51 protein-coding genes and 1 pseudogene (2 of these 52 running past the window's edge) are annotated in these 56,926 nt (G+C 74.9%); 23 read left to right on the top strand and 29 right to left on the bottom strand.

Annotation, left to right across the window (positions count from 1 at the left end; all coding sequences use genetic code 11):
* Positions 1–291, bottom strand: the beginning of a protein-coding gene (locus BLU95_RS36495) for an alpha/beta hydrolase (RefSeq protein WP_197698661.1). It extends 834 nt beyond the left edge of the window; only the first 291 of its 1,125 coding nucleotides appear in the window; the start codon lies at positions 289–291; its stop codon lies beyond the left edge, outside the window.
* A gap of 217 nt (positions 292–508) precedes the next feature.
* Here BLU95_RS36495 and BLU95_RS36490 point away from each other — a divergent pair, with 217 nt between their 5' ends.
* From BLU95_RS36490 to BLU95_RS36480, 3 genes and pseudogenes are all read left to right on the top strand, one after another.
* Positions 509–1,477 (top strand): helix-turn-helix transcriptional regulator, encoded by a 969-nt coding sequence (locus tag BLU95_RS36490; protein WP_093863763.1) that lies wholly within the window; start codon positions 509–511, stop codon positions 1,475–1,477.
* Between the two features lie 104 nt (positions 1,478–1,581).
* Entirely contained in the window at positions 1,582–2,718 is a 1,137-nt protein-coding gene (locus tag BLU95_RS36485) for an NAD-dependent epimerase/dehydratase family protein (RefSeq protein ID WP_093863762.1), read from the top strand.
* Positions 2,719–2,720: 2 nt separating this feature from the next.
* A pseudogene (locus BLU95_RS36480) lies at positions 2,721–3,590 on the top strand (aldo/keto reductase); the annotation flags it as partial.
* Between the two features lie 65 nt (positions 3,591–3,655).
* On the opposite strand, the gene BLU95_RS36475 reads toward BLU95_RS36480, so the two are convergent.
* Entirely contained in the window at positions 3,656–4,726 is a 1,071-nt protein-coding gene (locus BLU95_RS36475) for an LLM class flavin-dependent oxidoreductase (protein ID WP_231978067.1), read from the bottom strand.
* A gap of 123 nt (positions 4,727–4,849) precedes the next feature.
* Here BLU95_RS36475 and BLU95_RS36470 point away from each other — a divergent pair, with 123 nt between their 5' ends.
* The gene (locus tag BLU95_RS36470) at positions 4,850–5,386 is read left to right on the top strand and encodes a GNAT family N-acetyltransferase (RefSeq protein WP_093863760.1); all 537 of its coding nucleotides are present in this window, start codon (positions 4,850–4,852) and stop codon (positions 5,384–5,386) included.
* A gap of 91 nt (positions 5,387–5,477) precedes the next feature.
* Here BLU95_RS36470 and BLU95_RS36465 read toward each other — a convergent pair whose 3' ends face one another.
* Both BLU95_RS36465 and BLU95_RS36460 read right to left on the bottom strand, forming a co-directional pair.
* The gene (locus BLU95_RS36465) at positions 5,478–6,545 is read right to left on the bottom strand and encodes a phosphatidylinositol-specific phospholipase C domain-containing protein (protein ID WP_231978066.1); all 1,068 of its coding nucleotides are present in this window, start codon (positions 6,543–6,545) and stop codon (positions 5,478–5,480) included.
* Positions 6,546–6,853: 308 nt separating this feature from the next.
* Entirely contained in the window at positions 6,854–7,765 is a 912-nt protein-coding gene (locus BLU95_RS36460) for a glutaminase (protein WP_107452699.1), read from the bottom strand.
* A 223-nt stretch (positions 7,766–7,988) separates the two neighbouring features.
* Between BLU95_RS36460 and BLU95_RS36455 the strand changes: the two genes are divergently transcribed.
* Positions 7,989–8,657 (top strand): hypothetical protein, encoded by a 669-nt coding sequence (locus tag BLU95_RS36455; protein ID WP_093863758.1) that lies wholly within the window; start codon positions 7,989–7,991, stop codon positions 8,655–8,657.
* A 25-nt stretch (positions 8,658–8,682) separates the two neighbouring features.
* Here BLU95_RS36455 and BLU95_RS36450 read toward each other — a convergent pair whose 3' ends face one another.
* From BLU95_RS36450 to BLU95_RS45685, 3 genes are all read right to left on the bottom strand, one after another.
* Positions 8,683–9,261: a hypothetical protein gene (locus BLU95_RS36450; protein ID WP_159425151.1), complete on the bottom strand. Its 579-nt coding sequence runs from the start codon at positions 9,259–9,261 to the stop codon at positions 8,683–8,685.
* 240 nt (positions 9,262–9,501) lie between these two features.
* The gene (locus BLU95_RS36445) at positions 9,502–10,548 is read right to left on the bottom strand and encodes a cytochrome P450 (protein ID WP_093863756.1); all 1,047 of its coding nucleotides are present in this window, start codon (positions 10,546–10,548) and stop codon (positions 9,502–9,504) included.
* A 135-nt stretch (positions 10,549–10,683) separates the two neighbouring features.
* Positions 10,684–10,761 (bottom strand): tryptorubin family RiPP precursor, encoded by a 78-nt coding sequence (locus tag BLU95_RS45685; protein ID WP_350540985.1) that lies wholly within the window; start codon positions 10,759–10,761, stop codon positions 10,684–10,686.
* Between the two features lie 605 nt (positions 10,762–11,366).
* Between BLU95_RS45685 and BLU95_RS36440 the strand changes: the two genes are divergently transcribed.
* Positions 11,367–12,458 carry a hypothetical protein gene (locus BLU95_RS36440; RefSeq protein ID WP_159425150.1) on the top strand — a complete coding sequence of 364 codons (1,092 nt, stop codon included), beginning with the start codon at positions 11,367–11,369 and terminating at the stop codon, positions 12,456–12,458.
* Positions 12,459–12,601: 143 nt separating this feature from the next.
* Positions 12,602–16,579, top strand: coding sequence for a tetratricopeptide repeat protein (locus BLU95_RS36435; RefSeq protein WP_093863754.1), 3,978 nt, complete (start codon positions 12,602–12,604; stop codon positions 16,577–16,579).
* Positions 16,580–16,622: 43 nt separating this feature from the next.
* On the opposite strand, the gene BLU95_RS36430 is transcribed toward BLU95_RS36435, so the two are convergent.
* From BLU95_RS36430 to BLU95_RS36415, 4 genes are all read right to left on the bottom strand, one after another.
* Entirely contained in the window at positions 16,623–17,465 is an 843-nt protein-coding gene (locus tag BLU95_RS36430) for an inositol monophosphatase family protein (protein ID WP_093863753.1), read from the bottom strand.
* A gap of 186 nt (positions 17,466–17,651) precedes the next feature.
* The gene (locus BLU95_RS36425; RefSeq protein WP_159425149.1) at positions 17,652–18,803 is read right to left on the bottom strand and encodes an MFS transporter; all 1,152 of its coding nucleotides are present in this window, start codon (positions 18,801–18,803) and stop codon (positions 17,652–17,654) included.
* A gap of 166 nt (positions 18,804–18,969) precedes the next feature.
* Entirely contained in the window at positions 18,970–19,443 is a 474-nt protein-coding gene (locus tag BLU95_RS36420; RefSeq protein ID WP_093863751.1) for a DUF3093 family protein, read from the bottom strand.
* Between the two features lie 156 nt (positions 19,444–19,599).
* A complete protein-coding gene (locus BLU95_RS36415) occupies positions 19,600–20,001 on the bottom strand; it encodes a Cif family virulence factor (RefSeq protein ID WP_093863750.1) in 402 nt (133 codons plus the stop codon).
* Positions 20,002–20,199: 198 nt separating this feature from the next.
* Between BLU95_RS36415 and BLU95_RS36410 the strand changes: the two genes are divergently transcribed.
* Positions 20,200–21,111: an ornithine cyclodeaminase family protein gene (locus tag BLU95_RS36410; protein ID WP_093863749.1), complete on the top strand. Its 912-nt coding sequence runs from the start codon at positions 20,200–20,202 to the stop codon at positions 21,109–21,111.
* 128 nt (positions 21,112–21,239) lie between these two features.
* Positions 21,240–21,869, top strand: a complete 630-nt coding sequence (locus BLU95_RS36405; protein ID WP_093863748.1) for a GNAT family N-acetyltransferase — start codon at positions 21,240–21,242, stop codon at positions 21,867–21,869.
* Between the two features lie 74 nt (positions 21,870–21,943).
* On the opposite strand, the gene BLU95_RS36400 is transcribed toward BLU95_RS36405, so the two are convergent.
* Both BLU95_RS36400 and BLU95_RS36395 read right to left on the bottom strand, forming a co-directional pair.
* Positions 21,944–23,176, bottom strand: coding sequence for a serine hydrolase domain-containing protein (locus BLU95_RS36400; RefSeq protein WP_093863747.1), 1,233 nt, complete (start codon positions 23,174–23,176; stop codon positions 21,944–21,946).
* A gap of 154 nt (positions 23,177–23,330) precedes the next feature.
* Positions 23,331–23,537 carry a hypothetical protein gene (locus BLU95_RS36395; protein ID WP_093863746.1) on the bottom strand — a complete coding sequence of 69 codons (207 nt, stop codon included), beginning with the start codon at positions 23,535–23,537 and terminating at the stop codon, positions 23,331–23,333.
* A 350-nt stretch (positions 23,538–23,887) separates the two neighbouring features.
* Here BLU95_RS36395 and BLU95_RS36390 point away from each other — a divergent pair, with 350 nt between their 5' ends.
* From BLU95_RS36390 to BLU95_RS36360, 7 genes are all read left to right on the top strand, one after another.
* Complete coding sequence (locus tag BLU95_RS36390; RefSeq protein WP_159425148.1) at positions 23,888–24,499, top strand: RICIN domain-containing protein; 612 nt, start codon at positions 23,888–23,890, stop codon at positions 24,497–24,499.
* 334 nt (positions 24,500–24,833) lie between these two features.
* Complete coding sequence (locus BLU95_RS36385) at positions 24,834–25,496, top strand: RNA polymerase sigma factor (RefSeq protein ID WP_093863744.1); 663 nt, start codon at positions 24,834–24,836, stop codon at positions 25,494–25,496.
* Positions 25,493–26,548: a CU044_5270 family protein gene (locus BLU95_RS36380; protein WP_093863743.1), complete on the top strand. Its 1,056-nt coding sequence runs from the start codon at positions 25,493–25,495 to the stop codon at positions 26,546–26,548. Before BLU95_RS36385 ends, BLU95_RS36380 begins: the two co-directional genes overlap by 4 nt.
* Before the next feature lie 177 nt (positions 26,549–26,725).
* Entirely contained in the window at positions 26,726–27,196 is a 471-nt protein-coding gene (locus BLU95_RS36375) for a hypothetical protein (protein WP_093863742.1), read from the top strand.
* A 200-nt stretch (positions 27,197–27,396) separates the two neighbouring features.
* Positions 27,397–30,900, top strand: a complete 3,504-nt coding sequence (locus BLU95_RS45330) for a tetratricopeptide repeat protein (protein ID WP_159425147.1) — start codon at positions 27,397–27,399, stop codon at positions 30,898–30,900.
* Between the two features lie 139 nt (positions 30,901–31,039).
* Positions 31,040–31,276: a hypothetical protein gene (locus BLU95_RS36365; protein WP_093863740.1), complete on the top strand. Its 237-nt coding sequence runs from the start codon at positions 31,040–31,042 to the stop codon at positions 31,274–31,276.
* Positions 31,273–32,256 (top strand): N-acetylmuramoyl-L-alanine amidase, encoded by a 984-nt coding sequence (locus BLU95_RS36360; RefSeq protein ID WP_093863739.1) that lies wholly within the window; start codon positions 31,273–31,275, stop codon positions 32,254–32,256. Before BLU95_RS36365 ends, BLU95_RS36360 begins: the two co-directional genes overlap by 4 nt.
* Before the next feature lie 130 nt (positions 32,257–32,386).
* Here BLU95_RS36360 and BLU95_RS36355 read toward each other — a convergent pair whose 3' ends face one another.
* The 3 genes from BLU95_RS36355 to BLU95_RS36345 form a co-directional block, all read right to left on the bottom strand.
* Positions 32,387–34,051 carry an AMP-binding protein gene (locus BLU95_RS36355; RefSeq protein ID WP_093863738.1) on the bottom strand — a complete coding sequence of 555 codons (1,665 nt, stop codon included), beginning with the start codon at positions 34,049–34,051 and terminating at the stop codon, positions 32,387–32,389.
* A gap of 159 nt (positions 34,052–34,210) precedes the next feature.
* On the bottom strand, positions 34,211–34,801 hold the full coding sequence (locus BLU95_RS36350) for an isochorismatase family protein (protein ID WP_093863737.1): 591 nt from the start codon (positions 34,799–34,801) through the stop codon (positions 34,211–34,213).
* Positions 34,802–34,943: 142 nt separating this feature from the next.
* Positions 34,944–36,470, bottom strand: coding sequence for an MFS transporter (locus BLU95_RS36345; RefSeq protein WP_093865392.1), 1,527 nt, complete (start codon positions 36,468–36,470; stop codon positions 34,944–34,946).
* A 169-nt stretch (positions 36,471–36,639) separates the two neighbouring features.
* Between BLU95_RS36345 and BLU95_RS36340 the strand changes: the two genes are divergently transcribed.
* Together BLU95_RS36340 and BLU95_RS36335 are read left to right on the top strand one after the other, a co-directional pair.
* Positions 36,640–37,095 (top strand): MarR family winged helix-turn-helix transcriptional regulator, encoded by a 456-nt coding sequence (locus BLU95_RS36340; protein WP_093863736.1) that lies wholly within the window; start codon positions 36,640–36,642, stop codon positions 37,093–37,095.
* 62 nt (positions 37,096–37,157) lie between these two features.
* Positions 37,158–38,228, top strand: a complete 1,071-nt coding sequence (locus BLU95_RS36335) for a TIGR03617 family F420-dependent LLM class oxidoreductase (RefSeq protein WP_093863735.1) — start codon at positions 37,158–37,160, stop codon at positions 38,226–38,228.
* A 149-nt stretch (positions 38,229–38,377) separates the two neighbouring features.
* Here the strand turns inward: BLU95_RS36335 and BLU95_RS36330 are convergent, their stop codons facing one another.
* Both BLU95_RS36330 and BLU95_RS36325 read right to left on the bottom strand, forming a co-directional pair.
* Positions 38,378–39,085 (bottom strand): ScbR family autoregulator-binding transcription factor, encoded by a 708-nt coding sequence (locus BLU95_RS36330; RefSeq protein WP_093865391.1) that lies wholly within the window; start codon positions 39,083–39,085, stop codon positions 38,378–38,380.
* 346 nt (positions 39,086–39,431) lie between these two features.
* The gene (locus BLU95_RS36325; RefSeq protein ID WP_093863734.1) at positions 39,432–39,851 is read right to left on the bottom strand and encodes a RidA family protein; all 420 of its coding nucleotides are present in this window, start codon (positions 39,849–39,851) and stop codon (positions 39,432–39,434) included.
* Between the two features lie 193 nt (positions 39,852–40,044).
* Here BLU95_RS36325 and BLU95_RS36320 point away from each other — a divergent pair, with 193 nt between their 5' ends.
* Positions 40,045–40,641, top strand: coding sequence for a C40 family peptidase (locus tag BLU95_RS36320; RefSeq protein WP_093863733.1), 597 nt, complete (start codon positions 40,045–40,047; stop codon positions 40,639–40,641).
* 63 nt (positions 40,642–40,704) lie between these two features.
* Here BLU95_RS36320 and BLU95_RS36315 read toward each other — a convergent pair whose 3' ends face one another.
* Positions 40,705–41,202, bottom strand: coding sequence for a MarR family winged helix-turn-helix transcriptional regulator (locus BLU95_RS36315; protein WP_093863732.1), 498 nt, complete (start codon positions 41,200–41,202; stop codon positions 40,705–40,707).
* Positions 41,203–41,292: 90 nt separating this feature from the next.
* Here BLU95_RS36315 and BLU95_RS36310 point away from each other — a divergent pair, with 90 nt between their 5' ends.
* Positions 41,293–41,700 (top strand): VOC family protein, encoded by a 408-nt coding sequence (locus tag BLU95_RS36310; RefSeq protein ID WP_093863731.1) that lies wholly within the window; start codon positions 41,293–41,295, stop codon positions 41,698–41,700.
* A gap of 217 nt (positions 41,701–41,917) precedes the next feature.
* Here BLU95_RS36310 and BLU95_RS36305 read toward each other — a convergent pair whose 3' ends face one another.
* The 3 genes from BLU95_RS36305 to BLU95_RS36295 form a co-directional block, all read right to left on the bottom strand.
* On the bottom strand, positions 41,918–42,145 hold the full coding sequence (locus tag BLU95_RS36305; RefSeq protein WP_093863730.1) for a hypothetical protein: 228 nt from the start codon (positions 42,143–42,145) through the stop codon (positions 41,918–41,920).
* A gap of 166 nt (positions 42,146–42,311) precedes the next feature.
* Positions 42,312–43,646, bottom strand: coding sequence for a threonine--tRNA ligase (gene thrS / locus BLU95_RS36300; RefSeq protein ID WP_093863729.1), 1,335 nt, complete (start codon positions 43,644–43,646; stop codon positions 42,312–42,314).
* A 348-nt stretch (positions 43,647–43,994) separates the two neighbouring features.
* Positions 43,995–44,729: a leucine-rich repeat domain-containing protein gene (locus tag BLU95_RS36295; RefSeq protein WP_093863728.1), complete on the bottom strand. Its 735-nt coding sequence runs from the start codon at positions 44,727–44,729 to the stop codon at positions 43,995–43,997.
* A 206-nt stretch (positions 44,730–44,935) separates the two neighbouring features.
* On the opposite strand from BLU95_RS36295, the gene BLU95_RS36290 reads away from it, so the two are divergent.
* Positions 44,936–46,675 (top strand): peptide-N4-asparagine amidase, encoded by a 1,740-nt coding sequence (locus BLU95_RS36290; protein ID WP_159425146.1) that lies wholly within the window; start codon positions 44,936–44,938, stop codon positions 46,673–46,675.
* 377 nt (positions 46,676–47,052) lie between these two features.
* Here the strand turns inward: BLU95_RS36290 and BLU95_RS36285 are convergent, their stop codons facing one another.
* A complete protein-coding gene (locus BLU95_RS36285) occupies positions 47,053–48,090 on the bottom strand; it encodes an ArsR/SmtB family transcription factor (RefSeq protein ID WP_231978065.1) in 1,038 nt (345 codons plus the stop codon).
* Positions 48,091–48,108: 18 nt separating this feature from the next.
* On the opposite strand from BLU95_RS36285, the gene BLU95_RS36280 reads away from it, so the two are divergent.
* A complete protein-coding gene (locus tag BLU95_RS36280) occupies positions 48,109–49,410 on the top strand; it encodes an MFS transporter (RefSeq protein ID WP_159425145.1) in 1,302 nt (433 codons plus the stop codon).
* A gap of 175 nt (positions 49,411–49,585) precedes the next feature.
* Here the strand turns inward: BLU95_RS36280 and BLU95_RS36275 are convergent, their stop codons facing one another.
* The 5 genes from BLU95_RS36275 to BLU95_RS36255 form a co-directional block, all read right to left on the bottom strand.
* Positions 49,586–51,400, bottom strand: a complete 1,815-nt coding sequence (locus BLU95_RS36275; RefSeq protein ID WP_093863724.1) for a vWA domain-containing protein — start codon at positions 51,398–51,400, stop codon at positions 49,586–49,588.
* Positions 51,397–52,461, bottom strand: coding sequence for an ATP-binding protein (locus tag BLU95_RS36270; protein WP_093863723.1), 1,065 nt, complete (start codon positions 52,459–52,461; stop codon positions 51,397–51,399). Before BLU95_RS36270 ends, BLU95_RS36275 begins: the two co-directional genes overlap by 4 nt.
* A gap of 180 nt (positions 52,462–52,641) precedes the next feature.
* On the bottom strand, positions 52,642–54,033 hold the full coding sequence (gene lysA / locus BLU95_RS36265; RefSeq protein ID WP_231978064.1) for a diaminopimelate decarboxylase: 1,392 nt from the start codon (positions 54,031–54,033) through the stop codon (positions 52,642–52,644).
* Positions 54,034–54,108: 75 nt separating this feature from the next.
* Positions 54,109–54,315: a hypothetical protein gene (locus BLU95_RS36260; RefSeq protein ID WP_093863722.1), complete on the bottom strand. Its 207-nt coding sequence runs from the start codon at positions 54,313–54,315 to the stop codon at positions 54,109–54,111.
* Positions 54,316–54,561: 246 nt separating this feature from the next.
* Positions 54,562–55,482, bottom strand: coding sequence for an SMP-30/gluconolactonase/LRE family protein (locus tag BLU95_RS36255; protein WP_093863721.1), 921 nt, complete (start codon positions 55,480–55,482; stop codon positions 54,562–54,564).
* A 91-nt stretch (positions 55,483–55,573) separates the two neighbouring features.
* Between BLU95_RS36255 and BLU95_RS36250 the strand changes: the two genes are divergently transcribed.
* Positions 55,574–56,014 (top strand): Lrp/AsnC family transcriptional regulator, encoded by a 441-nt coding sequence (locus BLU95_RS36250; protein ID WP_093865389.1) that lies wholly within the window; start codon positions 55,574–55,576, stop codon positions 56,012–56,014.
* 188 nt (positions 56,015–56,202) lie between these two features.
* Here BLU95_RS36250 and lpdA read toward each other — a convergent pair whose 3' ends face one another.
* Positions 56,203–56,926 carry the 3' portion of a dihydrolipoyl dehydrogenase gene (gene lpdA / locus BLU95_RS36245; RefSeq protein ID WP_093863720.1) on the bottom strand. It continues 692 nt past the right edge of the window, so only the last 724 of its 1,416 coding nucleotides appear in the window; its start codon lies beyond the right edge, outside the window; the stop codon is at positions 56,203–56,205.

The raw sequence follows: 56,926 nt of genomic DNA, 5'->3' as shown, positions 1-56,926 counted from the left end.
GTAGTCGTCCGGCAGCAGGATCCGGATCGTGTGCTCGCCGGCGACCTGCGGGGTGGTCACGGTGAGGACGAAGTTCGTGGCGCTGCCGGTGACGGCGCCGACCCGGGTCAGTCCGAAGCCGTCGTTCATCGGCGGCGGGGCGGGCGCCGCGGCCCGGGCGGACGACACTCCGGGCAGGAGGAGCAGGAGGAGGGCGCCGACCAGGGCGGCGACCGCCGTCCGGGCGGGTGCCGTCCGGGCGACCGCCGTCCTGGCGGGCGCGGGCCTGGCGGTGGGCGGAGCAGCTGTCATGGGTCGTCCTTGGGCGTGAGGGCGCGGCCGTGCACCGGCCGTCCGGAGGGGGCGCCCGGTGAACTGTGCGGACACCGAGCAACTCTCGCGATCCGACCCCGCCGCGCGCCAGAGCGCCCGGCGGCCCGCTTGGGCCACCGGCGCATGTGCGCCACCAGCAGGGGTAGGCTTCGACGACCCGTCATGTCGCCATGAACATGACGAACCTGGAGGTCACGTGCTCCACGACGTACTCGATCCCGACTCCGAGCGCGGCCGGGTCTACCACTGGCTGATCGGGCGCCCGCAGGGGCGCCTCCCCGACCTCGCGGCGGCGGCCGGGATCGACGAGGACGCCCTGCTCGCCCTGCTGGGCGGACTCGCCGACGAGGGCATCGTGGTGGCCTGCGACCACCGGCGGCTCACCTGGGAGGCACTGCCCCCGGGTCAGGTGGTCGAGGCCGCGCTCCAGCGCGACGCGGTCCGGCGGGCCGACGCACGCAGGGCCGGGGCGGAACTCGACCGGCTCTACCGACTCGCCCGCCGCGGCGCCGGCGGCTACGCCGCGCTCGAGGTGGTCGAGGAGCACACCGAGGTCCTCGCGGCCGGACGACGGCTGCAGCTCGCCGCCCGTCGCGAGGTGCGGGTCATCGACGTCCCGCCGTACTCCGGGGACTCCGCGCACTACCTCGACCAGGAGGTGCTGCAACGCCAACGGATGGCCTCCGGCGTCGTCTACCGCTCGATCTACGGCGGGTGCGCCTTCGACGATCCCGTGGCCGGCCCCAACATGGCACGGATGATCGAGGCCGGGGAACAGGCCCGGACGCTCGACGAGCCGCCGCTCAAGCTCGCCCTCGGCGACGACGACCTCGCCATCGTCACCCTGCCCGCCGACGACCGGGCGGGCGTCGTCTCGCTGCTGATCCGCCCGTCCAGCCTGCTCACCGCCCTGGCCGCGGTCTTCGAGACGCTCTGGCGACTCGCCGTCCCCGCCTCGACCGCCGGCGTCGGCCTCCAGCTCGACGACCGGGACCACCGCATCCTCGTCCTGATGGCCAGCGGCGCCACCGACGACGCGATCGCGCGGCGGCTGGGCCTGGGGCGGCGCACCGTCGTGCGGCGCGTCTCCACCCTGCTGGCCAGACTCGGCGCCACCACCCGCTTCCAGGCCGGGGTGCAGGCGGCCCGGCGCGGCTGGCTCTGACCTCCGCGAGGCGGGCCCACCCGACCCGGTCAACAGTTCAACTGATGACGCGTTCAGCAGATCGGCAGTTCTGCTGATGGCCGTACGGCGGCAGAGTGATGGCCATGAGCCACGCGACCACGACCCACTCCGCAGCACCGGAAGCCGCCGGGACCACCACCGCTCCCGGGAGCACGACCGCCTCCGCGAGCACCACCACCGCCGGCGGCCGGGACCGCCCTCCGCGCCGGGTCGCCGTGATCGGCGGGACCAGGTACTTCGGCCGCCACCTGGTCACCCTGCTGCGCGACGCCGGCACCGAGGTCACCCTGATCAACCGGGGCTCCGCCCCGCCCCCGCCCGGCGTCGACCACGTCCAGGCCGACCGGGACGACGAGGACGCGCTGACCGCCGCCCTCGGCGACCGCACCTTCGACGCGGTGATCGACCAGGTGCTGTACACGCCCGCCCAGGCGGTGGTGGCCCGCCGGGTCTTCGCCGACCGGACCCCGCGGTACGTGATGACCTCGACCATGGAGGTCTACGACCCCGCGACCTCGCCGCTGCTCCGCGCCGCGCCCGGGCTGCCGGTCGCCGAGGAGGCCGTCGACCCGGAGCACTGGCCGGTGGACCTCGGCCTGCCCTGGCACGACCCGGCGGCGCTCGCCCGGCATTTCGGCGAGGCCACCGCCTACGCCGAGGGCAAGCGCCAGGCGGAGGCCGTACTCGCCGCCGGGCGGCCCCCGTTCGGCTGGGCGAGCGTGCGCAGCGCCCACGTCCTCGGCGGCGGGGCGCTGGACTTCACCGGTCGGCTCGCGCACTTCACCGGGGCGATCGCGGCGGGGCGGCCGGTCGCGGTGCACGAGCGCCCGCAGCCGACCTCGTTCGTCCGGCACGAGGAGATCGCCGCCGCCCTGGTCGCGGTCGCCGCCTCGTCCTCGGCCGGCGCGGTCAACGCCGCCTCGGCGGAACCGCTCGACGCGGTCGGGCTGTCCGAGCTGATCGCCGGGCACCTGGGCACGACCGTCCGTTACCGGCCGGCCGAGGGCGCGGACCACGCCCCGTTCTCCTTCGACCGCTGGTACCCGATGGACACCCGGCGGGCCGCCTCGCTCGGCCTCTCCTTCTCGCCGCTCGGCTCCTGGCTGCCGGCCGCCGTGGCCGAAGCCGTCGCCACCCCCGGAGCCGTCGCCACCCTCGGAGCGGCTGCCACCCCCGGAGCGGCCGCCACCCCCGGAGCCACTGCCGGAAAGGACGTGTGACCGTGCGACAGCGCACCCTCGGCGAGCGGAGCGTCGGCGCGATCGGGCTCGGCGCGATGCCGCTCTCGGTGGAGGGGCGCCCCGGCCCCGGGGCCGCCCTCACCACCCTGCACGCCGCGATCGACGCGGGCGTCACCCTGCTCGACACCGCGGACTCCTACCACTGGCACTCCGGCGAGACCGGCCACAACGAGCGTCTGATCGCCCGCGCGCTGGCCGCCCGCTCCCCCGCCGACCGCGCCGGCGTGCTGGTCGCCACCAAGGGCGGGCGCGGCCGCCCGGGGGACGGCTCGTGGACGGTCGACGGACGGCCCCAGCACCTCCGGCAGGCCTGCGAGGACTCGCTGCGCCGGCTCGGCGTGGCGGCGATCGACCTCTACCAACTGCACAAGCCCGATCCCCGGGTGCCCTGGGCCGAGTCGGTGGGAGCCCTGCGCGAACTCCTGGACGCGGGGAAGATCCGCGCGGCGGGCATCTCCAACGTCGACGAGGGGCAGATCCTGGCGGCACGGGAGATCCTCGGGCCGGGGCTGGTCTCGGTGCAGAACCGGTTCTCCCCGGCCGACCGCGGCGCCCTGCCGCAGCTGCGGCTTGCCGAACGGCTGGGCCTGGCGTTCCTGCCGTGGAGCCCGCTGGGCGGCCTCGCCCGGAGCGTGCTGGACGGCCCGGCGGACGGCGTACCGGCACGCACCGCCTTCCACCGCGTCGCCGAGGCACGCGGGGTCTCGCCGCAACAGATCGGCCTGGCCTGGCTGCTGGCCCTCTCCCCCGCCGTCGTCCCGATCCCCGGCGCCCGCCGCCCCGCCAGCATCCGCGACAGCGCGGCAGCGGCCGGACTCGTCCTCGCCGCGGACGAACTCGCCGCCCTGAACGGCCCGTTCACCGGCCTCACCGAGCGGCCCGAACCGACCGATCGGGCCGATCCCGAGCCTCCCGCCTACCCGACCGCCCCCGCCGGCCCGACCGCCCCCGCCGCCCCCGCCGGCCCGACCGCCCCCGCCGCCCCCGCCGGCCCGGCCGCCTCGGCGAGCAGCCGGTAGGAGGTGAGCAGTTCGGCCCGGTCGTAGGTGCTGGTGGTGACCAGGAACTCGTCCGCGCCGGTGCGCTCCAGCAGGCCCGTCAGCGCGTCGAGGGCCTGGTCGGGGGTGCCCGCGATGTGGCCGGTGAGGGCCTGTTCGAAGGCGGCGCGCTCACGCGGGGCCATCGGCCTGGCCAGGATCTCCTCGGCGGGTTCGAGCGGCGAGAACTCGCCGTGGGTGCGGCTGTGGGCGCTCGACCAGGCCTCCGGGACGAGCAGCGCCCGGGCCCGCTCCTCGCTCGCGGCCACCGCGACCGTCCCGGACACCACCACGTACGGCCGTTGGGCGCGGACGGAGGGCCGGAAGCGCTGCCGGTAGCGGTCGATCGCGGCCACCATCGCCTCCTCGCCCCGCACGGCCGCGATCACCAGCGGCAGCCCGGCGTCGGCCGCGACCTCCGCGCCCGCGCCGGTGGCCAGTACGTACGCGGGAACCTCCAGGCCCTCCGCGGGACGGGCGTGCACGCCGCCGGGTCCGCGCGCGTCGGGGTCGAACCAGGAGAGGAGTTCGGCGAGTTGCTCGGGGAAGCGGTCGGCGGCGTCCTTCTCCCGGCCCAGCGCGCGGCGGACGCCGTCGGTGAAACCCACCGACCGGCCGAGGCCCATGTCGATCCGGCCCGGGAAGAGCGCCGCGAGCACCCCGAACTGCTCGGCCACGACCAGGGGCTGATGGTTGGGGAGCATCACCCCGCCGGTGCCGACCCGGATCCGTGAGGTCGCCGCGGCCACCGCCGCCGCCAGCACCGTCGGCGCCGAACCGGCCACACCCGGCACGCCGTGGTGCTCCGAGACCCAGAACCGGTGGTAGCCGAGCCGCTCGGCCTCCACCGCGAAGGCCACGGTGTCGCGCAGCGCCTGCGCGGGCTCCTCCCCCCGGCGGGTCCGGGAACGGTCGAGCACGGAGAGGCGAAGGGCGGGCGAGGCGGTCACGTCCGTGGCAACAGCCGTCCGCGGCGGAGACATTCCCCGACCGGGCCGCCGCCGGGCAGGGTCCGGGCCGCCGCCGCGCCGAAACCGATTGCCGGGAGAGTCCACAACCGATAGCAATGTGACATGCTACAGAACTCTCGCATCGCCCTCCGCGCCCGCCACGACAGCGATGTCGCGGTGCTCCAGAGCGAGCTGTACGACGACGTCCCCACCCGCTCCCGGGCCGACTCCCGGCCCTGGCGGCCGATCTCCCCCGGCGCGGCCGAGTCCCCGTACACCGTGACGCCCCCCTCGGACGACGCGGCGCTCTTCTCCGTGGTGGACCTCGCCTCCGGCGAACTGGCCGGCGAGGCCCTGCTCTGGGGCATCGACACCCACAACCGCCTCGCCCACCTCGGCCTCGCCCTGCGGCCCGCCTTCCGGGGGCGCGGACTGGCGGGCGAGGCGGTCCGGCTGCTGTGCCACTACGGGTTCACGGTGCGCGGCCTGCACCGGCTCCAGGTGGAGACACTGGCCGACAACCTCCCGATGGTCCGCGCCGCCGAGGCCGCCGGCTTCGTGCTCGAGGGCCGGCTGCGCCGGTCCGCCTGGGTGTACGGCGAGTTCCTCGACGAGGTCGTGCTCGGCCTGCTCGCCGAGGACTGGACCGGGAAACCGTAGCCGGGCCGGAACGCGGCACCGCCGGCCGTCCACGCCCCGGACGACCGGCGGCCCGGATCCACGACGCTTCTCAGCAGGGGCCGCCCCCGGATCAGCCGCGCGGCAGGACCAGCGACTGCACGGCGGGGAGCTTGCGCCAGTCGCTCGAGACGATGCTCGCGTGGGCGCGGGCGAGCAGTTCGGTACGGGTGCGGGCCTGGTCCGCGGTGGGGTCGGTGCCGCTGATCGCCGGGGCGACGTTGTGGGCGTCGGTCATCGTCAGCAGGTAGTGGTTGGTGTCGTACCAGGAGGTGTCGATGCCGTTCGCATAGGCGGCGGCGTCACCGTCGAAGACCACGAACCACGGCCGGATCGAGGTCTCGCTGTACCGGGTGCGCGGGTCGCCGGCCGCGGCGCCGAGCGCGGTCGGGAACATCCGGGCCTCGCCGATCCGGTTCGCTGCCGCCAGGTCGCGCAGGTACCGGCCGTACTCGACGTCGGTGTGCAGGGTGTCGAAGGGGTTGTCCAGCTCGACCGTACCGGGGATCACGTACACCAGCGCCCGGCCCGCGAGCGCCGCCCGGGTCGGCCAGTTGCCGGCGCGGGCCGCTTCGTCGAGAGTCGCGTAGCTGCCGCCGCCGGGCCTGGCGAGCAGGTCGGCCGGGCGCAGCGCGGCGGAGCCGAGGTGGGCGGCGATCAGCGCGTCCAGCTGGGCCGGGCCCATGCCGAGGTTCCCGGAGAAGCCGGGCTTGAGCTCCAGCTTGATCACCAGCGGTCCCGCGGCGGGGTGGGCGGCGAGCCACACCCGGACGTCGTCGAGGCAGGTGTCCAGGTTCTTGTTGCCGCTGCCGGTGTAGAGCTGGGAGGCCGCGGTGGCGCTGACGCAGTTGTTGGTGTTGCCGAGCGGGTTGGAGTGACTGACCTTCCACTCCTTGGTGATGGCGTTCGGCCAGGCGTCCAGCTCGATCATGCCGGTGCCGGTGTCGAGGCCCTGGGCGAGGTAGCGGAAGGCGGCCGGGTCGTAGGTGTTGTGCAGGCCGACGGTGGTGGCGGAACCGAACGGGAGCTCGCCGGGGGTGCGCTCGGCGGCCTCGGCGGCGGAACCGATCGGCACGAGCGCGGCGGCCGCGGCGAGCAGACCGACGGCGAGGGTGCCGATGAGGGAGCGGCGGACGGTCACGATGGGGGTCCCCTTGTCAGTGCGCCTGAGGGCCGGCGCGCCTTCGGCGGTGGCTTCCGCCGTTGCAGAGCATGACGGGGTCGGTCGTCGGACCGATGAAGGGGACATAACAAGTGTGTGACCGTCAGCTGCCGGTACGTCACCGCGTGCTGCGGCGGCGGGTCGGCCGGGCGTCCCGCCCGGGCCCCTGGGCGCGGGGACGGATACCGGCGCGACCAGGGCGCGTGGCGGGGAAGGTGCGGCCAGTGGGAGTAAAACGGGCAGTTGGGGCGAAACGGGCAGCGCGGACGGTCCCGGCAGTACGGTCATCAGAAGATCGACCAGCCGGTCGCCGTCGTCAGCGCGTCCAGGGCGGCCACGCCCAGCACCGAGTTCCCAGCCGCGTCCAGACCGGGGCTCCAGGTGCAGACCGTGCCCCGGCCGGGCAGCACCGCGAGGACGCCGCCACCGACCCCGCTCTTGCCCGGCAGGCCGACCCGGTAGGCGAACTCGCCGGCCGCGTCGTAGGTGCCGCAGGTGAGCAGCACGGCGTTGATCCGCTTGGCCTCGCTGCGCGACAGCAGCCGCGACCCGTCGGCGCGCACGCCGTGGCGGGCGAGGAAGAGACCGGCCAGGGCCAGGTCACGGCAGTTCGTCGCGATCGCGCAGTGCGCGTAGTAGTGCGCGAGCACGTCCTCGACCGGATTGCGGAGATTGCCGTAGCCGGCCATGAAGTGCGCCATCGCGGCGTTGCGGTGGCCGTGCTCGGCCTCGGAGGCGGCGACCGCGCGGTCCACCGCGACGGCCGGGTCGCCGGACTCCGCGCGCAGGAAGTCCAGGACGGTGCCGACCGCGTCACCGGTGAGCTCCAGCAGCCGGTCGGTGACCACGAGGGCGCCCGCGTTGATGAAGGGGTTGCGGGGGATGCCGTGCTCGGTCTCCAGCTGGACCAGCGAGTTGAACGGGTTGCCGGAGGGTTCGCGGCCGACGCCCGCCCACAGGCCATCGCCTCCCTCGGCCAGCGCGAGCGCGAGGGTGAACAGCTTGGACACCGACTGGACGGAGAACGGCTGCTGCCAGTCCCCCGCACCGAACACCCGGCCGTCCACGGTCGCGATCGCCATCCCGAACGCCGTCGGGTCGGCCTCGGCCAGGGCCGGGATGTAGTCGGCCACCCGGCCGCGCAGCGGCGAGCGCACGGCCGCCGCCATGGCGTCCCGGACCAGCTCCTGGTAGTCCACGCCCGGGTCCGACGGCTGCTGCGGGCCGTGCGCGCGGGGCGGGTCGATCGTGTCGTTCACCGCGCCATTGTCCTCGTCGGGGGTCGGCGCGCTGCGGGCGGGGGTCCCACCGGGGTGTCGCCCGGGGCCCGCGGGGCTGCGGCCGGGGTGTTCAGGGGGATTCGCCCGGGGTGTCGCAGGTCTGTGGCAGGCTGTCCGCCATCCGACGGAGGGGACGACGATCATGCACAGGCCGAGCCGGCCCGAGGACCTCGACGACGCTGGGCAGGTGTGGGCGCGCGCCGTGCTGCTCGCCCTGCTGGACGCCGCCCAGGGCAACCGCGAGCACTGGCTGGACGAGCAGGGCGTGTGGAGCGAGAACGGCGGTGGCTCCTTCTGGTGGCGCCTCACCCTGGTCGACGACGACCGGGCGGTGTTCTGCGGCCAGGACTCCGACGGCAGTCACACCCACGTCGACGGCCGGCAGATCGACTTCCTGGCCGGCGGCCCGGACTGGCTGCCCTGGGAGCAGCTGCGCGAGGACGCCCAGGGGAACCTGTTCGGCTTCCTGTACTGGTGGCAGGACGGCTCCTGGCACCGGATCCCCTACCCGGACGCCCTGATCGAGGACGGTCTCGCCGCCGCCGCGCCGTGGCTCGGCTCGGAACAGCTGTTCCTCACCGAGGCGGCGGAGCTGGCGTGGGTGCTGCGCGCGGACGCACCCGCCTTCGCCGCCGCCGTGACGCGGTTCCTGCGCCGCGCCGAGGAGCGCACCGTCGACGCGTCAGCGGTGGCGGAACTGCTCGCGGCCGCCGGGGTCGGGGACGACGACCGCGAGGCGCTGCGCTTCGAACCGGCGCTCGACGTCGCCGTCCGGGCCGGACTCACCCGGCACGCACCGGTGCCCCACTGACGTCCGGCCGGGCGGGTGAGCGGGATCAGGCGCAGAGCACGTCGGTGCCCTTGAAGCCGATGACGTCGTCGTTGACCGCGGCGCCGCCCTGGTACTCGTAGTACACGTACGAGTAGAAGTCGACGTTCAGCCCGCTGCCGCAGGTCGAGTCGGGGGCGATGGTGTAGGTGATGCTGTAGCTCGTACTGGCCCCCGGGGCGAGGGGCAGCGCGAACATGGCACCGCTGGCACCGGCCTGCGAGTTGCCGCAGTACGTCGTGGTCGGCACCCCGTTGCACCCGGTCTCCGCGTACTTCAGCCCCGAGTACGCGACGTCCAGGGAGGTGTCGTAGTTCTGCTGGATGGTCTGGTAGACGAAGCTGATCGGGGTGTCGTAGGGGTTGGTGAGGGTCACCGTCAGGGTGAACGAGCCGCCGGGCGGCGTCGTGGCCCGGTCGCTCACCGGCGCTATCGGGATCGGCAGGACGGCCGACCGGGCGGCGGCGCGGTGGGCCGGACCGGTCCGGGCCGACGCGGCCTGGGCGGGCACGGCCGCGAGCAGCGGACCGGCGAGGAGAAGGGGCAGCATCGCGCGCACGGCGCGCTTCCGTGATGTCAGGCGCATGACGATGCAGCGTAGAGGCCGGGGCCACGGACGCGGCCGCCCTCGGGGCGGGACCGTACCGATGGACGAGCGATGGACGGACGGACCGGCCCGCCGCACTCGTGTTCGACCGCCGACGGGCGGGCGGCGGGCGTACGCTGCGGTGCCCCCGTCACCCGGCCTTCCGGCGCCCGGCCGGCTCCCGACCGGCCGGCTCCCCCGGCGACGCCCGCTGGTGCCGCCGACCCGCCGGCGGTCGGGTCAGCGGCGGACCATGCGGACGCCCGCGACCTCCAGCAGACCGTCCAGCTCGACCTTGCCGACCTGCTGGTCCGGGCTGACCACCAGTCCGTCCCGGCGGACGATGTCGAGGATCCGCTCGGCCAGTGGCAGCACCATGTGGCGCCCCCAGCAGCGTTCGCTCGCGTGCCCGAACGGCAGGTAGCCGGGCTGGTTGTCGGGGTCGAGGTGCTTCCAGCGCTCCGGGCGGAACTCCTCCGGGGCGTCCCACAAGCGGGGGTCGCGGTGGCTCAGCAGCGGGAGCAGCAGCAGGTCGTCCTTCGGCCCGATCCGCCCGTCCACGGCACCGAACTCCGGGGAGGCGACCCGCAGGATGTTCCAGGAGGGCGGCAGCAGCCGCAGCGCCTCCAGCAGGATGTCGCGGTTCGGCACCTCGTCGTCGAACGGCGCGCCGAGCCAGACCGCGTTGGTCACGAGCGCGGCCACGGTGAAGCAGATCGGCCCGGCCACCCGCCGGTAGAGGTACATCGCGTAGCGGCGGTCGTCGTACGTCTCGGCGTCCAGCACCCGGGCCGCCAGATTCGACAACGGAATTTCGGTGCCCGGTTTCCCGAGCATCGCGGTACCGGCCGTGACGGCCATCCAGGTCAATTTCGGGGTGAGTTCCAGACGACGGTCGACCAGGATCCGGAAGCGGAAGCTCTCCTCCCCGAAAACCAGGTCGCGCAGATAGTTGTGCGGCGTGTGCGGCCATTTCCCGGCGAGATCGGTCCGGTCGCCCAGCGGCTTCTTCAGCGCCGCCCGGACGTCGGCCGACACGGCCTGCATGAGCGCCGCCGCGTCGGGCTTGGTGACCGGCCGCCCGCGCACGGGCTTGAAGGTCGGCCGCTCCTCCGCGTTGGCCGGCCTGCTGCTCAGCAGTCCGTCCATGAGATCGGCACCGGACACACCGACGGTGTCCGCCTCCAGACGGAAGAGGTCCTGACCTCGGTATTTGCTGAGGAGTTCGTCGATCCGCGGCGCGAAGACGGTGACGCGGGCACTCCGCCCGGTGCTGGACATGGCCATCCGTGACTCCAAGGGTGAACGGCTGTGGTGACAGGGGCCCGCCCCCGGCGAACCGCCCGCCCGCGGTGGGCGGGCCGTGCCCGGCGGGTCCGCTCGGGACCCGCCGGGCACGCGTCCGGCATCGGACCGCCGGAATCAGATCCAGCCGTACCAGGCGTAGGCCTTCAGGCTCTTCTCCGGCATGACCTTCTTCACGAAGTGAACGAGCTTCATGACAGCACCTCCATGTCTCAGAAAACGATGACGGACAACATTCCGGCGGACGGCTCCCGGAGCGAACTACCAGGAATTTCTTGTTCCGTTTGCCCCCCGCCGAAACGAGTGAATCCCAGCCCGCAATTCACGGTCAAGTGTGACGCGGATCACTCGACCGAACGCCCGGGTGGGCGGTTTGACGCCCCGGCGGCGGCCCCCGCCGGCGTTGACGCGAGCGCGACAGTGCTGGTCAGCGCCACGTCCGGCCGGTGGCCACCGGGTGAACGGGGCATTCCCGACAAGGGTCGACCGGAGGCCGGGGCGCCCCAACGGAACGTTCGGTCTGCCTCATGGGGCATCGCGGCTGCCCGGTCGTGGCACCCGGGCGACGGCACGGGCCGGCCGGCTTGCACCTGCCCGGCACGGCGGGCACCGGGCCGGGACGGCCAGCACCGGGCCGTGACGGCCGGCACCGGACGTCGACGCGCCGCCCGGCCCGATTCCCCTTGCCCGGACCATGGTTGGGGCGCGCCCGCACGCGTACTCTCGGTCGCGGGGCGGGACTGCGGAGCCAGGGGGCGACGGCTGTGGCTGTGGGACTACTTTTCGCGTTGGGCTGCCTGGTGACGTCCGCGTCCCTCTGGCGTTCGACCTTGCTGGCCGCCCGGCGGGCCGCCCGTTCGGCGGCCAGGGCCGAGGCCGCCGCCCGCAGCGTCACCGCCCTCATGGCCGCCGCCGGCACGGGCGACCACGCCGACGCCCCGGCCTCCGCCGCGCCGTCCGTCGCGCCGTCCGTCGCGAAGACCGCCTCGACGGAAGCCGCCCCGACGAAGCCCGGTCCGGCGAGGCCCGGTCCGGTGAAGACCACCCCGACGAGGCCCGCCCCGACGAAGACCGCCCCGACGAAAGCCGCCGCGACCGCCGGAGCGACGCCGAAGCCCAAGCCGAAACCCAAGCCCAAGTCCAAGCCCGTGCACCCACGTACGCCGACGACCGCCGAGGCAGACCTCCCCCGACTGCGCCCCGCCACCGGGCCGAGCGACGACCGGGGACCGGTACCCCACCGGCAGGAGGGCGAGCGGTTCCACTTCTCCGGACGCTGCGAGGGCGAGGACAGCGAGTACGAGTTCCCCATCGAGTGGCCGGAGGACGCCGCCGCCGTGGCCCAGATCGAGGTCGCGACCGCCGGCTACCTCAGCATCAAACCCGTGACCAGGACGCGCGACCGCATCGAAACGCACTCGTCCCTCGTCTTCCTGAGCTCCTCCGGCAAGCGGACGGGCGTGCGCACTCTCCTGACCCGCGACTTCACCCACCTCCTCGTGGACTCCAACGGCCCCGGCGAGTGGTCCGTCCGGCTGTACAGCCCCGACGAGATCGACGAGCTGGCCGGCGTCATGGAGGGCTACGGCTCCACCGTCCTGGCCGTCGGCCCGGACACACCGGTGGACTGCGTCGCCCACGTCAAGTCCTCCTCCTGGTCCGCCGTGTTCCTCTGCGCCTGCGGGCGGACCTCCGACGCCTTCAAGAAGTGCGGGTGCCCGGTGCCTCCCGGTGTGCCGCGGAACCCGACGCTGGGCGCCTTCTCGAACGGCGAGGCACTGCGCACCCTGCAGTTGCCGAGGCCCGGAGTGCTCCAGTTGCAGACCAGCAAACCGTCCGACCCCTGGCGCCTGGAGATCCGTCGACGCACCTCCGGCCCGCAGGACCGCTGACCGTCCCGCCCACCGCGCGTCGCTCTTCGACCGATCGTTACCGCCACTTCGCTCCCGAACGCGCGGGTACGGCGACGGCGCCGCTACCCTGTGCTCCGCAGCGGAACGGCAGCCCGGCCGTTCCGCCCTCGCTGGGGGCGATTGTGGTCGAACGTCTGGTGGTGGACCTCCACACCGACGGCCGTTTGCTGGTGGCGGAGTGGCCGTCCGGGGAGGCGTCCCCGGCGCCCGCCGTCGACGCCGGATGGCTGCGCCGGCCCTTGGGCGACGCACCGATGGAGGACCTGCGCTGGTACCTGGAGGACTACCTGCGGACCCCGCTCGGCCCGTACGGCGAGCGGGGTCCGCAGATCGCCCGGCAGCTGCCGGACTGGGGCGCACGGGTGTTCGGCGCGCTGTTCGGCACCGGGGCGGGACGGGACGCCTACCTCCGGGCCCGCGGTCGCAGCCGCGCCGGCGACGGTGCCGCCGGCGCCGGGCTGGAGATCGTGCTGCGCTCGCGATCGGCGCAGTTGCTCGCCCTCCCCTGGGAGTTGATGACGGACCCGGAACGACCGGTGCCGCTGCTGCTGGACGGCGTCGCGCTGAGCCGCCGGACACCCGACCCGGAGGACGCCGGAAGCCTCGTCGGCCCACCGGAGGGCAACAGGTCCCGTCTGCGGGTGCTGCTGGTGGTCACCGCCCCGGCAGACCCGGCCCGCCCCGGCCACCGGAGCCTCGCCCCGGCACTGCTGCGGCGACTGCGCGCGGAGCACGGCACGGTCGAGCTCACCCTCCTGCGCCCGCCGATGCCGGAGCGGCTCGCCGAAGTGCTGCAGGAGGTGCGGGAGGAGGGCCGGCCGTTCCACGTCGTCCACTTCGACGGGCCCGGGCCGACCGACCTGCCGGCCCCGGCCCGGGTCCCGCTGGTGGTGCTGAGCACCGGTCGGTCCGCCCCCGAGGCCGGACTGCCGGAGGCCGTGGCCGCGGTCCGGCTGCTCCGGGAGGGCGCGCACGCTGTGCTCGCGCTGCCCTACCACCTCGACGCGCCGGCCGCCGCCGGGTTCCTGGCCACCTGCTACGAACGGCTCCGCACCGGCGAGCCGGTGACCCTGGCGGTGGCGGCCGGGCGCCGCCGCCTCGCCGCCGACGACCGGCGTCCCTCCCCCCGGGGCGCGCTGCCCCTGGCCGACTGGTCGGTCCCGGTCCTGTACAGCCGCCCCGAGGCGGCACGCCCCGGACCGGACACCGCCCGGGCCGTGCAGCCGGCCGTTCCGCCGGTCGTGCAGCCGGCGGCCGCGCACGGGACGACCGGGGCCACGGCGACAACGGGGCCGCCGGACTCCCCGGACCACTGGGGAGAGCTCGCACCGGTCGGCGGGTTTGTCGGGCGGGACGGACTGCTGCTCGGCCTCGACGCCGTGACCGGCCGGCACCGGGTGGTCCTGCTCCACGGCGCCGCCGGCATCGGGAAGACCGAACTGGCGAAGGCCTTCGGTCGTTGGAGCCGGGAGACCGGCACGGTGGACGGGCCGGACGCGGTGGTACTGCACGCCTTCGGACCGGGGGCGACCCCGCCCACCCCGGCCGGGGTGGTCGAGCGGATCGGCCGCCGGCTGTTCGCCCCCGAGGAGTTCGACCCGCTCCCGCCGGCCGAACGCCGGACGGCCGTCGAACAGGCGCTGGCCACCCGCCGCCTGCTGCTGATCTGGGACGGCGTCGACTCCCCGGCCGCGGAACCCGGCGCTGCGGACGAGGAGCGCGCCGGACTCCGGGCCCTGCTCGAGCTGGTCGCGCGGCAGGGGCGCAGCACCATCCTGCTCACCAGCCGCACCCGCGAGGACTGGCTCGGCGCGGCGGCACTGCGGATCGAGGTGCCCGGCCTCGACCCGGGCGAGACCGTGGAGTACGCCGAGCGGTTGCTCGCGCCCTCCGCCGACACCCCCGACACACTCGGCTCCACCGACACCCCCGGCTCCCCCGACACCGTCCGCCGACGCGGCCTGCGGGTGTTCGGCGAACTGCTGGAGTGGCTGGGCGGGCACCCCCTGGCCATGCGGCTCGCCCTGTCCTCGCTCGACGCCCACGAGCCGTGGCAGACCCTGGACACCCTGGTGCGCGACGCGGCCGCCGGGCCGGGCACCCCCGGTCCGCCGGACACCCCCGACCGGCCGGACGCGCCCGCCGAGGCGGACCCGCGGCCGACTCCCGAAGCCGTTCCGACGGCGCTCGCCGTGAGCACCGACTACGCGCTGGCCCGCCTCGGCGCGGCGGACCGCCGGGCGCTGACGGCGGTCTCGCTCCTGCACGGGGTCGCCGATGCCACCGTGCTCGCCCTGCTCTCCCGCCATCCGCTCGCGCCGGAGCGCTTCCGCGGTCTCGGCACCGAGGACTGGCAGCGACTGCTGCTGCGGGCAGCGGAGCTCGGTCTGACGACCCCCTGCGGCCGTACCGCCCACCGCGTCCACCCCACGGTCGCCGCCCGGCTGGCCGCGGGGTGGCGCGCGGACGGGCCCGGCTTCGCCGAGCAGCACGAGGCCGGACTGCAGGCCCTGCTGGGCGCCCAGGTCAACTTCTGTCTGCTGCTCACCCGCGAACTGCACAACGGCAGCGCCGAGTTCGCCCTGACCGCGCTCGACCTCCAGCGACCGGCCATCGGCGCGATGCTCGCCCGGGCCCTCGACCGGGGCCTGTGGCTGCAGGCTTTGGCACTCGTCCGTCCGCTGCACGACCACTGGAACGCCCGGGGCACGGACCTCGAGGCGCGCCGCTGGATCGACCGGGTGCGGATCGCCGTGGAGGAGCCCGACGGCTCCCCGCCCGTCCTCGACAGCCCGGCCGGGTCGCTGTGGCTGTACGTGGTCGGCGCGGACGCCCGGCGGCTGCTGCGGCTGGGCCCGGTGGAGGGGGCCGAGCGCGCACTCCGGGAGATCCACCGCGCCGCCGAGCTGCACCCGCCCGGTGCCGACCAGCTCGACGAGCTGGCCGACTGCCACCAGCGGCTCGGCGGGATCGCCGTCGACCGTGGCGACTTCGGCGAGGCCGAGGAGTGGTACTCGCGCTCGCAGGCGCTGCTGGAGCGGCTCGGGGACGCGGAGGGACTCGCGATCGGCCACCACCAGCTGGGGGTGATCGCGCACCGGCTCGGCCGGCCGGACGACGCCGAGCGGCGCACCCGGCAGGCCCTGGAGCTCTTCGAGCGTCTGGGCGAGACCGGCCGGGCGGCCGCCTGCCACCACCGGCTCGGTGTCGTGGCCGAGGAGCAGGGCCGCTTCGAGGACGCCCACGAGAGCTTCGGGAAGGCGCTGGCGGCCGTCCGCGCGACGTTCGGCGGCGGGACGACCCGCACCGGAACGGCCGGCGGCGGGGCGACCGCTGGCGGGACGACCGCTGGCGGGACGACCGACCTGTCCGTCACGGTGGAGCTGCACCACCGGCTCGCCGCCGTCGCCGCCGAGCTGGGCCGACTGGACGAGGCCGAGGACTGGTGCGAGCGGGCGCTCGACCTCGCCGAGGAGTCCGGCAGCCGGGCCGGGGCGGCCGACGCCCACTACCGGCTCGGTGTGCTGGCCGCCGCACGGGAGCGGTTCGCCGAGGCCGAGGCCCGGCACCGCAAGGCACTGGAGATCCGGCAGGACCTCGGCGACCTGGCCGGCACGGCGACCGGCGAGCACCAGCTGGGCCTGATGGCGACCCGGCGCGGGGACCTCGCCGAGGCGGAGCGCCGCTACACCCGGGCGCTGGCGCTCCGGGAGGAGCTGGGCGACCGGGCCGGGGCCTCGGCGGGCCACCACCAACTCGGGCTGACCGCCCAGGCGGGCGGCCGGGCGGCGGAGGCCGAGGCCCGGTACCGCAAGGCGCTGGACGTCTCGCACCGGATCGGCGACACCCCCGGGCTGGCCCGCACCTTCGGGCAGTTCGGGCTGTTCGCGGCGGAGCAGGGGCGGCCCCGGGAGGCGATGGAGTGGCTGGTGCGCAGCATCACCAGCTTCGAGGAGTTCCCGCACCCGGCGACCTGGCCGAGCGTGCTGGGCCTGCGCCGCCTGACCGTCGACCTCGGCCCCCGCGCGGTCGAACGCGCCTGGCGCTCGGTCACCGGCCGCCGCCTCCCGGACGCCGTCCGGGACCGGCTCGCCCACTGACTTCCGGGCCGCCGCCGTTACGGGGCCCGGCGGGCACGGCGGGCTACTCGGCCGGAGCCCCGCCCAGCAGCAGGCCCCGGATCCGGGTCAGGGTCCCGGCGTCGCGGGCCGTGGTGAAGGGCAGGGCGTTGCCGCCGGCGAGGCGGAACGGCGCGCCGGTGAGGGTGGCGTGGGCGCCGCCCGCCTCGGCGACCAGGAGCAGCCCGGCCGCGTGGTCCCAGGCGTTCTCCCAGGCGAACACCGTGGCGTCGACGGCGCCCCGGGCGATCGCCAGGTACTCCAGCCCCGCCGAACCCGCGCACGGCCGGGTGCGCACGCCCTCGGCACGCAGGCCCAGCAGCGCGCGCTTGTGGTCGGGCGTGGTGAAACGGGGGTGGGAGGCGGCGATCTCCAGCGGGGCCCCGGGCCCGGGTGCCCCGGCCCGCAGCGGGACGCCGTCCAGGTGGGCACCGCCGCCCCGCACGGCCGTCGCCATCTCGCCACTGACCGGCGAGTACGTCCAGGAGGCCAGCAGCTCGCCCCGGTGCGCGAGCGCGACCAGGGTGCAGAAGCCCTCGTCGCCGCGGACGAAGGTACGGGTCCCGTCGATCGGGTCCACGATCCAGACCGGCCGGTCACCGCCCAGTTCCGCGTACAGGCCCGGATCGGCGTCGACCGCCTCCTCCCCCACCACGACCGAACCGGGGAGCAGCTCGGTGAGCGCCGCCGTCAGGTGCGCCTCCGCGCCCCGGTCGGCGACCGTCACCAGGTCGTGCGGGCCCTTCTTCTCGGCCACCTGCTCGGCGGTCAGCGAGCGGAAGCGCGGCATGATCTCGGCAGCCGCCGCCCGCCGGACCGCCTCCCCCACCGGGCCGAGGCACTCCGCGGCGAAACCTTCGTCGATCATCCGTCCATCACACCACAGATACGGGCACCCGAGCTCCAACCGAACAGCCGGACGGGACGGCCACCGGCGCACTCCCCCGCCCCGCCCGCGCCGCCCCGCCGCCCGGCACACCACCCGGCCCGGCCCGCCCCCGCCCACTGCCCTGCCCCGCCCGCACGAACACGCCGCGCCGGAGGCCGCGCCGGCTCAGCCCTCGGCCTCCAGCGACCGCGATGCCGCTCGGGAGCGGGGCCCGGACAGCAGGGAGACGAGGGCCAGCACCGCCGCCATCCCCGCGACACCGCACAGGGCGCCCCGGAGGCCGACCGAGGAGGCGGTGAGGCCGACGGCGGCGGGCCCGAACAGGCAGCCGCCGTAGCCGATCGACGCGACCACCGCCACCGCCGACGAGCGGGCCTCGGGGCGGGCCCGCTCCCCGGCCAGCGAGAGGATCGTGGGCGTGCACACCGAGGTGCCCAGACCGGCCACGACCAGCGCGGCCAGCATCGACCGCACGCCCGGTGCCAGCGCGGCGCCCAGGGTTCCGACGGCCGCGACCGCCGCGCCGAGGGAGAGCAGGTGCCGCTGCGGCAGCCGGGCGGTGAGTCCGTGGCCGGCCAGGCGGCCGACCGCGGCGGCGGCGGCGAACACCACCGGTCCGGCGGCCGCCGCGCCGGACCCGGTGTGGAAGACCGAGCGCAGCATCACCGCGCTCCAGCTCTGCCAGGCGTTCTCGATCAGGTACGCGAGGCCGCACAGCGCCCCGAGGGCCAGCAGCGGCCGGTCCGTGACGGTGGACCGTCGCCGCTCGCGGCGGGGTGTGACCGGTGACCCCGCCGGACCGGGGAACCCGACCACCACGGCCGCGCCGGCCAGCAGGACGGTGGCCACCAGCAGTACCCGGTCCGCCCCGAGGCCGCGCTCCAGCGCGAGACCGGAGCCGATGGCACCGAGCACCACGCAGGCGGAGAAGCAGGCGTGAGCGGCGTTCATCAGCCGGCCCGAGCGGCTCTCCTCCTCGCTCGCCAGCGTGTTGATCCCGACGTCGACGGCCCCCGACGCCGCGCCCAGCACGGCGAGCGCCGCCATCAGGCCCCTCGCCCCGTTCGCGAGCCCGGGCAGTACGGCGGCGGCCGCCATCAGCAGGAGGATCACGGCGACGGCCGAACGGCCGAAGCGGTCCACGGCCACCCCCGCCGGACGCATCGAGCCGAGGGCACCGAGTCCGATCATCAGCACGGCGACACCCAGTTCGGCGTTGCCCACCCCGGCCTGCCGCTGGACCTCCGGGATCAGCGCGCCCCAGGCACCCCAGAACACCCCGAACGAACCGAATCCCACCAGCACCTGAACTCGCACCAGAACCACCAGTCCCATCCGTCACTGACGGACAGGGCCCTTCCCACCGCTGCACCCGCGCAGCACACACCCCCCAGGGCGCCAAAGAGCGCGCCCTCAGCGCGTCCGGCCTCCCAGGCGCCGCCTTTCGGCGCGGGCGCCGGAGCGGGACGGACCGGAGCAGCCGTCAGCGCCCCCTGCCGGCCGGAGCGGTGCAGTGGTCGCGCGCCTCCTCGAGCGCGGCGGCCAGGGCGGCCGGACGGCGGGTGGAGAGGTAGACGTAGGGGCAGAGGAGGGAGGGTTCGGCGACCTCCACCCGGACCGCGCAGGGGAGGTAGGTGCGGATGAGGAGCCGCGCCCGGGGGCTCGCCAGCCGGGTGCGCCAGGCGAAGGCGGCGGCCCGGTCGAGGACCTCGACCGCACCCGTGTGCTCGCCCCGCAGCACGATCGGGCCGGCCACCAGCACGCCGTCGCACACCCGGATCCGCGCCCCGCCGTACCGGCCGAACGCCCACGCGAGCGCCATCAGCAGCACGGTGCCGGCGCCGGCGGCGAAGGCCGCCGAGAGCGGGAGCAGCGCCGCCGCGAGCGCGCCGGCGGCCACCAGCGCGGCCAGCCACCAGCGCAGCGGGACGGAGAGTCGTTCGTCGTAGATCACCACACCCGGGATGCTGCCATGCCGTCGGCCGGCCGCCGACCCGGGGCCGCCGGGGACGGCCCGGGACGGCCCGCTGCCGAACCGCCGGACCGGAGCGGGTCAGATCGGGTCCGCCGCAGTCGGGCGCAGTCCGGCGCGGTCCGGTCGGACCGGCTCGGGTCAGGTCCGGTCGTGCCAGGAGAAGGCCGTGATCCGCCAACCCTGCGGTGTCCGCACGAACTGGATCGTCTTCGTCCCGCCGCCCTCGTAGGGCTTGCCGTCGAGGAGGCCGGACTTGCGGTACTCGCCGAAGCGGGACGCGACGTCGCCCTCGATCTCGGTCCGTTCGGAGGTCTCCCACTCGGAGAAGCCGACCAGCCGACCGTCCACCGCCAGCAGCCGTTCGCGCGGCTCGACGAACTCCTCGACCGAGTAGACCGTGAAGGCCGGAGCGGTGGCGACGATCACCCCCTGCGGGAGCATCAGGCGGCGCAACCGGGCCACATCGGCGCCGTGACCGTCCCGATTGTCGAACGCCCCGAAGAACTCGGCGGTCAGCTGGTCGATTTCGGCCTTGGACATGATCCGACCGTAGCACCGGAGGTTTCGCGAATCACCCCCCTGGCGCAATGTCACACACCGTGCCAGGGCGGAGCTTCCGCCGGGGAGCGCACACCCAGGTGTCCCGCCCGCGTGTGCGCCCTGGCCCGGGCCCCTGTCCCCGGGCCCCTGTCCCCGGGCCCCCGCCTCCCGCTCCCGCGGCAGGGGGAGACTCTCCCCATGACCCTGCTTCTCTCCCGTGCGGAGGTCGAGGCCTCCCTCGACCTCCCCACCGCGCTGGCCGCCCTGGAGGCGGGCTTCCGCACCGCCGACCGGCTGCCGCCCGCCCACCGCGTGGGCAGCGCGCTCCCCGGCCCCGGCACGGCGATGTGCCTGCTCCCCGGGCTGCTCCCCGACGTGCCCGCCTACACCGTGAAGGTCAACGCCAAGTTCCCCGCCGCGACGCCCGCGCTCCGCGGGATCGTCTGCCTGCACGCGCTGGCCGACGGCGAACTGCTGGCACTGCTGGACTCCGCCTCCGTCACCGCCTGGCGGACCGGCCTGGCCGCGGCGCTGGCCACCCACACGCTCGCGCCGGAGCACGCGCGGACGGTCGCCGTGATCGGTGCCGGCGCGCAGAGCCGGGCCACGCTCCGGGCACTGCGCACCCTGCGTCCGGTCGACGAGGTGTACGCCTACGACCTCGACCCGGACCGGGCCGCGGCGGTCGGCCGGGCCGTACCCGACGCACGGGCGGCCGTCGAGGCCGCGGACATCGTCATCACCGCCACCTGGTCGCGCGAACCGCTGCTGGACGCCGACGTGCTGAGGCCGGGTCTGCACCTGACGGCCCTCGGCTTCGACGAGCGCGGCAAGACCGAGCTCTCCCCCGCCCTGCTGCGCGCGAGCCGGCTCGTGGTGGACGACCGCGCCCTCGCCACCGCCTCCGGAGTCCTGCACGGCTCCGGCCCGGACCCGGCCCTCGCCGTCGAGTTCGCCGATGTCCTGCGCGGCACCCTGCCGGCCCGGCCGGACGACCGGCCCACCGTGTTCGCGCCGATCGGCCTCCCCTGGCAGGACCTCGCCCTCGCCTGGCCGGTCCTCCTCGCCGCCCGCTCCGCCGGTACCGCCCCCGTCTTCGACTTCCACTGACCGACCGGTTCCACCGGTTCCACCGACCCACCGGCGCGGCCGGCGGACCGGCAGCGGACCGGTCGGCGGACCGGCGGCGGCGGGAAAACCGCTGGCGGCGCGCCTGCCCGCCCGGTAGGAAGACCCCCATGAGTACTCCCGCCACCGCGCCCACCGCCGCCGACCCGGACGGCGCCGAGCCGCGCACCTTCCGCCGCACCACGCTCGACCTGGGCGACACCGTGCTCAGGCCGTGGGGGCGGGCCGACGCCGAGCCGGGACCGGTGCTGGACAGCCTGGTCGCCGCCGCGGCCGATCCGCTGATAGCCCTCTGGAACCCGCTCGCGACCCACGATCCCGCCGCCGCCCTGGCCTGGCTGGAGGCCCGCGAGGACGGCTGGGACCGGGGCGTGGCCGCGCCGTTCGCCGTACTGGACGCCGCCGACGGCGCCCTGCTGGGCTGCGTCAACCTGCGCTGGGTCGACCGCGCGGACGGCCTGGCGATGATCGGCTACTGGGCGCCGCCGGCCGGGCGCGGCCGGGGCGTGATCGGCCGGGCCACCAGGGCGGTCACCGCCTGGGGCTTCCGCACGGCCGACGCCCGGCGGATCGAGATCGCCCACGCGGTCGGCAACGAAGCCTCCTGCCGACTGGCCCTGAACTGCGGCTACCTCCCCGAGGGCACCCTGCGGGCCTCGCACCGCTTCGGCGACGGGACGTACCATGACGAACACCTGCACGCCCGCCTGGCCACCGACCCCGAGCCCGCCGCGCGGTAACGCCCCGCCTGCCGCGGGCTCCACCGGGACGCCCGGTGGAGGCCACGGACCCGCAGGGATCGGTCACCCGACCGTCAGCCGACGCGGAGCGGGTGGTCCGGGGAGAGCCGCTCCGCGATCCGGCGGGCCACGTCCTGCGCCGTGTTGCGGTCCGGCGCCGCGCAGTTCCGCGTCGTGCTGACGGCGATCGCCAGGTGCTCGTCCGGCTGGTAGGCCTCGATCGCGGCGTAACCGGAGAACGAGGGGTTGGACAGGATCCAGCCCCGGTCGACGATGACGCCGAGGCCGAAGTGCTGGGCCTCGGTCTGCGGCAGGCAGACGTCCTCCGGGCAGCCGTGCACCGGACCCGGCAGGCCGACCGTGCCGGGGTTCAGCTGGGTCCGGAAGGACGCCTCGGAGAGCAGCTCACCGGTGCCGACGGCCTCCACCGAGCGGGTCAGGTCGCAGATGTCGCTGATCAGCACCGCGCCCGGGGCGGTGGTCCAGGACGGGTTCCAGAACGTCGACTCCTCGTACCTGCCGCGCGAGGCGGTGAAGGCGTGCTGCACCGGGGTGGGGATGTCCGGGGTGAAGCTGTTGACGGTCTGGCGCATGCCGAGCGGGCCGAAGATCCGCTGCTCCAGCAGGTGGTCCAGCCGGGTGCCGGTGATCCGCTCCAGTGCCTCGCCGAGCAGAACGAAGTTCGCGTGCGAGTAGCTCCAGTTGGTCCCGGGCTCGTACCAGAAGTTCTGCCCGGTGGAGATCGCGACCAGTTCCTCCGGGGTCCAGTGCCGGAACGGCTCGGCGGCCAGCTCGTCCAGGAAGCCCCGGTCGGTGACGTAGTCGGCGAGCCCGGAGGTGGTGTCGCCGAGCATCCGCAGGGTGATCCGGTCCGACTTCGGCAGGTCCGGCAGCCAGCGGGCGACCGGGTCGTCCAGGCCGATCCGGCCCTCCTCGGCGAGTTGCAGCAGGATGATGCCGAGGAACGGGAAGGCCACCGACCCGGCCCGGAAGTGCATCGCGGGTTCGGCCGGAACACCCGTCATCGACTCGCCGAGGGCACCGGTGACGAGTTCGTGGCCGTCGACGGTGACCCGCAGGATCACCGACTTGAGGTCGAGCTCCTGCTGGACCTGCCGGGCGATGTCGAGCACCTCGCGGGCCCGGGGGTCGGCGTCGGGATCCGAGCGGACGCAGGAGTGCGCGGGCGAGGGGGTCTTGGCGAGGGCGCGGGCGGCGGCCGGCGGTACGGCCGGGAGGGCGACGGAGGTCAGGCTCGCGACCGTCAGGACGGCGGCGGCGAGCGCCTTGGTGCGGGAGAAGGTCATGACCGCACTATGGGCGGACAATCCGGACACGATCCGGCGCAACACTCCGCAGCGTCCTCCGGTGGAAGCAGCGCCGCGCCCGGACGCTCCGCCCGGCCGAACGCGCGCGAGCGCCCCGGGGCCCGCGGCCCCGGGGCGCTCGAGAAGCGTGGGATCAGCCGTTGGAACGGTCGAAGTACTGCACCCAGCTGCCGCGCGGGCCGACGAGGCCGACCGCACCGTTGCCGGCCTGCAGGCCCGACGAGGCGGACGGCTGCGGGCCCCCACCGTGAGCCACCGCAGCGGTCGGCGCGATCACGGCCGCCGCGGCGGCGACGGTGGCGATCACGGCGAACTGGCGGAGCTTTCCACGAACCGACATCTCAGGGTCTCCTTGATGGATGGTCAATAGCCTTGGCCGACCGCCTCCGAGGACGGCCGGACGCGACACACGTTTGCACACGAACGTGGAAATACCGGATGCCGCCGCAACCCGGACAGGCCGAACGGGTGAGAACTTACGCCCCCGGGGTGACCCCGACAGGCCCGTCCGGCCGTACGCCGCCGACCCGGCCCACCGCACCCGGGCGAACACCGCTGTTGACCGGATCACGGCCCCGCGAAGGGACCTGCCGGGCATAGGATCCGATCCGGCCCGGGGGAGCCGCGCCCGGTCGTGCGCGGGAACGAGCCCTCGGCCCGTTCCCGTCCGTCACAGATCCGAGGAGCGCCGTGAAACGAAGCCTGTCGACACCCGCCCGCCTGCTCGCCCTGGTCGGCGCCGCGCTGCTCGCGCTCGTCGTCGCCGCACCGCCCGCGAACGCGTACGTCCTCGAGCGCCGGGCGTGGATCATCAACGACGCAACATCCAGGTGCCTCGACGTGCCGGGCGACGGCGCGCCGTGGCCCGGCGACCGGGTCGGGGTCTTCCAGTGCACCCCGGGGGACAACCAGATCTGGGACCTCACCGGCACGGAATCGTTCGACTACTTGTACCCGAACGGTGATGTGAAGCACCTGGACCGGTTCGTCATCCAGAGCAGCCTGAGCCCCTACCTCTGCCTCGACATCCCGGGCACCGGCGGCGATCTGCCCAACGGGACCGAGATCCGACTCCACGGCTGCATCACCGCCCACGACAACCAGGAGTGGTACTGGCTCCCGTGGCCGACGAAGGACTCGGGCGACAAGCTGCTCGTCAACTACCAGACCGGGAAGTGCCTCGACGTCGACGGCGTGGCCGCCGACGGCACCGACTGGGGCAACCGCACGACCTGGCTCTACGACTGCTTCGTCCCCGGCGGCGGCACCGACGACCACGTCTGGCGCACCCTCGATCTCTGACAGTGCCCCGGCCCGACCCCTCCGCCCCCGCCGACCCCGGCGGGGGCGGAGCCGTTACGCCGCGTCGACACTCCGGGCGCGGCGGCCACCGGGGCGACGGTTCGCGGAGCGGCCGTCGACCGAGGCAGGAGCATCGCCGGCCGAGAGCCCGCCACAACGCCCGAGGAAGACGAATGCCCCAGTCCGCAGCCACCCACCGGACCGGCCGGGCCCACCCCGCAACCGCGCCGGGGAGGTCAACGGGTCGTGCCGGGCCGAGGGATCGGCCCGGAACGACGGCCGAGCGGTGACACGCGTCACAGGAACCGGTCGGCCCGCTCGGACAAGGCATCACGTGAACCATCCGCACTCCCGGCTCCGGGCCGGGAACCCCGAAGCATTTCGCGAGCTCTTCCGGGAGCACTCGTCCCTGGTCTACCGCCATGCCGTGCGGGTGACCGGGGACCGGGCGCTCGCCGAGGACGTGGTCTCGCTGACCTTCCTGGAGGCCTGGCGCCTGCGCGGGAAACTGCGCGACGAGGGCGACGGTCCACGGCCGTGGCTGATGGGCATCGCCGTCAATGTGCTGCGCAACACGACGCGTGCCGCCCGCCGCCACAACATGGCGATGGCCCGCATGCCGGCGGCCGCTCCGGTGCCCGACTTCGCCGACGAACTCGTCGGCCGGATGGCCGACTCCGAGCAGCTCGCGGCCGCCCGGAAGGCCCTGGGGCGGCTGCGGCGCTCGGAGCGCGAGGTCTTCGCGCTCTGCGTCTGGTCCGGACTCGGCTACGCGGAGGCGGCAGCCTCCCTCGGGGTGCCCGTCGGCACCGTGCGCTCGCGCCTCTCCCGGGCCCGCACCCGGCTGCGGAGACTCGCGGACGACGAGCTGCGCGCCGCGAAGAAGAACAACGCGCGGAACATCGCGAAGAAGAACCCGGAACCGCTCCGCATCCCCGGACAAGTACAGGGCGGCCGCGGCATCGCGGCCCGGCCGCACAAGGAGACGCACCGATGATCCGCAACCCGTGGCGGCACAACGAACCGCTCGACCGCGCGGAACTGGCCCGTCTGCTGCCGGCGGCGGCCGACCCCCGCCTGGCGACCGACCGCCAGGACCTGCTCGAGGAGTACTTGATGAACGAGATCCACCAGTCCGACCACGCCCCCGCGGCGCCCCCGGCACGGCGGCCGCTGCGCCGCGCCGCGCTGTTCGCGACCCCCGTCGCCGCGACGGCGGCCCTGGCCGTGGTGGTGTCCGTCGGCGGCTCGCCCGGCGCCAGCACCGTGGCCGCCCCGGAGCTGGTCAAGGCACCCGTCGTGCAGATCGAGGAGGGGAGCACCGCGCAGCTCGCCTCGACGGTCCGCGAGATCGCCGCCGCCGCGACGGCGCGCACCACGCCCCAGCCGGGACCGGGCCAGTACATCTACATCAAGAGCCGGGTCTCCTTCATGTCCACCCGTCACAACGTGGACACCGGGGAGTCCACCACCTGGGTCCAGCCGCTGCACGACCGCGAAGTGTGGAAGTCGCCCGACGGCACCAAGGGCTGGCTGGACGAGCCCGGTTACCAGGACAAGGGCGGCATCACCCTGGACAACAAGGAGCCCCGCAAGCAGAACACCTACAACTGGCTCGCGGCCCAGCCGACCGACCCCGACGCCCTGTTGAAGTCCGTCTACGCGACGGTGAGCGGCGACCGGGACCACGACCAGCAGGCGTTCAGGGAGATCGGCTCCGTCATCCGCGAGCAGCTCGTGCCCTCGGCGCTCACCGCCTCGCTCTACGAGGCCGCGGGGAAGATCCCGGGTGTCGTGGTGGTCGAGCACGCGCAGGACGCCTCCGGCCGGGACGGGATCGCCCTGGCGCGGCTCGACCCCTGGACCGGCGAGCGGTCGGAGTGGATCTTCGACCGGGTGACCCACCAGTACCTCGGCAGCCGCGGCGTGCAGGTCCGCGAGTTCGGCGGCGTCAAGCCCGGCACCGTCGTGGAGCGTACGAGCATCGTGACCCGGGCGATCGTCGACGCGAAGGACCAGCGGCCCGGCGCCGGTCAGGCCACGGTCTGACGCTCCCGAACCGGGTGGCCGGCCGGGTCACCCGTACGGGCGGTGCCCGGTCGCGCCCCGCCGTGTCCCGCTCCGGTGGCGCGGCGGGGCACCGATGCTGGCCCTGGCACGGCCCGACCGGGCCCGCCGCCGGCCCCGAGCCGTGGTCCGGCATACCGAACGAAATGGGTGAGCGTGATGTCCCGACTGCTGTTCTCCAGGGCCCTGCGGGCGGCGTGCGCGGCGGTGCTGCTGGGCGCCGGACCGGCGGCCGCCGACGCGTGCGCGGCCGGCCCGGACCTCGTGGTCTCGGCCGCCGACCCCGCCCCGGTGGCCGACGGCGGCTCCACCCTGCTGCACCCGGTGGTGACCAACGCCGGGGGCACCGCCACCGCTGAACCGTTCACGCTGTACGTGCACCTGCCGCCGGGGGTGGTGGGGTCCGGGAAGTCCTCCGGCGCGACCTGTGCCACCCTGCCCCACGGCCACACCGTGGCCTGCACCGTCCCGGCCGGCCTGGCGCCGGGTGCCTCGGTCACCGCCGAGGTGCGGATCTCGGTCGCTTCCGGCATGGACCCCGATGTGCTGGACGGCGAGGTCGAGGCCTACCTCCCGGACGACCCGACGCCGGACAACAACAGCCGCATCTTCAGGATCACCATCGTCTGACCCGCCCCCACCCCGCAGCACCCCGCACCGCTCCGGGGCGTCCGCCCGCCCAGCTGTCAATTCCCGTCCTGCACACCACAGATGGCCGAAAGCAGGACAACGCCGGGGCCGATTCACTACGGTCGTCCTCACGACAGCGGCACCGGCGGCACCGGACTCGTGGTCGGCGCGACCCGCCGGGCAGCACGGCAGGGGGTGGCATGGCACAGGCACGGAGGCGTCTGTCGCGTGCGGAGGCGGTGCGGCAACGCACCGGTGCGCAGTTCATCGGCCGCAGAGCGCAGCTGGCGCTGTTCGTGGACAATCTCGCCCGCGATCCGGACCCGGACTCCGGGCCGGATCCGGCGGACTTCCTGTTCCATGTGCGCGGGGTCGGCGGGGTCGGCAAGTCCACGCTGCTCGCCCAGTGGCGGGAGGCGGCCCGGCGGGCCGGTGCGCTGACCGCCCTGGTCGACGAGACCGATGTGCACAGCGTCGAGACGGCGCTCGGTGCGCTGGCCCGGCAACTCGCCGAACAGGCCGGTCCGCTGCGGGAGTTCGACAAGGCCCTGGAACAGTACCGGCGTTCGCTCCAGGCCGCGGCGGACCGCGAGCCCGAGCAGCCGCCCGGCGGGGAGAGCGCGTCGCTGCCGACCCGGCTGGCGGCCCAGGCGGCGCTCGGGGCGGTCTCGGTACTGCCGGGCGCGGGTGCGGTCGCGGCGATGGCGAACCCGGACGCGGTGGCCCAGGGCGCCGAGCGCCTGATCGCGGGGGTGCGGCAGCGCCGTCGCGGCGGCGACGTCGAGGAGGCGGCGCTCGGCCGGGCCTTCGTCGCGGAACTGTCCCGGCTCTGCGACCGCGACCGGGACCGCGGCCGGGACCGTGACCGCCGCCCCTGGATCGTGCTGTTCCTCGACACCTGGGAGCTGACGGGCCGCTATCTCGACAGCTGGCTGCGGGAGATCCTCGACGACGCGTTCGGCCCGTTGCCGCTGGAGGTGGTGTTCGTGCTGGCCGGCCGGGACGAGCTGGCCGAGCGCGAGTGGGCACCGTGGCGGCCGGTGCTGGTGGACGTGCCGCTGGAGGTGTTCACCGAACAGGAGGCCCGCGACCTGCTCACGGCGCGCGGGGTCACCGACCCGCTGGTGGTCGACGCGGTGCTGCGGATGTCGATGCGGCTGCCGCTGCTGGTCGCACTGCTGGCGGCGGCGGATCCCGGCGCGGTCGAGGAGGTCGCCGATGTCGGCGCCGACATGGTCGACCAGGCGGTGGTGCGCTTCCTGCAGTGGATCCCCGAACCGGAGCGCCGGGACACCGTACTGGCCGCCGCGCTGCCGCTGCAGCTCAACCGCGACCTGTTCGCCTGCGCCGTCCCGGAGGCCGAACCGGCCGTCTGGGACTGGCTCTCGGTGCAGCCCTTCGTGACCGGGCGCGGCGACTTCCTGCAGTACCACTCCGTGGTCCGCAGCAGCATGGTGCGCCGGCGCCGGATCCACACCCCGCGGGAGTGGACGGCCGCGCACATCCGCCTCGCCGAGCACCACGCCGCGGCGAGGGCGGCGGTCGAGCAGTACCTGCCGGCGGCCCGGTGCGGCGCCGACCCCAGGTGGCGGCGGCAGCTGCTGAACGAGACCTACCACCTGCTCTGCTCCGATCCGCTGGCCCGGCTGCCGCACGCCCTGGAGCACACCGCGCGCACCGCCGGGGACGCGCCGGACGCGCTGGCACCGTGGGCGGAGATGCTCAACCAGGCCGCGCAGGACAGCGACGACGCCGAACTGACCCGCTGGGCCCGCCGGATCCACGCGGCGGCGGCCGGCGAGCAGCCGGTGCTGGCGGTCCTGGACGTGCTCGCCGGTCCCGGTCTGCCGGTCCGGGTGCGGGCGTGGGCGCTCACCCATCGCGGCTACCAGTACTTCGTCGAGGACCGGGACGACGATGCCCTGGCCGACCTCGACCAGGCCGTCGCGATCGCCGCCGATCTGCCGCAGGCGCTCGCCTACCGGGGGCGTGTGCTCAACTGGCACGGCCACCACGAGCGGGCGCTGACGGACTTCACGGCGGCACTGGCCCTCGACCCGGAGTACGCCTGGGCGCTGTCCCGGCGCGGCGAGGCCCGGCAGTTGGCCGGGCTGACCGAGGAGGCGATGGCCGACTTCACGGCGGCGCTGGCGCTCGACCCGGACGACGCCTGGGCGCTGGGATCGCGCGGCCAGGCGCACCGGCTGGCCGGGCGGGTGGACGAGGCGGTCGCCGATCTGACCGCCGCCATCCTGCTCGACCCGGAGTACGCGTGGGCGTTCACCCAGCGCGGCGAGGCGTTCCGGACGGCCGGGCGGCTGGCGGACGCGGTCGCGGACTTCACCGCCGCGCTGGCGCTGGATCCCGGTGACGCCTGGTCGCTGAGTTCACGGGGCCAGGCGCTGCGGCAGGCCGGTCGGCTGGACGACGCGATCGCCGATCTGACCGCCGCGCTGGCGCTCGGCCCGGAGAACGCCTGGGCGCTGGCCGAGCGGGGCGAGGCGCACCGGCAGGCGGGCCGGCCCGAGGAGGCGGTGGCCGACTTCACGGCGGCGATCGCGCTCACTCCCGAGCACGCGTGGGCGCTGGGCTCGCGTGCCCAGGCGCACCGGCAGGCGGGGCGGCTGGAGGAGGCGATCGCGGACTTCACCGCCGCGCTGGCCCTCAACCCGGAGTACGCGTGGGCGGTCGGCGAACGGGGCGAGGCGCACCGGCAGGCGGGCCGACTGGAGGAGGCGATCGCGGACTTCACCGCCGCCCTCGCGCTGGACCCGGAGTACGCGTGGGCACTGGCCGAGCGCGGCGAGGCGCACCGGCAGGCGGGCCGGCTGGCGCAGGCGGTCGCCGACCTGAGTTCGGCGCTGGAGCTGGACCCCTCGGACGTGTGGGCGCTGCGGGCGCGCGGGCAGGCGTACCGGCAGGCGGGCCGGCTGGACGACGCGATCGCGGACCTGACGGCCGTCCTCGCGATCGACCCGGAGTACGCCTGGGCGCTGGCGCTGCGGGGCGAGGCGCACCGGCTGGCGGGGGACCTCGCGGAGGCGATCACCGATCTGAGTGCCGCGCTGGCGCTCGAACCGGACGACCCCTGGGCGCTCGGGTCCCGGGGGCAGGCCCGGCGGCAGGCCGGTCTGGTGGAGGAGGCGATCGCCGATCTCACGGCGGCGGTCACTCACAATCCGGAGTACACCTGGGCCCTGGCCGAGCGCGGTCAGGCACACCGGCAGGCCGGGCGCCCGGCGGCGGCGGTCGCCGACCTGGCGGCGGTGCTGGCCCGTGATCCGGAGGATCCGGCGGTGCGGTGCGCGCTGGCGGCGGCGTACCGGCACGACGGCCGGTTCGAGGAGGCCCGGGCGCTGCTGGCGGAGGTGTCGCCCGAGGCCGCGGCCTCGTCGACGGTGCTGATGGAGGTGGCGGTGCTGCGGCTGCTGACGGAGGGGCCGGCGGATTCGGCGGAGGCCTGGGAGGCCTTCCTGGAGTGCCCGTACGAGGATCCGCAGGACCCGTTCGAGCCGGCGGTGCGCAAGCTGCTGCACGGTCTGGTCGCGGGGGAGGCCGGTCCGGAGGAGTTGGCGCGGGCGTTCCTCGCGGTGCCGGGTGCCGGTGCGGCGCGGGCGGATGTCTGCCTCTATCTCGGCGAACTCGCGTGCGCCGGGGCACCGGTGGGGGATCGGGCGGCGGCGGCGCTGCGGATCCTCGGGTAGCGGTGGCGGACCGGCGGGGGCAGGGCGGGGCGGTCGGGCCGACCGGGCCGGGACGGTCGGACGGGATGCCCGTTCGGGCAGGCGAATTTTAGGGGTTGCCACCAGAAACGATCATTTGGGTAGATTCATGATCGACTGATTGACCGGCTCACGGCCGGTCGGCCTGCACCCGTACCACCCCGAGAACAGGATCCCGATGCCGAACCCCAGCTCCGCCGTGAGCCGTCGCACGCTGGTGACCGCGATCGGCGCCACCGCCGCCGCGATCGCCACCGCCCCGGCCGCGCACGCCGCCGCGCCGAGCACCCCGGCCGGGCCGACCACCCCGGCCCCGCGGCCCCGGCCGCGCCCGGCAGCCAGGCCGCCCGGACCGTGACCGTCCCGGCCACCCGGGCCCGCTCGGCCGCCGGTCGCGCCGCCGCCGGTGTGCGGACCGACTTCCCGATCCAGTACGTCGGCGTCAGCTGGGACGGCCCGCGCCGCGGCGGCGCCATCCGGCTCCACCACGAGGAGACCGGCCCCGGCGCCTGGCAGCCGATCGCCACCGGTTGCGCGGGCGGCCCCGACGTCGCGGGCACCGCCGCGAAGGCCGCCCCGGTCTCGGCCGCGCTGGTCCCGGCCGACGGCGCGGTCGGTTACGACCTGCGGCTGCCCGACGGCGCCACCAACCTGCGCTCCACCGCGCTGGACACCACCGCGGGCCCGGCCCGCACCACCGCGCTCTCCCCGACCACGCCGGTCACCTTCTGCGGCGTCGAGTACCTGAGCCGGGCCGCCTGGGGCGCCGACGAGTCCAAGCGGTTCAAGAACGGCGTGGAGAACTCCCCCGCCAAGTACTACCCGCTGCAGACCCTGACGGTGCACCACACCGACACCCCGAACGCGGACCCGGACCCGGCCGCCACCGTGCGCGCGATCTACGAGTACCACGCGATCACCAACGACTGGGGCGACATCGGCTACCACTTCCTCATCGACGAGGCCGGCCGGATCTACGAGGGCCGCTGGTCCGGTGACGACGGCATCCCCGGGTTCGACGCCAACGGCAACGCGGTGACCGCCTTCCACACCGCCGGCTTCAACTCGGGCAACCTCGGTGTCGCGCTGCTCGGCACCCTGGTCAACCAGGAGCCCACCGCCAAGGCCCGTCGCTCGCTCGCCCTGGTGCTCGCGCTGGCCGCCCGCACCCACGGGCTCGACCCGCAGGCGAAGGTCACCTTCGTCAACCCGGTCAACGGCGTGACCAAGCCGGTCGACATGATCAGCGGTCACCGCGACTGGCTGGCCACCGACTGCCCGGGCGGCGTCATGTACGCCGCCCTGCCCGCGCTGCGGGCCGAGGTCGCCGCGATCTGAGTCGCGTTCCCAGCCTCGCTCCGAGTCGCGGTCCGAGTCGCGGTCCCGCGGCACGACCCGTCCTCGCCGTCGCGGGCCCCCGGGTGCTCCCGGGGGCCCGCGACGGGCCGCGCCCGCCCGGCCGCCGCGCTCAGGCGTGCTCGACGTCGGCCGCGTCGGCCAGGCCCAGCAGTTCGACGGCCCGCTCCCGCATCTCCACCTTGCGGACCTTCCCGGTGACCGTCATCGGGAACTCCTCCACCAGGTGCACGTAGCGCGGCACCTTGTAGTGCGCGATCCGGCCCGCGCAGTACTCGCGCAGCGTCTCCGCGGTCAGCTCGGGCGCCCCGGGCCGCGGCCGGATCCAGGCCATCAGCTCCTCGCCGTACTTGACGTCGGGGACGCCGACGACCTGGACGTCCAGGATGTCGGGGTGGGTGTGCAGGAACTCCTCGACCTCGCGCGGGTAGATGTTCTCGCCGCCCCTGATCACCATGTCCTTGAGCCTGCCGGTGATGTTGAGGTACCCCTCCTCGTCCATCACCGCGAGGTCGCCGGTGTGCATCCAGCCCTCGGCGTCGACCGCCTCCGCGGTGCGGTCCGGCTGGTCCCAGTAGCCGAGCATGACCGAGTAGCCCCGGGTGCGGAGTTCGCCCGGGGTGCCGCGCGGCACGGTCAGGCCGGTCTCCGGGTCGGCCACCGCGACCTCCAGGTGCGGGCCGACCCGGCCGACGGTGGACACCCGCCGCTCCAGCGGGTCCTCGGCCCTGGTCTGGGTGGAGACCGGGGAGGTCTCGGTCATGCCGTAGCAGATGGAGACGTCCCGCATGCCCATCCGGTCGACGACCTGCTTCATCACCTCGATCGGACACGGTGAGCCGGCCATGATCCCGGTGCGCAGACTCGACAGGTCGTTCTCGGCGAAGCCCGGGTCGTTCAGCTCGGCGATGAACATGGTCGGCACGCCGTAGAGCGAGGTGCAGCGTTCGGCCGCCACCGCGCGCAGGGTGGCCGCCGGGTCGAAGGCCGGGGCCGGGACCACCACGCAGGCCCCGTGCGAGAGCGCCGCCAGGTTGCCCATCACCATGCCGAAACAGTGGTAGAAGGGCACCGGGACGCAGATCCGGTCCGCCTCCGTGTAGCCGCACAACTCCCCGACGAAGTAACCGTTGTTGAGGATGTTGTGGTGCGACAGGGTGGCGCCCTTGGGGAAGCCGGTGGTGCCCGAGGTGTACTGGATGTTGATCGGGTCGTGGGCGCCGAGTCCGGCGCCGGCCGCCACCAGCCGCTCCCGGTCGCCGCGCTCCCCCGCCGCCGCCAGCTCCCGCCACTCCGGGGAGCCGATCAGCAGCACGTCCCGCAGGCCGGGGCAGCGCGGGCCGGCCTCGGCGAGCATGGCCGCGTAGTCGGAGGTCTTGAAACCCGCCGCGGCCACCACTGTACGGATCCCCGCCTGCCGCAGCACGTACTCGACCTCGTGCGCGCGGTAGCCCGGGTTGACGGTCACCAGGATCGCGCCGATCCGGGCGGTGGCGTACTGGGTGAACACCCACTCGGGGCAGTTCGGCGCCCAGATGCCGACCCGGTCGCCGGCCCCGACTCCCAGGCCCAGCAGCCCCAGCGCGATCCGGTCCACCTCGGCAGCCAGCTCCCGGTAGGTCCAGCGGCGCCCGCTCGGCAGGTCCACCAGCGCCTCCCGGTCCGGGAACGCGGCCACCGCGCGGTCGAGCGCGACGCCGATGGTGTGCTCCAGCAGCGGCACCGAGGTACTGCCGGCGCTGATGCTGGGAGCGGGCACGGGAGGGGGCGGGGTCATGGCAACGGCTCCAGGACTCGTCCGGGCACAGGGCGACCGAGTCTACGCAGACCACCACCCCCCGTCACGCGGTTCCGGTCGGGCCCAGCCCGGCCTGCCCCGCCGGCCCACCGCCCCGCCGCGCCGGTCGGGCCCGGGGGCCGACCGGAACGCCGCGGCTCAGGCCAGGACCACCGGGGTGCCCGTCAGCTCGACCCCGGCGTCCCGGAGTTCGCCCAGCGCCGTGGCGGTGGTACCGGCGGCGACCCCCGCCGTGTAGTCGAGCAGCACCCGGACCGCGAAGCCCGCCTTCGCCCCGTCCAGAGCGGTGGCCCGGACGCAGTGGTCGGTGGCGATGCCGACGACGTCGACACCCTCGACACCGCGGGCGCGCAGCCAGTCGGCCAGCGGGGTGCCGTCCGCGGCGAAGCCCTCGAAGCCGCTCTTCGACGCGGACCGGGCACCCTTGAAGAACACCTCGTCGACCGCCCCTTCGGCCACGGCGGGGGCGAAGTCGGGGTGGAACTCGCCGCCCTCGCTGCCGACCACGCAGTGCACCGGGAACGACTCCCGGAAGTCCGGGTGGTCGGAGAAGTGCGGGCCCGGGTCGATGTGGTGGTCGCGGGTGGCGACGACGCAGCTGTACTCGCCGTCCGCCGTGCGGACCAGCTCGGCGATGGCACCGGCCCGCCCGGCGCCGCCCTTCACCGGGACGCTGCCGCCCTCACAGAAGTCCTTCTGCACGTCGACCACGATCAGAGCCCGACCCATGGCGAAATCCCTTCCTCGGGGGGTGACTTGTCCCTCGGTATGCTCACCCGCCCGGCTCGGGGAGGCCCGGCGCACGCGCCGGGCACTCACCCGATCGGGTCCGCACTCGGTCGGACCCGCACTCGGTCGGGCCCGCGCCCGATCAGGTGCGGGTGCCGTCCTGGGCGGGAGCGGCATCGGCCGCCCCGGCCGCCCCGGCGGACTCCTGGGCGGCGCCGGACTTCTGGGCGGCAGCGGACTCCTGGGCGGCGGCGGCCTCCCGCACCGCGGGGAGCGGCGGCGCCGGCACGGCGGCGGCCACCGCCGCGGCGGCCAGGGCCACCCCGCAGCCGATCAGCAGACCCACCCGGAAGCCGGTCTCGGAAGGCAGCACGTGCCCGCCCACGGTGGTGGTCAGCTGCGCGAGCACGACGCCGACCACGGCCGCGGAGACCGAGGTGCCGAGCGAGCGCATCAGACTGTTGAAGCTGTTCGCCGAGGCCGTCTCGGAGAGCGGCACCGCGCTCATGATCAGCGCCGGCATCGCACCGTACGCGAGACCCACACCGGCGTTGCAGATCAGCGTCACCACCAGCACGCCCCAGGTGGACCCGATCAGCACCATCGACAGCCCGTACCCGGCCGAGATCGCCAGCGCCCCGGCGACCAGGGTGAACTTGGGACCGCGCGCCGCCGAGAGCCGGCCGCCGAACGGCGAGACGACCATCATCATCAGGCCGGACGGCGCCATCCACAGCCCCATCGCCAGCATCGACTGGCCGAGCCCGTACCCGGTGGCCTCCGGCAGCTGGAGCAGCTGCGGCACGATCAGCGCCTGCGCGTACATCCCGAAGCCCACCAGGACCGACGCCGCGTTGGTCAGCAGCACCCTCGGCCGGGCGGTCACCCGCAGGTCGACCAGCGGCTCGGCGAGGCGCAGCTCCCAGACGCCCCAGGCGAGCAGCAGGACCACCGCGGCCGCGAACAGGCCGAGCGTGGTTCCGTCGGTCCAGCCCCAGTCACCGCCCTTGGAGACCGGCAGCAGCAGGCAGACCAGGCCGGCGCCGAGGCCGAGCGCCCCGACCGCGTCGAAGTGCCCGCCGGCCGGCCGGGTGGTGGGCGCGGGCACCAGGAGGCGGATCATCACCGCGACCGCCACCGTCAGAACGGCCGCGCCCCAGAACAGCGCCCGCCAGCTGGTGTACTGGGCGACGGCCGCCGAGATCGGCAGGCCGAGGCCGCCGCCGATGCCCATCGAGGCGCTCACCAGGGCGATCGCGGAGCCGAGCCGCTCGGGCGGCAGCACGTCGCGCAGCAGGCTGATGCCGAGCGGCACCACCCCCATGCCCATGCCCTGGAGGCCGCGTCCGGCGATCATCGGCAGCACCGAGGAGGTCAGCGCGCAGACCACCGAGCCGAGCAGCAGCGGGACGCAGCAGGCCAGCAGCATCCGCCGCTTGCCGAACAGGTCGCCGAGGCGGCCGCTGATCGGCACGAACACGGCGGCGGAGAGCAGGGTCGCGGTGATCACCCAGGAGGCGTTGGAGGGGGAGGTGTCCAGGATTCTCGGCAGCTCGCCGATCAGCGGGGTGACCAGGGTCTGCATGATCGCCGCCACCGTGCCGGTGAGGGCGAGCGTGGCGACGACTCCCCGGGTCCGGTCGGGGGCGGTGGTCTGTGGGGCGGCCATGAGCGGGGGCTCCTCGGTTCCGGTCGTCGGGCAGGACGGTTCGATGTTCATATGCAGAGTACACATAATATGTATCGTGCACATCAGTGCGGATGAGCGACCGCCTGCCATACTGTGCGCAAACACCGCAGGTCAGCGCCCCGGAATCAGGGACGGGAAGGACGGCATCATGAGCGGGCCCACGGACGAGGTGGCGTTCGAGTACATGGTGCTCAGCCGGCACCACTACCTGAGCCCGGCCGGCGCCCGGCCGGAGGGCAGCCGGCTCGACCGCAGCGCCTACATCCTGCTCAGCCGGATCCGGATGCAGGGCCCGATGTCGATCGGCGAACTCAGCGACGCCTTCGGACTGGACGCCTCCACCCTCAACCGGCAGACCGCCGCGATGACCCGGGGCGGGCTGGTCGAACGGATCCCCGACCCGGACGGCGGGATGGCCCGCAAGTTCCGCACCACCGAGGAGGGCGAACGCCGCCTCGACGAGGACCGCGCCGCGCACGCCCACGCCCTCGACCTGGTGATGGCCGACTGGCCCGCCGAGGACGTCCGGACCTTCGCCGACTTCCTGCGGCGCTTCAACACCGGCATCGAGCGCCTCGACGGCCGGCCCTGGCCCCGCCCCTGACCCACCACCGCCGGGCGCCCGGCCCCGGCGGACCCCGCCCGCCGCACCAGGAGCCCCACCGCATGGACCGTCCGCACGCCCCCGCCCTCCTCCTCGACGCCCTCGCCCCCGCACATCCGGCTGGCATCCTCGACGCCGCCGAGCGGGCCGAACGACGGGGCGCGGACCGCCTGGTGGTCTCCGAGACCGCCTACGACCCGTTCCTCCAGCTGGCCCGGGCCGCCGACCGCACCCGCTCGATCGAACTCGCCACCGGCGTGGCGGTCGCCCTCGCCCGCACCCCGATGACGCTCGCCTACCAGGCCTGGGGGCTGCACGCGGCGTCCGGCGGCCGGGCCGTGATCGGGCTCGGCTCGCAGGTCAAGCCGCACATCGAGAAGCGCTTCGGGATGCCCTGGGACCGGCCCGCCGCGCGGATGCGCGAGTACGTGCACGCGGTGCGGGCGATCTGGCACAGCTGGCAGACCGGCGACCGTCTGCGCTTCCGGGGGGACTTCTACACCCACACGGTGATGACGCCGGTCTTCGCCCCCGACCCGGTCCCGGCCGGGGTGCCGCGGATCCTGCTGGCCGGGGTCGGCCCGCTGATGGTGCGCACCGCCGGGGCGGTCGCCGACGGCTTCCTCAGCCACCCGTTCACCTCGGTCGACTACCTGACCCGGCAGGTGCTGCCGGCGCTGGCCGAGGAGCGCGGCGCGGCCGAGGCGGCGGGAGCGGCCTGGACCGGACGGCCGTTCGAGGTCGTCGGGAGCGTGCTCACCGCGACCGGCCGCACCGAGGAGGAACTGCGGGCCCACCGCGCCTCCGTCCGGGAGCGGCTCGCCTTCTACGCCTCCACGCCCGCCTACCGGCCGGTGCTCGCCCAGCACGGCTGGGAGGACCTGCACGAGGAACTGCACCGCCTGTCGCTGCGCGGGCGGTGGCCGGAGATGGCCGCGCTGATCGACGACCGGGTCTTCGACACCTTCGCCGTCGCGGGCACCGTCGAGGAGGCCGCCCGGGAGGTCCACCGCCGCTACGCGGGCCTGGCGACCAGGGTCTCGGTCAGCCTCCCCGAGAACGCCGACCCGGAGCTCGGCCTGGACGTCCTGGACGCGCTGCGCGCCCTCGACGGCCGCCCGGCACCGAACTGACGCGGCCGGTGCGGCTACGCTCCGCAGTCGCCCGGGAAGGGGCGGCCGTGGGGAAAACCGGACGCGCCGTATGCTTCGCCGCCGTCACCTTCCGCGCGGGCGAAGGGTCGTGACGGCGGCTCGACCCCTTCGGCCCGCCTCGGCCCGCGTCAGCCCGCGTCGTCGGGCCGCTCACCCTCCGGGCCGGCGGCGTCCGCCGCCTCGCGCGCCGCGGCCTCCCGGGTCGCCGTCATCTCGGCGTAGACCCGCGCACCCCGGTCCGGGGCCAGGTCCAGACAGGCGAGCACACCGGGGACGGCCACGCTCGGCATCAGGTGCCGGTAGAGCGTCGAGACCCGGACGGCCAGGTCGGCGCGACCGGTGAACCGCTGCGACTGGAGCTGCACACCGACCCAGGAGGCCGTCATCAGCCCGGCCGTGTCGGCCGGAACCACGTGCGGCAGCAGTTCGCCGCGCTCGCCCGCGTCGACCAGCAGCCGCTCCAGCCGGGAGATCCAGCCGGGCGCCGCGTCGATACCCATCTGCTTGTCGGCACCCTGGTCCACCGAGAGCCGGACAGCCGCGCTGACCAGCGGATCGATGGGCACCAGATGCGTGACCACCATCCCGGTGTCCACGAACTCCTGGAGCTTGCAGGAGCGCTCCGGCACCGCCTCGGCCTCGAACTGCCCCTCGATCACCCCTTGCGCGAGCTCCCGCTTCGAGGCGAAGTGGAAGTAGACGGCGCCCCGCGTCACCCCGGCCCGGGACACGACCTCACCGATGGTCGCCCGCTCGTAACCGAACTCGTCGAACACCGAGGCCGCGGCCTCCAGAATCAGCCGCCGCGTCCGCAGCGCCCGTTCCTGTCGTACCACCCCGACCACCCCCACCACACCAGCACCGAAACAAAACCAAACAGCCCGTATCTTACCCGGGGCACGGAAACGCCCCGACTTCCGCGTCGGCGGGGGCACCCGCGCACGGGCTGTCAGAGGATACCGACCGTGCGGTCCACTCCGGACGCACACCCCGGGACCGACCCGGGGCCGGGGCCCGCTCACTGACGTACCTCCCGGGCGTGCTCGGGGGCGCTCCGGGGATGCGACCGGGCTTCGACCGGGCTTCGACGGGGGCGCCCCGGACACGCTCGGGCCGAACTCCCGGGCGGCGACCGGCCGAAGGAGCGGCCGGGCTCCACCGGCCCGACCCGGTGCCGCTCGCTCACCCCGCCTCGGCCCGGTCCAGCACCGCGACCGCCTCGACCTCCACCAGCTGGTCGTGGTAGCCGAGCACGGAGACCCCCAGCAGGGTGCTCGGCACGTCGTGCGCGCCGAGGTACTCGCGGTAGACCTCCCAGACGGCCACCAGGTCGCTCTGCCGGGAGGAGGCCACGTAGACCGTGGTGCGCACCAGGTCGGTGAGTGCGGCGCCCTCGTCCTCCAGCACGGTGAGCAGGTTCCGCATCACCTGGTGGGCCTGGCCCGCGTAGTCGCCCACCGCCACCGTGCGCCCCTCGGTGTCCAGCGGGCAGGCGCCGGCCAGCCAGAGCGAGCGGACCGGCGCGTCGACGGCCGCCGCGTAGGCGTAGTCGACGGCCTGGGTGAGCCGGTGGTTGCGGATCAGCCTGACGGCGCTGCTCATGGGTGCCTCCCGGACGGTCGTTCGGTGCTGTCGGAGCCATCGTTCGAAGCCGGGGCCGGGACCGTCAATCGATTTACCGCGCCGCCCCGGGCACCCGGGGCCCCGTCGGCCGGGAATTCACCTCTGCGGGTGATGGCGGCGCGGGAGCCCGAACCGGGATCCTGGTGGTTCGCCGACGACCGAGGGGGCTGCCGTGCCGTTTCCGCACACCACCGGGGGCTGGGGCCGCCGCGGACTGCTGGGGGTCGCCCTGGGGGCCGCCCTGGCCCCGCTGGGGGCCGGTTCCGCCGCCGCCCGCCCCCGCGAGGAGGACCCAGGACTCCCGCTCGGCCTCCGGGTCGCCGCCGTGGCGGCCGCGCAGATCGGCGTGCCGTACGCCTGGGGCGGCGGCGACCGGCTGGGGCCGAGCCTCGGTTTCTGCGACGAGGAGAACGGCTACCTGGACGGGAAGTGCCTGGGCGAGAGCACGACCGGCTTCGACTGCAGCGGACTCTCCCTGCACTGCTGGTACCGGGCCAGCGGCGGAGCGGTGGAGCTCGGCCACTACACCGTCGCCCAGTTCCACCGCTCCGCCCCGGTCGACCGGTCCGGCCTGCTCCCCGGCGACCTGCTGTTCTTCTCCCGCCCGGACGCACCCCTGCACCACGTGGGCCTCTGGGCCGGTGACGGCGCGATGATCCACGCGGAACGCACCGGCACCCTGGTGGCCCGGGTCGAGGGCGTCCTCGATCTGCCGCGCTGGGCCGGCGAGTTCGCCGGCGCCCGCCGCCCGCTGCCGCTCGACCGCTGACTCTCCGACCCACGGGCCGACGGACCGGCGGCCCCGCCGACCGAGCGGTCGAGGCCGGGCGGATCACGGGGCGCCCGGCAGCTCCGCGTGGATCCGGGCGAGCAGCTCGTGCAGGACCCGCCGCTCCGCCCCGCTCAGCGGCGCCAGCACCTCCTCCTGCACGGCCAGCGCCTCGGCGCGCAGCTCGGCGAGCAGCGCGCGCCCCGCGTCCGTGACGGTGACCGAGAGCCGGCGGCGGTCGGCGGCGTCCCGGACCCGTTCGACGTAGCCGGCGTGGGCCAGCTGGTCGGCGACCTTCGCCATGTCGCTGGCGTCGACACCCAGCCGTCGCACGAGGTCCCGCTGCGCGTGCGGGCCGAAGTCGGCCAGCGCGGCGAGCACCGCCATGTCCCACAGCCGCAGCCCGCGCCGGGCGAGGCGTTCGGCGAGCCGGGAGCGGGCCGCCCTGCCGGTCCGGGACAGCAGATAGGTGCTGAGGTCCAGCAGGGTCGGCGGGGTCGCACGGGCGGGCGGCGGAGCGCCGGGGGCGGGAGCGGTGGAGCCGGGTTCCTCTGAAGCCATGGGAGAAGTCTAGGGTGCCGCCCTATAGTGGGTGCCGACCCATAATTCTGTGACCGCGAGCACCAGCACCCGAGGCGAGGAACCCCGACCATGGACGCCCTGTACCACCGCCTGCTCGTCGCCGACTTCCCCTCCTGCTTCGGCTTCTACCGGGCCGTCCTGCCGCCGCTGACCGGCGCGGCACTGGTCAAGGGGACGCCCGACGGCCCGTACGCCACCTGGGACCTCGACGGTCAGGCCGTACTGTCGCTGTTCGACCGGGGCATGCTCGCCGCCGCCGTCGGCACCGCCGCGCTGCCCGCCGAACCGGCCGCCGCCCAGGACGGCACCATGCTGGTGCTCCAGGTCGAGGACGTCGGGCGGGCGTTCGACCTCTGCCGGGGCTACGGCGCCGACCCCGTCGCCGGCCCCACCGACCGCCCCGAGTGGGGGCCGGGGCTGCGCACCGCCCATCTGCGGGACCCCGAGGGCCGGCTGATCGAACTCCAGTCGTACTGACCCGCGCCGACCTCCCTCGCCGGCGGGCACCCGGTCCCGTACCGGCCGATCCGTCCCCGCCCGGCGACGCCCGCGGCCCGGGTCCCCGGTGCCGGGCGGACGGGCCGCGGGCGTCGCGGGGCCGTCGGCGCGAGGGCGGTGGGCGGTCGGCGCGAGGGCGGTGGGCGGTCGGCGCGAGGGCGGCGGCGGCCGCCCGGCGGGGTCCGAAGGACAGGACCTAGCGCGGGGCGTCCAGGTGGTAGAGCGCGGAGCAGGTCCGGCCGTGCAGCGGGACGACCTGGCGGACGGCGACCGGGGAGTGGCCGACCGCGGCCGTGCAGTACCGGGAGTCCGGGACCGGCAGCGGGCGCAGCGTGACGCCGGTGGCGGGGGCGGCGAGCGCCACCCCGCCGAGGGCCAGCCCGGCCGTCAGGGCTGCGACGGTGATGCGGCGGGCGAGGCGCATGGGGTACCTCCGGAGGAGCGCGAACGGGGGACGGCGGTGGCCGGGGACGGCCGCCGCCCCCATTCGAACGGCGGGCGCGCCGGGCGGCCCGGCCGACACACCGCGCGCGCCGCTAGTCGTACGTGTACGACTGCGGACGGGGGGATCCGGCGGCGGCCGCCCGGCCTCATCCGGAGGAACCGCCCCGCCGCTCCCCCGGCCCGTCCCACAGCTCCTGGGCGCACGCGCCGACGAGCGCGCGGATCCGGGCCAGCGCCTCCCCCGCCGCCAGTGGTTCCGGCCGCCGGCCGTCGCGCAGGCGCAGGGCGAGCAGGTCGTCCGCCGCCTCGCGCGGGCCGAGCACCGCCTGGTACGGGACCAGCCGGGCCGCCCGGATCCGCGCGCCCAGGCTGCCGCGCTCGGGCCCGGCCACCTCGGCCCGCAGCCCGAGGTCCAGACAGCGCTCGCGGAGCTGCTCGGCCCGCACCCGCTCACCCTCGGTCAGCGGCAGCAGCACCAGCTGGACCGGTGCCAGCCAGGCCGGGAAGGCCCCGCCGTACAGCTCGATCAGATGGGCGACCACCCGCTCCACGCTGCCGATGACGCTGCGGTGCACCATCACCGGGCGGTGCTTCGCCCCGTCCGGTCCGATGTACCGCAGGCCGAACCGTTCCGGCTGGTGGAAGTCGATCTGCACGGTGGAGAGGGTGGACTCGCGCCCGGCCGCGTCGGCGATCTGGACGTCGATCTTCGGCCCGTAGAACGCGGCCTCGCCCGCCGCCGCCTCGAACGGCACCCCGGAACGGGAGAGCACCTCGGTCAGCAGCGCGGTGGCGCGTTCCCAGAGCGCCGGGTCCGCCACGTACTTGCCGCCCTCCCCCGGCAGCGAGAGCCGGTACCGGACCGGCCGGATGCCGAGTGCGCGGTGCGCCTCGGCGATCAGTTCCAGCGCGGCCACCGCCTCGTCGGCGGCCTGCTCGGGGGTGCAGAAGACGTGCGCGTCGTTCAGCTGGATCGCCCGCACCCTGCTCAGTCCACCGAGCACGCCCGAGAGTTCGGAGCGGTACATGCCGCCGAGTTCGGCGATCCGCAGCGGCAGTTCCCGGTGGCTGCGGGGCCGTGAGCGGTAGATCAGGGCGTGGTGCGGACAGAGGCTGGGGCGCAGGACGACCTGCTCGGCGCCGAGGTCCATCGGCGGGAACATGTCGTCCCGGTAGTGCTGCCAGTGGCCGGAGATCTCGTAGAGCTCGCGTTTGCCGAGGACGGGCGAGTACACGTGGCGGTATCCGGCGCGCCGCTCGCGGTCGCGGACGAACTCCTCCAGGGTGTGCCGGACCGCGGCGCCGTCGGGCAGCCAGTACGGGAGGCCGGAGCCGATCAGCGGGTCGGTGTCGAAGAGTCCGAGCGCGCGGCCCAGCCGCCGGTGGTCGGCCTCGGGAAGGGGCGCGGGAACAGGCGCGGGAACAGGCGCGGGGGCGGGAAGGGCGGCGGCATCGGGGGCGGGGACGACGGGGTGGCTCATGGGGTCTCCACTCTGCGTGCGGGCGAGTGGACCGGTACGGCGAAGCCCCGGGGCACTCGCCCCGGGGCTTCGGACCAGCTCAGCGGTCAGCGCGCCGGGACTCTCTCCGGCGTCGTCGTGAGGACGGCTGCAGCGCGCTTCATGCCGTCCACGCTAACAGCCGAACACCACGGCGGGCGAACGGTTTTCCGTCCGGTCCCGGCGCAGTTCCTTTTGGCGCGGCTCCTCCCGGCGCAGCTCCTCCTGGCGCAGTTCCTCCTGGCGCGGCTCCTCCCGACACAGGGCGTCTCGACGCAGGACCTGTCGGCGCAGCCCCTCCCGACCGAGGACCCGTCCGCGCGGGTCCCCTCAGCGCAGCACCTCGCAGCCGCGTTCCGCCAGGGCGGCGAGCAGCGGCGGCGCCGGTTCGACCGGGTTCCAGCGCAGGTCCAGCTTCTCCAGCGCGGGCAGCCCCGCCGCCCCGTCCGCCAGCCAGTCCGGCAGCGCGGTGATCCGGTTGCCGCGCAGGTCCAGTCGGCGCAGCCGGGGCAGGCCGGCCAGGGCCGGAGGCACCTCGGTGAGCGCGTTCTCGCGGAGCTCGAGTTCACGCAGTTCGGCCAGCCCGCCGAAGGAGTCCGGCAGACCGGTCAACGCGTTGCCGCGCAGCCAGAGTTCGCGAAGTGCGCGGAGGCCGCCGAGCGACTGCGGCAGCGCGGTGAGCAGGTTGTGCTGGGCGCGCAGCTCGACCAGGCCGGTCATGGCGCCGAGCTCGGAGGGGAGTTCGGTGATCCGGTTCTCGCCGACGTTGAGGTAGCGGAGCGCCGTCAGCCGGCCGAGGGCGGCCGGGAGCCCGGTGAGCGCGTTGTCGTGCAGGTAGAGGAAGTCGGTGAGGCCGGGGAGGTCGCCGAGCTCCTCCGGAACGGCGGCGATCCGGTTGTGCCCGAGGTCGAGGGTCCGCAGCCGGCGCAGCCGGCCGATCCGGGGCGGGACTTCGGTGATGCCGGTGTCCGCGAGGACGAGGACGGTCAGATCGGTGCGGTCCCACACCTCCTCGGGCACGGTGCCGAGGTGCTGCCGCCAGAGATCGAGGATGATGTCGGTCACCGGGCCATCCTCCCGCCCGGACGGCGCCCGGGCACCGTGGTCCCCCGGTCGCTCACGATCGCCCCCGGCCGGTTCCCGAGCGCTCCCGGGCAGCACCCATCGCTTGACGCTTGCATGCCATGCTCGGGAGGATGCCGGAACCGTCCGACGAGCAACGCGCCGACCGTCCTCGCCCCACCCTCCGGTCGGCCGGGAGAGGGCCCCCCTTGGCCGTCCATCCACTGATCCGACGAGCCGGCCGACTGGCCGGCGCCGTCCTCCTCGCCCTCGCCGGGGCGCTGACGGCCGCCGGTCCGGCCCACGCCGACTTCGGCACCGACTACCACGACCCGTTCACCGCGGCGAAGCCGATCACCCGGCCCGACACCCGCTCCTGCACCGTCGAGGTGATGCACGACCAGCCGTTCCGCAACGGCTACGGGAACCCGCCGGACACGCCCTACAACACCACCGTCACCCCGCCCGCCGACTGCGCCGGCCCCTGGTCCGCGGTCGTGCTCGACCTGCACGGGCAGGTCGCCGGACGGCAGTTCGACCGGCTGTTCACCGTCCGGGTCGGTGGCGTGCAGGTCCTGCTCTCCTCCACCCCCGAACCGTCCAAGGACGGCATCGAGTGGGCGCTCGAACGTGATGTCACGCGCTACGCACCGCTGTTCGCCGCCGGGCCGCAGCCCTTCGCGCTCGACCTCGCCAACGTCACGGACGACACCTACACCGGCGTGTTCCGGATCTCCGCGAGCCTGACGTTCTACACCGCCTCCGCCCGTTGGCCCGCCGCCAGGACCGCCGACCGGCTGCTCACCACCGGGCCCTTCGGACTCGACCGGGCGACGCCGAGCGCCGGCACCGACCTCACCTTCCCGCCCAACCTGGAGCGCCTGACCGCCGAGGTCTACGCGCGCGGGGGCGGCGCCTGCGAGGAGTTCGCCTACGCCTCCGCACCCGAGGAGTTCGCCCGCGCCAACGCCGGGACCGGCGTCTGCGGCCAGGGCCCGTTCCGCGAACTGCGGCTGAGCGTCGACGGACGGGTGGTCGGCGCGGTCTGGCCCTACCCCGTGATCTACACCGGTGGCTGGGACCCGCTGCTGTGGCGGCCCACGCCCGGCATCCTCGCCTTCGACCTGCCCGCTTACCGGCTCGACCTCACCCCGTACGCCGGACTGCTGGTGGACGGCCGGCCGCACCGGGTCGCGATCGCCGTCAACGCCACCGAGGCCCGCAGCAACGACCTCTGGACCGGCCAGGTCAACCTGTTCGCCGAGGTGGACCACGGCGCCGCCCGCACCACCGGCGGGCTCACCGACTACCGGGTCGCCCCGGAGGCCGCGACCACCACCGCCCTCCGCGACCACGGCGGCGGCAGCGGCGACTGGACGGTCACCGCCGCCCGGCACGACCTCGCCCGGGGCTGGCTGCAGACCTCGCACGGCCGGATCACCACCGAGGTCCGCGACGAGCTCGTGTTCGGTTCCACCCAGCGCTTCCGTGCGAACGGCAACGACCTGACCCTGCGCAACCGCACCGACCTCACCCGGACCACCGCCAGCTGGGGCTCCGGTCCCCGGCGCACCAGCACGGTCCACGAGAGCCAGCCGCTCGACGTCAGCTACCGGTACACCCAGGACGCGGCCGGCAACACCGACCAGATCACCTCGATGGACCTCGGGCAGCACCGCGAGGCGACCACGGCGACCGGCGACCGGGTCACCGGACGCAGCACCGTCGACCACACCCTGCGCCCGACCGCCCACCGCCACGACGGCGACACCACCGTCCGCACCGGCAGCGCCACCGAGGACTACCGCAGCACCGGCCCGGACGGCCCCTACCACCGCACCGTCACCACCGTCGACGGCTGGCCGGTCGGCCAGGGCGCCGCTGCCGCACCGGACCGCGGCGCCGGGCCCCTCCCCCGCACTCCGGGGGCCGACCGGAACCCCGCCTGACGGCCCATCACATCCGACGGCACTTCACGGCCGAAGGCGGCCCGGGGGCCGGGGCCGGGGTGCACGATCCCCGGGCCCGCCCCTCCCGAAGGCGGCCCAGGGGCCGGGGCCGGGGTGCACGAGCCCCGGGCCCGCCCCTGAACCCGGCCCCGCGGCAGGCCGCCGAGGGAGCGCGGGGCCGGCGGAGACAGCCCCCGGCCCATCCGGAACACCGGGCGGGCCGGATGTGGATACCGGCGATGCGGATCATGGTGGTCGGCCCGTCTCGGGAATAATCGCGTGGTGCCGGTCCGGCAACAACGGCCCTGTCCGCGCCCACTGCGCGGCAGTCGACGGCACGACCCGGAGCAACGGTCCGACGATCGGAAGGAAATTCCCTACCCCCGTTCGCGGCACAGCAGTTCGGCCGCCGGCGTGCGCAGGTAGAGCACGCTGCGGCCGGTGCGGTGGCGGGCGGCCAGGCCGGCGTCGTGCAGGGCGGCCAGGTGGTGCGAGACGGTGGGGGCGGACAGGCCGGTGCGGACGGCGAGTTCGGTGGTGGTGGCAGGGGCCGCCAGTTCGGCGAGCAGCCGCGCGCGGGCCCGGCCGAGCACCCGGGCCAGGCCCGCCGGAGCGGGCGGGGCCGACTCCCAGAGGGTGGCGACACCGCGCGGCGGGTAGACCAGGCCGGGCTGCCAGGGCGGATTGAGCTGGGAGAACACCCCGGGCCAGGCGAACACGGTGGGCACCAGGACAAGTCCGCGCGCGCCGTCCAGCCGGCGGTGCGCGTCCACGTGCCGGTGGCCGATCCGCAGCAGGTCGTGCTCCCAGCTCACCGACGGGTGCAGGTCGGTGAAGAGTCCGGCCGGACCGTCCGCCGCCAACTGCCGGGCCCGGCGCAGGATCTCGCCCTCGGCGAGGCGTTCGATCCGCTCCCAGTACGGGGCGATCGCGGCCTGCCAGTAGGCCTGCGCCTCGGCCGCCAGCCGCCGGGTTCCGGCCACCGGCTCGGCGTACAGCTCTGCCACCAGTGGCGGGAGTTCGCCGCCGATCCGGTCCAGGTCGCGGCGGACGGCGGCCGGGTCGAGCGCGGTCAGCTCGGCCAACTGCTCGGCCAGGGTCGGGCTGCCGACGACCGGCACCGGGGTGAGGAAGTCCGGCACGTACCGCGTCGGCAGCCGCACCAGCTGGGAGAGCAGCTCCCAGCTCACGTCGGCGAGCTCGCGGCGGGCCCGGCGGGCCCAGGGCAGGTGGACGGCGCTGCGGCCCGGGTCCTTCAGCGCCTCGACGCTCGTGGTCAGCTCGCACAGCGGCGAGCGGGCGAACCTGGTGCGGGCCAGGTCCTGCGCGGAGAACTCCCAGGTCAGCATCGGCTCCCCGACGGTCGGCGTGGCGAGGATTCGAGCTGTGTCGAATCCATGGGCTCCGACGATCATCGCAGGCAGCCTGGCCCCATGACCACCGCCACCCCCGTCCCGCTCCGGGACCGCCTCGGACTGCCCGCCTCGGCCGGCCGCCACCGCCCACTGATCGGCGCGCACCTGATCGACAGCCTGGGCACCGGCCTGGTGCTCGCCTTCACCCTGGTGTTCTTCGCCCGCACCACGGCGCTGTCGCTGACCACCGTCGGCGCGGCGGTCTCCGCCGCCCGACTGCTGGCCCTGCCGGTCGCCCCCGTCGTCGGCCCGCTGATCGACCGCCACGGCGCCCGGCCGGTCGCCGCCTGGGCCAACGCACTCTCCGCGCTCGCCTACGCGGGCTTCCTGCTCGCCGACCGTGCCTCGCTGATCGTGCTGGTCTGCCTCCTCGCCCAGGCCGGCCAGGCCGCGTACTGGACCGCCAGCACCGGGCTGGTGGTGCTGGCCGCCCCGGCCGGGGAGCGCACCCGCTGGTTCGCGCTGGTGCAGACCCTGCGCAATGCCGGGCTCGGCCTGGGTGGCGCGGCCGGCGCACTGCTGGTCGGCGACGGCGGGACGGGCGGCCTGCGGGTGCTGGTGGCGTTGAACGCCGCCTCGTACCTGGCGGCGGCGGTGCTGCTGGCCCGCTGGCGGCCCGCCCCGGCCGAACCGCCCGCCACCCGGGCAGCGGCCCGGGTCCGCTCAGGGGCGGGCCAGGGAGCGGGCGGCTACCGGGCGGTGCTGGCGGACCGCCGCTACCTGCTCATGGTGGTGGTGAACCTGTCCTCCGTGCTGGCCTCGATGGTGCTGAGCGTCCTGCTCGCGGTGCACGTGACGGCCGCCCTGCACCTGGACGCTTCGCTGGCCGGCGCGCTGCTGGTGCTCAACGGCGTCCAAGTGGTGCTGACCCAGAGCCCGGTCTCCCGCCTGCTGGAAGGCCACCGTCCGACCCGGACGGCGGCCGCCGGGGCGGGGCTCAACGCCGCGGCCTTCGCGCTCTTCGCCGTCCTGCCGGCCGACGGTCCGCGCTGGCTGGTGCTGTCGGGGCTGGTCGTCGCGATGCTGGTCTACAACCTGGCCGAGACGGTGGCCACGCCCGGCCGGGAGGAGTTGAGCGTGGCGCTCGCCCATCCGGCACGACGCGGCCGGTACCTGGCGGTCAAACAACTCTCCTGGAACCTCGGCCAGGCACTCGCCCCCGGCCTGCTCACCCTGCTGTTCGCACACGGCCCGGCCTGGCCCTGGCTGTTCCTCCTCGTCACCTCGCTGGCCGCCGTCCCCGGACTGCTCCGACTCGAACGCCCGTTCGCCGACGTTCCCGACACTCCCTCGGAAACCGGACCCCTCGCGCGGCACTGACATTCCGCCGGGGGCCTCCCGAAGCGGAGGGGGTCCACACGGGGTCCAACGGGGTCCACACGGGGTCCACGCGGTGTTCCCGCACCCCGCCGACCATCGCCGGACGTCGCAAGCGCGGCTCGCGAGGCGGGCTGCCCTCCACGATGCGGGCCTTCTCGCCCGAGCCGCTCGACGATCAGCCGGGAGCGTCCCGGCTCATCCGGAACACCGGGCCGCGCGCTGTGAACGGCAGCACGGCACCGCGCGGGACGAGGAAGGCGTGCTCACGGCGCAGCCTCAGCACGTCGCACTCGCCGTCGGTGATCACGAGCACGGGTGCGCCGGGCGGGAAGTCCTCGGCCCGCTCCAGCAGGTCGATGCCCGGCTGGAGCACGGTGCCTCCCCGCCCGTGCACCCGGAGCCGCCCGGCGATCTCCTCCACCGGGAGGTACCCGGCGTCGTGCACGGCGGCATCGCAGTGCACCACCCGCGCCGCCGGTACGTCCCGGGCGGCGGCGTAGGAGGCGATCGCGCCGAGCGCCTTGCCGAGCAGCGACCGGTCCATCGAACCGGAGGTGTCCAGGACGACCCCGAAGGTGCAGCGCGGCACCTCCTCCTCCGGGTGGTGGCGGCCCGCCCTGGGGATGTCCGGCGTGGCGGACTGCCGGCGCGCCGGGCGGGCGTAGCTGCGCACCGGCTCCGGCCGGGGCACGAACTCGTCGAACCAGCGCGCCAGCAGCGCGTCCCACGGCAGCGGCGGGTGGGCGAGGGCACGGACCTCCTCGACCAACCCGGCCGGCAACAGGCCGCGTTCGCGCCCGTGCAGCTCGAAGCCCTGCTGGAGGCCGCGCCGGTAGAAGTCGTCGAGGTCCACGAAGTCCCGCGGCGGTCCCAGCCGTTCGCCGAGGACGTCCGGGCGGTTCTTCCCCGCCAGGGTGGCGAGGCGGCGGATCCGGCGCCGGTCGCGGACGATCCGGTCGTACACCTCCTCGGCCGACAGCCCCTTCAACCGCGGGTCGTGCAGCAGCCCGTCCGGCATCTCGCCGACGCCCATCTCCAGCAGCCAGCCGTTGATGACGTAGTCGGCGGCGACGTTGAACAGGAACGGGTCCCGGCCGCCGCGGCGCTCGCCGTGCCGCAGGGCGGCGTGCAGGATCTCGTGGCCGAGGACGAACCGCCACTCCTCGTCGGAGTAGCGGCGCAGCGGGTTGACGTAGATCTCCCCGACCTCGCTGTCGACGGCGGCGACGGCGATGTCGTGGGCCCGGGCCAGTTCGGCGTCGGCCACCACGGTGAGGCCGGCCGCGACGACGCCGAGCAGCGGGTACGAGGAGACGAACCAGTTGAGCGCCCTCGTCCAGGGTCGCTCGGGGAGGCGTTCGCCGGTATCGGCGTCGAACCGTCCGCCGGCCCGGTCCATGGCGGCGGACATGGTGCGGGTGAGCGCGGCCGCGAACTCCACCGTCCAGTCCTCGGGCGGCCCGTGGCCGCGCCACTCCAGCAGCAGTTGGTCCTGCTCGGCGGTTCCGGCCGTTCCCGCGGTCCCGGCGACCGCGGGCGCGGGCAGGCCGTCGCGGCGCCACCGGGCGGCCAACTCCTCCTCGCCGCCGCCCGGGTACTCCTGCGGGAGGACGACCGGGGCGCGGCCGACCGGGAAGGTGGCGAGGAAGCGGTTGACCACGGTGCAGCGGGCGGCGGACTCGAAGGCGTCGGGCCGGGTCCGGGTGCCGCGGGCGCCCGGGAGGTGGCCGAGGCCCAGGTGCAGCAGGGCGTGCGCCAGCACCCAGGCCCACTCCTCGGGTTCGGCCCGGCGGCGCGGGTTGACGTGCAGGGTGCCGTTGGAGTCGGCGACCACCCAGCCGTCCGGCGGAGCGGCCTCGCAGTCCTGGGTGCGGCAGATGTCGGCGCGCAGGGCGGCGAGGGCCGGATTGCGGCGGAGCAGCCGGACACCCTCCGCGAACGCCTCGGTACCCGGGTCCGGCTCCCCGCGGTCGGCCCGGGCGCGCCTCACCGGCGGGCCTCGACCAACCGGGGCATGTCCCGGGCGGCCTCGATCAGGAACCAGGCGGGCAGCACCGGAATGCCGTCCGCACCGTCGGCGATCACGGTCCGGGCGACCTCCACCGAGATCTCGGCCAGCTGGACCAGCAGCGACTTCGCCCGGAACGCCGTCTGCCGCTGCGCCCCGGAGGCGTGCTCCTTCTGCGCGGGCAGTTCCTTGACGAGTCGGCTGCGGAAGGCGTCGGCGAGGTAGTAGAGCAGGTCGCGGTCCTCCACCCGGTGCGGCCAGCGCGCGTCGCCCTTGAGGATGGCCTCCAGGCCGTAGGAGTTGCGGACGATCTTCGCGTAGCCGCAGAAGGCGATCGCGTGCTGGGCGGTGAGCAGCCCGTGGGCAACGACCTTGAGCGTCCCCTCGTCCAGGGTGGGCCCGAAGGAGTGCAGCGCGTCGGAGAGCATGTGCCAGGCGCGCGGGGTGGAGAACGGCTCCTCGGTCTTCGGCGGCGCGGACCACAGGTGGTCGGGCCGGTCGGTGAGGTGGTCGACGATCCAGGGGTGGATGCCGGCGCCGCCCGCCCAGCGCAGCCAGTCCTCGGCACTGGCCCGGAGATGGACGTGGACCATGCGGTTGACCAGGGCGGACGCCATCGGGCGGGCGAGCGCGCCGTCGGTGGCACGGTTCCCGGCGCCGATCACGATCGAGCCGGGCGGAAGCTCGTAGGAGCCGATCCGGCGGTCCAGGATCAGCGAGTAGAAGGCCTTCTGGACGTCCGGCGACGCCGCGTTGAGCTCGTCCAGGAACAGGCAGTAGGGCTGGTCGCGGGCGATCTGCTCGGGCGGGCAGAAGCGGGAGCGGCCCTCGGGGGTGAGCTGCGGCACGCCGATGAGGTCCTCCGGGGCGAGCTGGGTGCCGACCAGGCTCACGCACTCCAGACCGAGTGCCCCGGCGAACTCCCTGACCAGGGAGGACTTCCCGATCCCCGGGGCGCCCCAGAGGAACACCGGGCGGACGGTGGCCAGACCGAGCAGCAGTTCGGGGATCTGGGCGGGCGAGACGCTGACTGCACCCTGCACGGGGCTCCTTCGCGGCGACGGTGCGTGACCGGCCCAGTGTGCGGCGGGAGTCGGCCCGGGCGCACCTGGATTTCCGGGCCCGGGAACGGATCCGCTCCCGGGCCCGGCGCGCCGGTCGGTCACCGGCACAGCGGCCGTCGAAGGGGGCAGCGGCCCCCCACGGAGTCGGCGGCCGACGAGTCAGCGGCCGACCTCCCGGGCGCGGAAGTCCTCGACGGTCTCCCGCCGGACCAGCAGCCGCAGCCGCCCCTCCCGCACGGCGGCGACCGGCGGCCGGCCGACCAGGTTGTAGCCGGAGGCCATCGAGAGCTGGTAGGCGCCGGCGGCCGGAACCGCCAGGAGGTCCCCCGGGCGCAGGTCGGCCGGGAGCGCGGCCCCGTGCACCAGGACGTCACCGGCCTCGCAGTGCCTGCCGACCACGTCGAAGGTCGCCGTCGGGCCGTCGGCCGGCCGCCCGACCGTCCGGACCTGGTAGGCGGAGCCGTAGAGGGCGGGGCGCGGGTTGTCGCTCATGCCGCCGTCCACGGCCGCGAAGGCCCGTCCGTCCGTGCCGCGCTTGACCGACAGGACGCGGTAGAGCGCCACCCCGGCCGGAGCCGCGATCGCCCGGCCGGGCTCCAGCAGCAGCCGGGGGACGGCGAGGCCGTGTTCGGCGCAGCGGGCGGCGAGCCGGGTGGTGACTTCGGCGGCGAACCGGTCCGGGTCCAGCTCGGCGTCCCCGGCGAGGTAGCGGACACCGTAGCCGCCGCCGAGGTCGAGCTCGGGAAGTTCGACGCCGTGCCGGTAGCGGATCTCGGCGAGGAGCCCGACCAGCCGGTCGACGGCGGCGAGGTAGGGTCCGGCCTCGGTGATCTGGGAGCCCAGGTGGCAGTGCAGGCCGGTGAGCCGCAGGCCGGGCTGGCCGAGGATCCGGGCGACCGCGTCGGCGGCGTCCCCGCCGTCGATCCGGAAGCCGAACTTCTGGCCGTCGACGCCGGTGCGCACCGCGCGGTGGTGCCCGGCGGCGACCCCCGGCAGGACCCGCACCAGGACCCGCTGCGGGGCGTCCGGCCCGGCCGGGGCGGCCAGCCGGGGGATCTCGGCGGCGCCGTCGACGACGATCCGGCCGACCCGCAGCCGGCGGGCGAGGCGCAGTTCCTCGGGAGTCTTGGCGTTGCCGTGCAGCAGGACGCGCTCGGGCGGGAAACCGGCGGCAGCGGCCAGGCGGAGTTCGCCCGCGGAGCAGACGTCGAGGCCGAGTCCCTCCTCGGCGGCCCAGTCCACCACCGCGCTGCACAGGAAGGCCTTGGCGGCGTAGCAGACCTCGGCCGTCGGCAGGGCCCGGCGGAAGGCCCGGGCGCGGTCGCGGAACTCCTGCTCGTCGAGCACGTAGAGCGGGGTGCCGAAGCGGTCGGCGGCCTCGGCCAGCCCGACGCCGCCGATCAGCAGATCGCCGTTCGGACCGGGGCGGGCGGAAGCGGGCCACGGGCTGCCGAGCGGAGCGGCGGGCGACGGGGAGGAGTGGGAGGTTCGGGAGGCACGGGAGGACTGAGTGGGCCGGGGGGACTGGGGGGTGCGCAGGGTGGTCGTCACACGGTGCTCCTGGTCGGAACAGAGCGGAAGGGGAGGGCGGCGGTTCGGCGGCTCGGCAGGCCGGCCGACGGGTGCTCAGTCCTCGTAGTGCATCGCGTGGCGGCAGTGCGCGGAGCCCGCCCGCCGCTCCTCGGGCGCGCGCTCCGCCACCGTCGCGGCGGCCGCGCCGGACCCGGGGTCGAAAACGGTGCCCTGCAGCAGCCGGCGCAGCAGGGCCTCGTCGGCGGCGCCGGACAGCCGGCGGTTGCGGGGGTCGTCGGAGATCACCTGGAACTCGGTCATGACGGGTCGTCGTCCTTCCGGTCGCGGCGGGGCCTCGGCCGGTCCCGCTCGCAGCTCCAGTCCACCCCCGCCGGTCGCGTTCCGCACCGGCTCTTGACGCAGGGCGTACGCGAACCGGCCCCGCCTTGACGGCACCTTGACGGGGGCGGCGGTCCGAGCGGGGGTGGACCGGAGCTGCGAGCGGGATCCACGCTCCACGCGGGGTCCGCGGCCCGGTGCGACGCGGCACGTCGCACCGGGGCCGCGTCAGGCGCGGCGGGGGACCCGGTGGGTGCCGGTCATCGAGGTCACCAGCGAGTACAGCGAGGTGGTGGCGGTGATGAAGAGGCGGTTGTGCTTGGGACCGCCGAAGGTGAGGTTGGAGACGGGCTCGGGGACGAGGATGCGACCGATGAGGGTGCCGTCCTCGGCGTAGCAGTGGATGCCGTTCTCGAACGCCGCGGCCCAGAGCCGTCCGTCCCGGTCGAAGCGGATGTTGTCGAAGCGGCTGTCCCCGCCCTCGATGTGGACGTCACCCCCGGCCAGGGTGCCGTCCTCGCGGATGTCGAAGGCACGGATGTGCCCGGCACGGCTGTCGGAGACGTAGAGGCGCCGCTCGTCGTGGGAGAGCAGGACCCCGTTGGGCCCGCGGAAGCCGTCGGCGGCGAGCTGGACCTCGCCGCTGCCCGGGTCGATCCGGTAGAGGTTGCAGGCGCCGATCTCGCTCTCGGCGGCGTGACCCTCGTAGTCGCTGGTGATGCCGAAGTCCGGGTCGGAGAACCAGATCGCCCCGTCCGAGCCGACCACCGCGTCATTGGGCGAGTTGAGCCGCTTGCCGCCGTAGTGGCTCGCGAGGACGGTGACGGTCCCGTCGTGCTCCGTCCGGCTGACACGCCGGTTTCCCTGCTCACAGGTGATCAGACGGCCCTCGCGGTCGAGGGTGTTGCCGTTGCTGTGCCCGGCCACCGGACGGAAGGTACTGATCGCTCCGGTGGCCTCGTCCCAGCGCAGGATCCGGTCGTTGGGGATGTCGCTCCAGACCAGCTGCCGCCAGGCGGGCAGGTAGAGCGGACCCTCGGCCCAGCGGCAGTCGCCGTGCAGCTGCTCGAGCCGGGTGTCCCCGTAGGTGCAGGGGCGGAAGCGGTCGTCCAGGATCTCGTACAACCCGAACTCGATATGACCAGACATCATTCATGTCCTATCGCAAACAGCCGAACGTGATTCCGATGATCATGAGTATGGCAGAACCAGGTATGGTTCTGCCATGGCGATCGAAAATCTGGACGACACCGACCGGGCCCTGGTGGCGTTGCTCCAGCAGGACGCGGGCCAGGCCTACGCGGCACTCGGCCGCGCCGTGGGGCTCTCCACCGCCGCCGCCCACGAGCGGGTGCGCAAACTGCGCGAACGCGGTGTGATCCGCCGCACGACGGTGGAGGTCGACCCGAAGGCGCTCGGCCTCGGGGTGCTGGCGTTCGTGATGGTCGACTCGTCCGCGTGGATGGGCGAATCGGCCGGGGCGTTCGCCGCGATCCCCGAGATCGAGGAGGCCCACATCATCGCCGGCGCCGCGTCGGTGCTGGTCAAGGTGCGGACGCCGACGACGGAGCAGCTCCAGGACGTGCTGCGCCGGCTCTACGCGATCGAGGGCGTCAACGGGACCCGGGCCACCGTGGTGCTGGAGTCCTTCTTCGAACGGCCGCCGTCACCGGCGCTCTGACCGCCACGAGCGGCCGGACCTGCCGCCGGCGCTCCGGCGACCGCCACCGCCACCGCCACCGCCACCGGCCGGACCGGTCACCAACCGGCCCGGTCACCGGCCGGACGCGCCACCGGCCGCCGGAAACACGACGGGTCCGTCCGGCGGGAGGATCCCCGCCGGACGGACCCGGCTGTTCAACGGGCTGATCACATGTTGATCATGTGACCGGCCAGCCCGTGGATCGCCTCCTTGACCGCCTCGCCCAGCGTCGGGTGCGCGTGCACGTTGCGGGCGACCTCGTGCACGGTGAGGTCCCACTGCTGGGCCAGCGTCAGCTCCGGCAGCAGCTCGGTGACCTCGGGACCGATCAGGTGGGCGCCGAGCAGCTCGCCGTGGGTGCCGTCGCTGATGACCTTGACGAAGCCGATCGGGTGCCCGAGGCCGTGCGCCTTGCCGTTGGCGGTGAACGGGAACTTGGAGACCTTGACGTCGTGCCCCAGCTCGCGGGCCTGCGCCTCGGTGTAGCCGAAGCTCGCGATCTGCGGCTGGCAGTAGGTCGCGCGCGGGATCATCGCGAAGTCCACCTCCATGGTCTCCGCGTCGCCGATCGTCTCGGCCGCGATCACGGCCATCGCCTCGGCGGCGTGCGCCAGCATCAGCTTGGCGGTGACGTCACCGATGGCGAAGATGTGCGGGACGTTGGTCCGGCCCCGGCCGTCGACCGCGATCGCGCCCCGCTCGGTGAGCTTGACGCCGGTGTTCTCCAGGCCGTAGCCGTGGACGCGCGGCGCGAAGCCGATCGCCTGGAGGACCTTGTCCGCCTCCAGGACCTGCTGCTGCCCGTCCTTGGCGGTGACGGTGACCTTGACCTTGGCGGCCGGGTCCTTGTCGTCGATCGAGTCGACCCGGGTCGAGGTGAGCACCTGGATC

The organism is Streptomyces sp. TLI_053 (assembly GCF_900105395.1).
GTDB lineage: Bacteria > Actinomycetota > Actinomycetes > Streptomycetales > Streptomycetaceae > Kitasatospora.
Note: the sequence above shows the minus strand (reverse complement) of the source record. Positions and strands in the feature narration are given on the sequence as shown.

Bases quoted from the DNA above. Each gene is read 5' to 3' on its own strand.
- BLU95_RS36310 (WP_093863731.1), top strand. From the start codon at position 41,293: ATGGACGCCCTGTACCACCGCCTGCTCGTCGCCGACTTCCCCTCCTGC.
- BLU95_RS36415 (WP_093863750.1), bottom strand. From the start codon at position 20,001: ATGTCCAAGGCCGAAATCGACCAGCTGACCGCCGAGTTCTTCGGGGCG.
- BLU95_RS36305 (WP_093863730.1), bottom strand. From the start codon at position 42,145: ATGCGCCTCGCCCGCCGCATCACCGTCGCAGCCCTGACGGCCGGGCTG.
- BLU95_RS36445 (WP_093863756.1), bottom strand. From the start codon at position 10,548: ATGGCCATGTCCAGCACCGGGCGGAGTGCCCGCGTCACCGTCTTCGCG.
- BLU95_RS36280 (WP_159425145.1), top strand. From the start codon at position 48,109: ATGACCACCGCCACCCCCGTCCCGCTCCGGGACCGCCTCGGACTGCCC.
- BLU95_RS45330 (WP_159425147.1), top strand. From the start codon at position 27,397: ATGGCACAGGCACGGAGGCGTCTGTCGCGTGCGGAGGCGGTGCGGCAA.
- BLU95_RS36395 (WP_093863746.1), bottom strand. From the start codon at position 23,537: ATGTCGGTTCGTGGAAAGCTCCGCCAGTTCGCCGTGATCGCCACCGTC.
- BLU95_RS36325 (WP_093863734.1), bottom strand. From the start codon at position 39,851: ATGAGCAGCGCCGTCAGGCTGATCCGCAACCACCGGCTCACCCAGGCC.
- BLU95_RS36450 (WP_159425151.1), bottom strand. From the start codon at position 9,261: ATGCGCCTGACATCACGGAAGCGCGCCGTGCGCGCGATGCTGCCCCTT.
- BLU95_RS36410 (WP_093863749.1), top strand. From the start codon at position 20,200: ATGACCCTGCTTCTCTCCCGTGCGGAGGTCGAGGCCTCCCTCGACCTC.
- BLU95_RS36340 (WP_093863736.1), top strand. From the start codon at position 36,640: ATGAGCGGGCCCACGGACGAGGTGGCGTTCGAGTACATGGTGCTCAGC.
- BLU95_RS36400 (WP_093863747.1), bottom strand. From the start codon at position 23,176: ATGACCTTCTCCCGCACCAAGGCGCTCGCCGCCGCCGTCCTGACGGTC.
- BLU95_RS36455 (WP_093863758.1), top strand. From the start codon at position 7,989: ATGCACAGGCCGAGCCGGCCCGAGGACCTCGACGACGCTGGGCAGGTG.
- BLU95_RS36430 (WP_093863753.1), bottom strand. From the start codon at position 17,465: ATGATCGACGAAGGTTTCGCCGCGGAGTGCCTCGGCCCGGTGGGGGAG.
- BLU95_RS36355 (WP_093863738.1), bottom strand. From the start codon at position 34,051: ATGACCCCGCCCCCTCCCGTGCCCGCTCCCAGCATCAGCGCCGGCAGT.
- BLU95_RS45685 (WP_350540985.1), bottom strand. From the start codon at position 10,761: ATGAAGCTCGTTCACTTCGTGAAGAAGGTCATGCCGGAGAAGAGCCTG.
- BLU95_RS36350 (WP_093863737.1), bottom strand. From the start codon at position 34,801: ATGGGTCGGGCTCTGATCGTGGTCGACGTGCAGAAGGACTTCTGTGAG.
- BLU95_RS36315 (WP_093863732.1), bottom strand. From the start codon at position 41,202: ATGGCTTCAGAGGAACCCGGCTCCACCGCTCCCGCCCCCGGCGCTCCG.
- BLU95_RS36260 (WP_093863722.1), bottom strand. From the start codon at position 54,315: ATGACCGAGTTCCAGGTGATCTCCGACGACCCCCGCAACCGCCGGCTG.
- BLU95_RS36380 (WP_093863743.1), top strand. From the start codon at position 25,493: ATGATCCGCAACCCGTGGCGGCACAACGAACCGCTCGACCGCGCGGAA.
- BLU95_RS36485 (WP_093863762.1), top strand. From the start codon at position 1,582: ATGAGCCACGCGACCACGACCCACTCCGCAGCACCGGAAGCCGCCGGG.
- BLU95_RS36345 (WP_093865392.1), bottom strand. From the start codon at position 36,470: ATGGCCGCCCCACAGACCACCGCCCCCGACCGGACCCGGGGAGTCGTC.
- thrS (WP_093863729.1), bottom strand. From the start codon at position 43,646: ATGAGCCACCCCGTCGTCCCCGCCCCCGATGCCGCCGCCCTTCCCGCC.
- BLU95_RS36470 (WP_093863760.1), top strand. From the start codon at position 4,850: ATGCTACAGAACTCTCGCATCGCCCTCCGCGCCCGCCACGACAGCGAT.
- BLU95_RS36375 (WP_093863742.1), top strand. From the start codon at position 26,726: ATGTCCCGACTGCTGTTCTCCAGGGCCCTGCGGGCGGCGTGCGCGGCG.
- BLU95_RS36335 (WP_093863735.1), top strand. From the start codon at position 37,158: ATGGACCGTCCGCACGCCCCCGCCCTCCTCCTCGACGCCCTCGCCCCC.
- BLU95_RS36405 (WP_093863748.1), top strand. From the start codon at position 21,240: ATGAGTACTCCCGCCACCGCGCCCACCGCCGCCGACCCGGACGGCGCC.
- BLU95_RS36285 (WP_231978065.1), bottom strand. From the start codon at position 48,090: ATGATCGTCGGAGCCCATGGATTCGACACAGCTCGAATCCTCGCCACG.
- BLU95_RS36255 (WP_093863721.1), bottom strand. From the start codon at position 55,482: ATGTCTGGTCATATCGAGTTCGGGTTGTACGAGATCCTGGACGACCGC.